The 41,371-nt window shown below is 74.6% G+C and carries 40 protein-coding genes and 5 tRNA genes (1 of these 45 only partly in view); 25 read left to right on the top strand and 20 right to left on the bottom strand.

Going from position 1 to position 41,371, the window contains the following annotated elements; all coding sequences use genetic code 11:
- From ACFVFS_RS18475 to xerC, 3 genes are all read left to right on the top strand, one after another.
- On the top strand, positions 1-1,325 hold the 3' portion of the coding sequence (locus tag ACFVFS_RS18475; protein WP_380625421.1) for an ATP-binding protein. It extends 151 nt beyond the left edge of the window; only the last 1,325 of its 1,476 coding nucleotides appear in the window; its start codon lies beyond the left edge, outside the window; the stop codon is at positions 1,323-1,325.
- 475 nt (positions 1,326-1,800) lie between these two features.
- Entirely contained in the window at positions 1,801-1,980 is a 180-nt protein-coding gene (locus tag ACFVFS_RS18480; RefSeq protein WP_380625350.1) for a helix-turn-helix domain-containing protein, read from the top strand.
- Entirely contained in the window at positions 1,980-3,185 is a 1,206-nt protein-coding gene (gene xerC / locus ACFVFS_RS18485) for a tyrosine recombinase XerC (protein WP_380625352.1), read from the top strand. Before ACFVFS_RS18480 ends, xerC begins: the two co-directional genes overlap by 1 nt.
- Positions 3,186-3,273: 88 nt before the next feature.
- Here the strand turns inward: xerC and ACFVFS_RS18490 are convergent.
- The 4 genes from ACFVFS_RS18490 to ACFVFS_RS18505 all read right to left on the bottom strand — a co-directional run bounded on the left by ACFVFS_RS18490 (position 3,274) and on the right by ACFVFS_RS18505 (position 4,041).
- A tRNA-Phe gene (locus tag ACFVFS_RS18490) sits at positions 3,274-3,347 on the bottom strand.
- A 27-nt stretch (positions 3,348-3,374) separates the two neighbouring features.
- Positions 3,375-3,448 (bottom strand) — tRNA-Asp (locus ACFVFS_RS18495).
- Positions 3,449-3,503: 55 nt separating this feature from the next.
- Positions 3,504-3,576 (bottom strand) — tRNA-Glu (locus ACFVFS_RS18500).
- Between the two features lie 123 nt (positions 3,577-3,699).
- Positions 3,700-4,041: a metallopeptidase family protein gene (locus tag ACFVFS_RS18505; RefSeq protein ID WP_350547852.1), complete on the bottom strand. Its 342-nt coding sequence runs from the start codon at positions 4,039-4,041 to the stop codon at positions 3,700-3,702.
- Between the two features lie 70 nt (positions 4,042-4,111).
- Between ACFVFS_RS18505 and ACFVFS_RS18510 the strand changes: the two genes are divergently transcribed.
- From ACFVFS_RS18510 to ACFVFS_RS18535, 6 genes are all read left to right on the top strand, one after another.
- A complete protein-coding gene (locus tag ACFVFS_RS18510; protein ID WP_380625354.1) occupies positions 4,112-4,591 on the top strand; it encodes a fluoride efflux transporter FluC in 480 nt (159 codons plus the stop codon).
- Positions 4,588-4,989 carry a DUF190 domain-containing protein gene (locus ACFVFS_RS18515; RefSeq protein ID WP_380625356.1) on the top strand — a complete coding sequence of 134 codons (402 nt, stop codon included), beginning with the start codon at positions 4,588-4,590 and terminating at the stop codon, positions 4,987-4,989. The genes ACFVFS_RS18510 and ACFVFS_RS18515 overlap by 4 nt, the downstream gene beginning before the upstream one ends.
- On the top strand, positions 4,986-5,360 hold the full coding sequence (crcB, locus tag ACFVFS_RS18520) for a fluoride efflux transporter CrcB (protein WP_380625358.1): 375 nt from the start codon (positions 4,986-4,988) through the stop codon (positions 5,358-5,360). Before ACFVFS_RS18515 ends, crcB begins: the two co-directional genes overlap by 4 nt.
- Before the next feature lie 190 nt (positions 5,361-5,550).
- The gene (locus ACFVFS_RS18525; protein WP_380625360.1) at positions 5,551-6,336 is read left to right on the top strand and encodes a hypothetical protein; all 786 of its coding nucleotides are present in this window, start codon (positions 5,551-5,553) and stop codon (positions 6,334-6,336) included.
- Between the two features lie 206 nt (positions 6,337-6,542).
- Positions 6,543-8,858 (top strand): DEAD/DEAH box helicase, encoded by a 2,316-nt coding sequence (locus ACFVFS_RS18530; protein WP_380625362.1) that lies wholly within the window; start codon positions 6,543-6,545, stop codon positions 8,856-8,858.
- A 160-nt stretch (positions 8,859-9,018) separates the two neighbouring features.
- Complete coding sequence (locus ACFVFS_RS18535; RefSeq protein WP_380625363.1) at positions 9,019-9,843, top strand: TIGR02452 family protein; 825 nt, start codon at positions 9,019-9,021, stop codon at positions 9,841-9,843.
- 32 nt (positions 9,844-9,875) lie between these two features.
- Here ACFVFS_RS18535 and ACFVFS_RS18540 read toward each other — a convergent pair whose 3' ends face one another.
- Both ACFVFS_RS18540 and ACFVFS_RS18545 read right to left on the bottom strand, forming a co-directional pair.
- A complete protein-coding gene (locus ACFVFS_RS18540; protein WP_380625365.1) occupies positions 9,876-10,211 on the bottom strand; it encodes a hypothetical protein in 336 nt (111 codons plus the stop codon).
- A gap of 117 nt (positions 10,212-10,328) precedes the next feature.
- The gene (locus ACFVFS_RS18545; protein WP_380625367.1) at positions 10,329-11,474 is read right to left on the bottom strand and encodes a hypothetical protein; all 1,146 of its coding nucleotides are present in this window, start codon (positions 11,472-11,474) and stop codon (positions 10,329-10,331) included.
- A 57-nt stretch (positions 11,475-11,531) separates the two neighbouring features.
- On the opposite strand from ACFVFS_RS18545, the gene ACFVFS_RS18550 reads away from it, so the two are divergent.
- The gene (locus ACFVFS_RS18550) at positions 11,532-12,002 is read left to right on the top strand and encodes an RICIN domain-containing protein (protein WP_380625368.1); all 471 of its coding nucleotides are present in this window, start codon (positions 11,532-11,534) and stop codon (positions 12,000-12,002) included.
- On the opposite strand, the gene ACFVFS_RS18555 is transcribed toward ACFVFS_RS18550, so the two are convergent.
- The 3 genes from ACFVFS_RS18555 to ACFVFS_RS18565 form a co-directional block, all read right to left on the bottom strand.
- Positions 12,003-12,992 (bottom strand): phosphorothioated DNA-binding restriction endonuclease, encoded by a 990-nt coding sequence (locus ACFVFS_RS18555; protein WP_380625370.1) that lies wholly within the window; start codon positions 12,990-12,992, stop codon positions 12,003-12,005.
- Positions 12,993-13,034: 42 nt separating this feature from the next.
- Complete coding sequence (locus ACFVFS_RS18560) at positions 13,035-13,742, bottom strand: tyrosine-protein phosphatase (protein ID WP_380625372.1); 708 nt, start codon at positions 13,740-13,742, stop codon at positions 13,035-13,037.
- A 140-nt stretch (positions 13,743-13,882) separates the two neighbouring features.
- Positions 13,883-14,653, bottom strand: a complete 771-nt coding sequence (locus tag ACFVFS_RS18565) for an SDR family oxidoreductase (protein WP_380625374.1) — start codon at positions 14,651-14,653, stop codon at positions 13,883-13,885.
- A gap of 101 nt (positions 14,654-14,754) precedes the next feature.
- Here ACFVFS_RS18565 and ACFVFS_RS18570 point away from each other — a divergent pair, with 101 nt between their 5' ends.
- Together ACFVFS_RS18570 and ACFVFS_RS18575 are read left to right on the top strand one after the other, a co-directional pair.
- Positions 14,755-15,462 carry a DNA polymerase beta superfamily protein gene (locus ACFVFS_RS18570; protein WP_380625376.1) on the top strand — a complete coding sequence of 236 codons (708 nt, stop codon included), beginning with the start codon at positions 14,755-14,757 and terminating at the stop codon, positions 15,460-15,462.
- A 37-nt stretch (positions 15,463-15,499) separates the two neighbouring features.
- Positions 15,500-15,572 (top strand) — tRNA-Lys (locus ACFVFS_RS18575).
- 287 nt (positions 15,573-15,859) lie between these two features.
- Here ACFVFS_RS18575 and cydC read toward each other — a convergent pair.
- The 4 genes from cydC to ACFVFS_RS18595 all read right to left on the bottom strand — a co-directional run bounded on the left by cydC (position 15,860) and on the right by ACFVFS_RS18595 (position 21,841).
- Entirely contained in the window at positions 15,860-17,548 is a 1,689-nt protein-coding gene (gene cydC / locus ACFVFS_RS18580; RefSeq protein ID WP_380625378.1) for a thiol reductant ABC exporter subunit CydC, read from the bottom strand.
- Entirely contained in the window at positions 17,545-19,299 is a 1,755-nt protein-coding gene (gene cydD / locus ACFVFS_RS18585) for a thiol reductant ABC exporter subunit CydD (protein ID WP_380625380.1), read from the bottom strand. The genes cydC and cydD overlap by 4 nt, the downstream gene beginning before the upstream one ends.
- 145 nt (positions 19,300-19,444) lie before the next feature.
- Entirely contained in the window at positions 19,445-20,485 is a 1,041-nt protein-coding gene (locus ACFVFS_RS18590) for a cytochrome d ubiquinol oxidase subunit II (RefSeq protein ID WP_380625382.1), read from the bottom strand.
- 60 nt (positions 20,486-20,545) lie between these two features.
- Positions 20,546-21,841, bottom strand: coding sequence for a cytochrome ubiquinol oxidase subunit I (locus ACFVFS_RS18595; RefSeq protein ID WP_380625384.1), 1,296 nt, complete (start codon positions 21,839-21,841; stop codon positions 20,546-20,548).
- 247 nt (positions 21,842-22,088) lie between these two features.
- On the opposite strand from ACFVFS_RS18595, the gene ACFVFS_RS18600 reads away from it, so the two are divergent.
- The 12 genes from ACFVFS_RS18600 (at position 22,089) to ACFVFS_RS18655 (ending at position 32,702) form a co-directional block, all read left to right on the top strand.
- Positions 22,089-23,012, top strand: a complete 924-nt coding sequence (locus ACFVFS_RS18600; RefSeq protein ID WP_380625386.1) for a LysR family transcriptional regulator — start codon at positions 22,089-22,091, stop codon at positions 23,010-23,012.
- A 249-nt stretch (positions 23,013-23,261) separates the two neighbouring features.
- The gene (locus ACFVFS_RS18605; protein ID WP_380625388.1) at positions 23,262-23,585 is read left to right on the top strand and encodes a 2Fe-2S iron-sulfur cluster-binding protein; all 324 of its coding nucleotides are present in this window, start codon (positions 23,262-23,264) and stop codon (positions 23,583-23,585) included.
- A complete protein-coding gene (locus ACFVFS_RS18610) occupies positions 23,585-24,895 on the top strand; it encodes an NAD(P)/FAD-dependent oxidoreductase (RefSeq protein ID WP_380625390.1) in 1,311 nt (436 codons plus the stop codon). The genes ACFVFS_RS18605 and ACFVFS_RS18610 overlap by 1 nt, the downstream gene beginning before the upstream one ends.
- 302 nt (positions 24,896-25,197) lie before the next feature.
- Positions 25,198-25,686, top strand: a complete 489-nt coding sequence (locus tag ACFVFS_RS18615) for a PhzA/PhzB family protein (RefSeq protein WP_380625392.1) — start codon at positions 25,198-25,200, stop codon at positions 25,684-25,686.
- Between the two features lie 36 nt (positions 25,687-25,722).
- Positions 25,723-26,898: a 3-deoxy-7-phosphoheptulonate synthase gene (locus ACFVFS_RS18620; protein ID WP_380625394.1), complete on the top strand. Its 1,176-nt coding sequence runs from the start codon at positions 25,723-25,725 to the stop codon at positions 26,896-26,898.
- Between the two features lie 128 nt (positions 26,899-27,026).
- On the top strand, positions 27,027-27,650 hold the full coding sequence (locus ACFVFS_RS18625) for an isochorismatase family protein (protein ID WP_380625396.1): 624 nt from the start codon (positions 27,027-27,029) through the stop codon (positions 27,648-27,650).
- Entirely contained in the window at positions 27,647-29,659 is a 2,013-nt protein-coding gene (locus ACFVFS_RS18630; RefSeq protein WP_380625398.1) for an anthranilate synthase family protein, read from the top strand. Before ACFVFS_RS18625 ends, ACFVFS_RS18630 begins: the two co-directional genes overlap by 4 nt.
- A 141-nt stretch (positions 29,660-29,800) precedes the next feature.
- Positions 29,801-30,637 (top strand): PhzF family phenazine biosynthesis protein, encoded by an 837-nt coding sequence (locus ACFVFS_RS18635; protein ID WP_380625400.1) that lies wholly within the window; start codon positions 29,801-29,803, stop codon positions 30,635-30,637.
- On the top strand, positions 30,630-31,295 hold the full coding sequence (gene phzG / locus ACFVFS_RS18640) for a phenazine biosynthesis FMN-dependent oxidase PhzG (protein WP_380625402.1): 666 nt from the start codon (positions 30,630-30,632) through the stop codon (positions 31,293-31,295). Before ACFVFS_RS18635 ends, phzG begins: the two co-directional genes overlap by 8 nt.
- Before the next feature lie 53 nt (positions 31,296-31,348).
- Complete coding sequence (locus ACFVFS_RS18645) at positions 31,349-31,840, top strand: PhzA/PhzB family protein (RefSeq protein WP_380625404.1); 492 nt, start codon at positions 31,349-31,351, stop codon at positions 31,838-31,840.
- Between the two features lie 50 nt (positions 31,841-31,890).
- Positions 31,891-32,523, top strand: a complete 633-nt coding sequence (locus tag ACFVFS_RS18650; protein ID WP_380625406.1) for a hypothetical protein — start codon at positions 31,891-31,893, stop codon at positions 32,521-32,523.
- 23 nt (positions 32,524-32,546) lie between these two features.
- A complete protein-coding gene (locus ACFVFS_RS18655) occupies positions 32,547-32,702 on the top strand; it encodes a hypothetical protein (protein ID WP_376086625.1) in 156 nt (51 codons plus the stop codon).
- Between the two features lie 106 nt (positions 32,703-32,808).
- Here ACFVFS_RS18655 and ACFVFS_RS18660 read toward each other — a convergent pair whose 3' ends face one another.
- The 7 genes from ACFVFS_RS18660 to ACFVFS_RS18690 form a co-directional block, all read right to left on the bottom strand.
- Positions 32,809-34,038 carry a hydroxymethylglutaryl-CoA synthase gene (locus tag ACFVFS_RS18660; protein WP_380625408.1) on the bottom strand — a complete coding sequence of 410 codons (1,230 nt, stop codon included), beginning with the start codon at positions 34,036-34,038 and terminating at the stop codon, positions 32,809-32,811.
- A gap of 3 nt (positions 34,039-34,041) precedes the next feature.
- Positions 34,042-35,103, bottom strand: coding sequence for a hydroxymethylglutaryl-CoA reductase (locus ACFVFS_RS18665; RefSeq protein ID WP_380625409.1), 1,062 nt, complete (start codon positions 35,101-35,103; stop codon positions 34,042-34,044).
- Positions 35,100-36,185 carry a type 2 isopentenyl-diphosphate Delta-isomerase gene (gene fni, locus ACFVFS_RS18670; RefSeq protein ID WP_380625410.1) on the bottom strand — a complete coding sequence of 362 codons (1,086 nt, stop codon included), beginning with the start codon at positions 36,183-36,185 and terminating at the stop codon, positions 35,100-35,102. The genes ACFVFS_RS18665 and fni overlap by 4 nt, the downstream gene beginning before the upstream one ends.
- Positions 36,182-37,303 carry a phosphomevalonate kinase gene (locus ACFVFS_RS18675; RefSeq protein WP_380625412.1) on the bottom strand — a complete coding sequence of 374 codons (1,122 nt, stop codon included), beginning with the start codon at positions 37,301-37,303 and terminating at the stop codon, positions 36,182-36,184. Before ACFVFS_RS18675 ends, fni begins: the two co-directional genes overlap by 4 nt.
- Positions 37,300-38,406 carry a diphosphomevalonate decarboxylase gene (gene mvaD / locus ACFVFS_RS18680; RefSeq protein ID WP_380625414.1) on the bottom strand — a complete coding sequence of 369 codons (1,107 nt, stop codon included), beginning with the start codon at positions 38,404-38,406 and terminating at the stop codon, positions 37,300-37,302. Before mvaD ends, ACFVFS_RS18675 begins: the two co-directional genes overlap by 4 nt.
- Entirely contained in the window at positions 38,396-39,433 is a 1,038-nt protein-coding gene (mvk, locus tag ACFVFS_RS18685) for a mevalonate kinase (RefSeq protein ID WP_380625415.1), read from the bottom strand. Before mvk ends, mvaD begins: the two co-directional genes overlap by 11 nt.
- Before the next feature lie 129 nt (positions 39,434-39,562).
- Positions 39,563-40,474 (bottom strand): aromatic prenyltransferase, encoded by a 912-nt coding sequence (locus ACFVFS_RS18690; protein ID WP_380625417.1) that lies wholly within the window; start codon positions 40,472-40,474, stop codon positions 39,563-39,565.
- 374 nt (positions 40,475-40,848) lie between these two features.
- Here ACFVFS_RS18690 and ACFVFS_RS18695 point away from each other — a divergent pair.
- Positions 40,849-40,921, top strand: a tRNA-Lys gene (locus ACFVFS_RS18695).
- Positions 40,922-41,371 lie beyond the last annotated feature (450 nt).

Below are 41,371 nucleotides of genomic sequence, written 5' to 3' on the forward strand. Positions count from 1 at the left end.
GCAGCCACCGCCAGGAACTCCTTGTGGGCCTCTACAAGGACGGGCGGGGCGTCTTCAACGGGACGTCGATGAAGGAGGCGCTGGATCTGATCGAGGCGCTGGCGCTGACCGAGGAGGTGCAGGCGGTCCACATCCGAGTGGCCCCGGGTTTCGACGGGGCGACATGGCTCGACCTCGGGCGCTCGGACGGCCTGTCCGTGCGCATCCACCCCACCGGGTGGGACACGGTCGTCCCGGACCCGCGTGAGGTCTGCTGGCGGCGCACCCAGCTCACCGGGGAGCTGCCGGTGCCGGTGAAGGACACCGACGGCAAGGGCATCGACCTGTTGCTGCGGCTGACGAACTTCACCGACGCGCAGACCGAGTGCCTGGCCATCGCGTGGTTGATCGGCTGCCTCGGGCCCGGGGTGCCCGTCCCCGCCCCGTTCCTCACCGGGCCGCAGGGCGCCGGGAAGTCGACGGCGGGCCGGATGATGGTGCGGATCGTCGAGGGCATGAGCGGTGACCTGCGCCGGGCCCCGAAGGACGAGGAGAACTTGGTGGCCGCCGTCGCGGCCGGGTGGGTCACGGCCCTGGACAACCTGTCCCACATGACCCCGGACCTGTCCGACGCCATGTGCTGCATCGTGACCGGCGCCGAGTCCGTCAAGCGTGCCCTGTTCACCGACGGGGACGTCCACCGCTCCGCCTACCGCCGGCCCCTGCTCCTGACCGGCATCGACGTCGGCGTCATCCGCCCCGACCTCGCCGAACGCCTCCTGCCCCTGCGGCTGGAGCGGCCGAAGGTGCGGCGCACCGAGGCGGAGCTGTGGGCGGAGTACGCGGAGGTGCTGCCGATGGTGCTCGGGTCGCTGCTCGACCTCACGGTCAAGGTCCGCGCGGCCGAGGCGGAGACCCCGACCGATCTGCGCATGGCGGACTTCGCTCACCTGTGTGCCCAGCTCGACGCCGCGACCGGATTCGGGGCGCTGGCCGCCTACCGGACCAGCCTGGACGACCTGAACGACGACGTGATCGAGGGCGACCTGTTGGCGCAGACCGTCCTGCGGCACGCCGAGACCATCGAGCCGGGAGGGGCGCAGCGGATGACGTCGACGGAGTGGCTGCACTGCCTCGGGCGCCTCTACGGCGGCGACGACTTCCGCACCCTGCCCAAGGGCTGGCCGACCACCGGCAAGGTGCTGTCCGACCGGCTCAAGCGCCTTCAGCCCACCCTCGCGGCCCGGGGCGTCCTGATCGACAGCGGCCGCGACCACGGCGGCCGCTACCTCCTCATGGCTCGCCCCGCGCCCGCGCCGACGCACGAGCAGCCCGAGTTGGGCTGACCGTACGGACAAGCAAGAAGAGCACCGGGCAGCGAGGCGGGTGCTCTTCTTGCTGTTCGGCGAAGCCGCCCAAGGGTCGTGCCGCGCAGCGGCTCCTCACTTCGCCCTGAGGGGGCCCAAGCACTACAGGCAGCCCCTCCCTTTTCCTAAGTAGGAAGACGCTGCGTCACGTGCGTCACGCGGGCCGGAAAACGGCCCCTGGCCAGCACCGAAGGCCGTGACGCAGACGGCAACCTCTGCGTCATGCTGCGTCACCTGCGTCACGGGCTGCGTCGCGCCGTGACGCAGCCCGTGACGCACGCCCAACCGCCGCGTCACGAGAAACCCGCAGGTCAGAAGCCTGCGTGACGCTGATGACGGACGTGACGCAGAAATCCCCACCTCGGACAACGCGCGCTGACGAGACCGCGTCCCCGGCCCGCGCTCTTCAGTGACGAGCACCCGCCCTTGCCCCGCCGCCACCCAGGGAGCACACGTGACCCCTGTTCTGCTCAAGGTCCCCGACGTCATGGACGCCCTTCAGATGAGTCGCAGCAAGGTCTACGACCTCATCCGCGCTGGCGCCCTCGCGAGCTTCAAAGAAGGCGGCTCCCGCCGCATCCCCGTCACCGCCCTGCACGACTACGTCCGCACCAAGATGGAGGAGGCCGCCTGATGGCCAAGCGAGCCAACGGCGAAGGCAGCATCATTCGCATGAAGGGGCGCGACCTGTTCCACGGCCGGGTCTACGTCACGACCACGTCCGGTCAGATCAAGCGGGTCTCCGTGTACGGCAAGACTCGCGACGAGGTGCGCGAGAAGATCACGGCACTTCAGGCCCAGGACAACCAGGGAATCCCGACGCCCGACACCAACGTCAAGATGGCCGAGTACCTCATGTACTGGCTGGCGACGGTCGTGAAGGAGAACCGTCGCCCGAAGACCCACCAGGGCTACGAGAGCGTGGTCCGGGTGCACCTGATCCCGGGGCTCGGGACCAAGAAGCTCCGGACGCTCCGGGCCGCCGACGTTCGTACGTGGCTCGTGCGCGTGGCCAACGCGTGCCAGTGCTGCAAGAGCGGACGGGACGCGGCCCGGCAGAAGCCGAAGTGCTGTGCGGCAGGGGAGTGCTGCGGGACCAAGCTCTCTCGGCGCATGGTCCAGTCGATCCACGCCGTTCTGCGGAACGCGCTGGAGAGCGCCGTCCGGGAAGAGCTGATCGTGCGGAACGTCGCCAAGCTGGTGCAGGTGCCGTCACCCGATTACAGCGCCGGGCAGGGGCTGACCGTCCCGCAGGCGCGCCTGCTCCTGAAGGCGGCGAGCGCCGACCGCCTTCATGCGCTCTACGTACTGGCCCTCGCCATGGGGCTCCGGCGCGGCGAGTTGCTCGGCCTGCACTGGGCGGCGGTGGACCTTGAGCGCGGGACGCTGATCGTGTCCAGCAACCTTCAGCGGGTGGACGGGACGCTTCAGCTCGGTCCGACCAAGACGGCATCCTCGCTGCGGACGCTGCCGCTCCCCGCGGTTGTGCTGGAGGCTCTGCGGGCCCACCGCGAGCGACAGGCGCAGGAACGGGTGGCGGCCGGTGAACGCTGGACCGAGACCGGGTTGGTGTTCACGAGCAGGGTGGGGACGCCGATCGAGCCGGACAACCTGCGGCGGAGCTGGTACCCGCTCCGGGACCGGCTCGGGCTCACCCTCCGCTTCCACGACCTGCGCCACACCTGCGTGACCTTGCTGCTGGACCTGCGGGTCCCGCCGCACATCGTTCGGCAGATCGCCGGCCACAGCGACATCGGGGTGACGATGAAGGTCTACGCCCACGCGTCGCTGGACGAACAGCGGAAGGCCCTCGGGTCGCTCAGCGACAAGCTCACCTGAGCCGTTGGCGTACGGGTAGGCGTACCAGGGCATGCAAACGGCCCCGGAGAGGATCTCTCCGGGGCCGTTTTGCCTTTTCAGGCGCCTGTGGCCAGGGCCGGGGTCGAACCGGCGACCTTCCGCTTTTCAGGCGGACGCTCGTACCAACTGAGCTACCTGGCCGTACTGCACCGTCTCTTGCGAGACGAGCGATCCCGACGGGACTTGAACCCGCGACCTCCACCTTGACAGGGTGGCGAGCTAACCAACTGCTCCACGGGACCTAGTAGTGGCGAACCACTCAGGTCTTGCGGCACAACACTTTACTACGGTACTGCGTGCCCCCAACGGGATTCGAACCCGTGCTACCGCCTTGAAAGGGCGGCGTCCTGGGCCACTAGACGATGAGGGCTTGCGGCCTGTCCGGCTGTTTCCAGCGTTCGGGGACGTCGAGAAGCATATGGGATGTCGGGCCGAACGCCAAAACGGGTTTCGGCCGGGCGGGCGGCGGCCGGGGGCGGGGCGGCGGCGGGGGTCAGGACCAGCCGAGCTCGTCGAGCTCGTGGTCGTCGAATCCGAAGTGGTGGGCGACCTCGTGGATGACCGTGGTGCGGACCTCCTCGACGACCTGCTCGCGGTCCTCGCACAGGCGCAGGGTCGGGCCCCGGTAGACGATGATCCGGTCCGGCAGGACGCCCGCGTACCACTCGCCGCGCTCGGTGAGCGGGGTGCCCTCGTAGAGGCCGAGCAGCTCGGGGTCGGCGGGGTCGGGCTCGTCCTCGACGAAGACGGCGACGTTGTCCATCATGGCCGCGAGTTGCGGCGGGATCCGGTCGAGCGCGTCGGCGACCAGTACCTCGAACTCTTCCCGGGTCATCTCCACCGGTTCATTGTCGGGTCTGCGGTGACGGCGTGCCAGGCGGTCGGGGCCGGTGTTTCATGGGTCTGTGACGACCTCGGAGGACCTGGCCGCGGACGGTGCGGCGGTGGGCGCGGTGCGGCGCCGGCCGCCGGTGCTGCGCGGGCAGGGGCCGGCGGTGGCGGTGGTGGCCGCCGGCGGGGCGCTGGGGGCGGCGGCCCGGTACGGCGCGGGGCTGCTGTGGCCGACCGGGCCCTCGGCCTTCCCGTGGACGACGCTGCTGGTGAACGTGGCCGGGTGCGCGGTGATCGGGGTCTTCCTGGTGGTGGTCACCGAGGGCCGGCCGGCCCACCCGCTGCTGCGGCCGTTCTTCGGCACGGGTGTGCTCGGCGGGTTCACGACCTTCTCGACGTACGCGGTGGACGTCCGCCGGCTGCTGGAGGAGGGGCGGCCCGGACCGGCCGCGGCGTACCTGGGGCTGACCCCGGCGGCGGCGATGGCGGCGGTCTGGGCGGCGGCCGCGGTGACGCGCCGTCTGCTGCGGCGCGGTGCCGGGAGAGCGCGGTGACGGGCCCGGCGACGGGCGCGGCGGAGCCCCGGCTGGGCGGTCCTGCGCTGCGGCTGACCGTGCTGGTCGGCGAGAACGACCGGTGCCACCACCGCCCGCTGTACAGCGAGATCGTGCACCGGGCGCGGGCCGCCGGGCTGGCCGGGGCGAGCGTCTTCCGGGGGGTCGAGGGGTTCGGCGCCTCCTCGATGGTGCACACGGCGCGGCTGCTGTCGCTGAGCGAGGACCTGCCGGTGGCGGTGGTGATCGTGGACACCGAGGAGCGGGTGCGGGCGTTCCTGCCCGAGCTGGCGGGGCTGGCGGTGGAGGGGCTGGTGGCCCTGGAGCGGTGCGAGGTGCTCCGGTACGCCGGGCGGGCCGGCGGCGCGGCGGCGGGGGAGGGGGAGGGCGGGGCGTGAACTGGCTGCTGGTGGTGGCCGGCGCGCTGGTCGGCGCGCCGCTGCGGTACCTGACCGACCGGGCGGTGCAGTCCCGGCACGACTCGGTGTTCCCGTGGGGGACCTTCGTGGTGAACGCGGGCGGCTGCCTGGTGCTCGGGCTGGTGACCGGGGCGGCGGCGGCCGGGGCGGCGTCCCCGCGCGTCCAGCTGCTGCTCGGGACCGGGCTGTGCGGGGCGCTGACCACGTACTCGACGTTCTCGTACGAGACGCTGCGGCTGGCCGGGAGCGGGGCCGGGCGGTACGCGGCGGCGAACGTGGCGGGCGGCGTCGCGGCGGGCCTGGCGGCGGCGTACGCGGGGGCGGAGCTGGCCGCGGCGCTCTGGGGCTGAGCCGAGGGTCCGGGGTACGGGGTCCGGGATGCGGCGTGTGGGGGCCGGTGCGGCGGTCCGGTGCCCGTCCGGGTGCTTCCGGTGGCCCCACCCGTGTCCGGGCGCCCGCGGCGGCCGTTGGACACCCGCAAGGGTGGCCGTGCGCGGTGGGTGGGCGGCCCGGGCGGGGCGGGTGCAGGAGAGGGACTCGGTGGCGGCGATGCGTGCGGTGCGGGTGGTGCGTGCGGTGACGGAGCGGGAATCGGCGGTGGTGCGGAGCGCCGTGGTGCGCGGCGCGGCGGTCCTGGCGGTGGCCGGACTGGGGCTGACCGGCTGCATGTCGGTCGGGCCGGGCGCCGACGAGAAGCACGGTGTGGTGCCGGTCGGCCAGGCCGGGACGCCGACCAGGCCGGGGGCGACCCCGTCCGCCTCGCCGAGCGGCAGTGGGCACCCGGGGGGTGTGACCGGGCGGACGGAGCGCGCGGCGGGCGCGCAGGCCCAGAGCGCGCCGACCGGGGGGATGAACGCGGCCCCGGGCGAGGTGGCCGGCGGCGTGAACGGGGCGGCGGGCGCGGGCAGCGGCAACGGTGCGGGGGGCGCGAACGGCGCGCCCTCCGGTGGCGACCAGGTACCGGCAGCGGGCCTCGGTGATTCCGCGCCCGGCGCGACCGGCACCGCAGGGGGCGCGAACGCCAGCCCCGCGCCCCGTCCGGGCTCCGGTGGCACGTCCACGGGCGGGTCGGGCGGGGGCACGGCGGGCGGCGGCGCGGGCGGCCCGGGCCACCCCTCGGGCGGCGCCGGGGCCACCGCGGGAGGCGCCGGGGGCGGCGCCGGCGGAACCACCGCCTCCGCCCCGCCGGCCAGCCCGACCGGGCACTCGTCCTCCCCGGAGCCCGGCCACGGCACCCCGGCCCCGAGCGCCACCACGGCCCCGGAACCGACCCCCGCGCCGAGCAGCACCGCGCCCTCCAGCTCGGGTGTGCCGGGTGGGCACTGAGCGCCGATCCGCAGCCTGGCCAGCACATTTGCCTCCGATCCCCAGGTTCGTCTATGGTGGTAGATCGTTCGTTTGATCCATTTGACTGGCGCCCTACTCCCATCTGGCGCCCTTGGCGCGTTCCGGCGATCCGTGGCTGACCGCATAGAGGCGGTTGTGAAACAGAACCCCGGACTTTGGCGCGTGCCACTTCCGGAAGGTTTTGCATGTCTCTCGTTGACGACGCCCGCTTCGCCATGCCCGCGAGCGAGTCCGCCGCCGATGCCACCACCACCGCCCCCGCCGAGGCCGACGCCGAGCTGATCGCCGCCGTCGACGCCGTCGAGGACACCGACACCGACGCCGCCATCGAGGCCGAGGACACGGCCGCCGACGCCGAGGCCGACGAGCCCGACGCCGAGCCGACCATCACCTTCGGCGACCTGGGCCTGCCGGACGAGGTCGTCCGCGCCCTCGCCAAGCGCGGCGTCACCACCCCGTTCCCGATCCAGGCCGCGACCATCCCGGACGCCCTGGCCGGCAAGGACGTGCTGGGCCGCGGCCGCACCGGCTCCGGCAAGACCCTCAGCTTCGGCCTGCCGCTGCTGACCCGCCTCGCCGGCGGCGAGCGCACCCGCGCCAAGCACCCGCGCGGCCTGATCCTCGTCCCGACCCGCGAGCTGGCCATGCAGGTCGCCGACGCCCTGGAGCCGTTCGGCTCGGTGCTCGGCCAGCGCCTCAAGGTCGTCTGCGGCGGCACCTCGATGTCGAACCAGATCTACGCGCTGGAGCGCGGCGTCGACGTCCTGGTCGCCACCCCGGGCCGCCTGCGCGACCTGATCAACCGCGGCTCGGCCAAGCTCGACGACGTCCAGGTCGCCGTCCTCGACGAGGCCGACCAGATGGCCGACATGGGCTTCCTGCCCGAGGTCACCGAGATCCTCGACCAGGTGCCGGCCGGCGGCCAGCGCCTGCTGTTCTCCGCCACCCTGGAGAACGAGATCGACACCCTGGTGAAGCGCTACCTGAACAGCCCGGTCACCCACGAGGTCGACCCGTCGGCCGGCGCCGTCACCACCATGACCCACCACATCCTCGTGGTGAAGCCCAAGGACAAGGCGCCGATCACCAACGCGATCGCCGCCCGCAAGGGCCGCACGATCATCTTCGTCCGCACCCAGATGGGCGCCGACCGCGTCGCCGAGCAGCTCGTCGAGGCGGGCGTGAAGGCCGACGCGCTGCACGGCGGCATGACCCAGGGCGCCCGTACCCGGGTGCTCGGCGACTTCAAGGACGGCTACGTCAACGTCGTCGTCGCCACCGACGTCGCCGCCCGCGGCATCCACGTCGACGGCATCGACCTGGTGCTCAACGTCGACCCGGCCGGCGACCACAAGGACTACCTGCACCGCTCCGGCCGCACCGCCCGGGCCGGTCGCTCCGGCACCGTCGTCACCCTGGTGCTGCCGCACCAGCGCCGCGGCGTCTTCCGCCTGATGGAGGACGCGGGCGTGGAGGCCAGCCGCCACATCCTCGACCACGCCTTCGACGCCGAGGTGGCCCGGATCACCGGCGCCCGCTCGCTGGTCGAGGTCCAGGCGGAGAGCGCGGCCAACATCGCCGGTGCCGCCGAGCGCGAGGTCGCCGACATGACCCGCCAGCTGGAGCGCGCCCAGCGCCGCGCCGCCGAGCTGCGCGACGAGGCCGACCGCCTGTCCGCGCGGGCCGCGCGCGAGCGGGCCGAGCTGGGCATCGAGGACGAGGCCCCGGCCGCCGAGGCCGAGACCGAGGGTGCCGCCGCCGACGAGGCCGCCCCGGTGGCCGCCGCCGAGCCGGCCGCCCCGGCGGCCGAGGAGCGCACGCCGTCGTACCGCGAGGCGCGCACCGAGCGTCCGTCGTTCGGCCGCGACCGCGGTGACCGCGGCGACCGCTCGTTCAACCGTGACCGCGACGAGCGCGGCGGCCGTTCCTTCGGCCGTGACCGTGACGACCGCGGTGGCCGCTCGTTCGGTGACCGTGAGCGCGGCGGTTTCAACCGTGACCGTGACGACCGTGGTGGCCGTTCCTTCGGTGACCGTGAGCGCGGTGGCTTCAACCGTGACCGTGACGACCGTGGTGGCCGTTCCTTCGGTGACCGTGAGCGCGGTGGCTTCAACCGTGACCGTGACGACCGTGGTGGCCGCTCGTTCGGTGACCGTGAGCGCGGTGGCTTCAACCGTGACCGTGACGACCGTGGTGGCCGTTCCTTCGGTGACCGTGAGCGCGGTGGCTTCAACCGTGACCGTGACGACCGTGGTGGCCGCTCCTTCGGTGACCGTCCGGCCCGTTCCTTCGGTGACCGCGACCGCTCCTTCGGCCGGGACCGCGACGAGCGCGGCGGCAGCAACAACCGTCCGTTCGCCCGCCGCGACGACCACCGCTCCGGCGGCCGTCCGCAGTCCGGTGGCTTCAACCGGGACCGTGACGACCGCGGCGGCCGCTCCGGCGGCGGCTTCAACTCCGGCTTCAACCGCGACGACCGCAAGCCGCGCTGGAAGAACTGACGCCGCACGGCGGCTGATGCCGCCCAGCGTCTGACGCACCCTCGACGGGCCCGCTCCACTCCGGTGGAGCGGGCCCGTCGCCGTTCCCGGCGACCCGGTTGTTCTACGGCCGAGAATAACCAGTGGCGCGCCGCCCCGGCCGTCCCCTACCGTCGGCGGCATGAGCAGCAGAATGCGTGAGGTGGCGGCGGTCAACGAGGGCATCGCCGAACAGGGGGGCTACCGCGCGACCGGGGGCGAACTCGTCGAGCTGGCCGAGTCGTTGGCGGCGGCGCGGGCCGGCACGGTGTCGTACGACCCGGCCGGGCTGGACGCGCTGGTCGCGGCGGGCGGGCCCGGTCCGGCGGCGGCGGGCACCGTCGAGGTGACGGCCGAGGGCAGCGTCCAGGCGGCCCACCGGCTGGTCGCGGCAGGCGGCGGAGAGGTCGGGGTGCTCAACTTCGCCTCCGCGCGGAACCCCGGCGGCGGCTACCTGCGCGGCGCCCGTGCCCAGGAGGAGGACCTCTGCCGCAGCGCGCTGCTGTACACCTGCCTGCTGGAGGCGCCGGACTACTACGAGGCGCACCGGGCCTCCGCCGACCTCCGGTACAGCCACCGGGTGATCGTCTCGCCAGGGGTGCCGGTGATCAGGGGCGAGGACGGCGGGCTGCTGGCGCGGCCGTACCCCGTGACCTTCCTGACCTCGCCCGCGCCGAACGCGGGGCAGCTGGCCCTGCGCACGCCCGGGGGCGTGGACGTCCGGGGCGTGCTCGCCGAGCGGGCCGAGCGGGTGCTCGCGGCGGCCGCCCGGCACGGGGTGCGCGCGCTGGTGCTCGGGGCGTGGGGCTGCGGGGTGTTCCGCAACGACCCGGCCGAGGTGGCGGAGGCCTTCGAGCAGGCGCTGGCGCGCTACGGCGCGGCCTTCGACCGGGTGGTCTTCGCGGTCTGGGACCGGACGCCGGTCTCGCCGAACCGGGCCGCCTTCGAGGCCCGGTTCGGGGCTTAGCCGGGCCGGGGCCGCAGCCCCGGCCCCGGGCCTCAGGCCTTGCGGGTGACCAGCGCGGACGTGAGCGCGGAGGCGGCGGTCACCACGCCGGTGACGGCGAAGACGGACGGCCAGGCGCCGATCTTCTTCGCCAGCGGGTGCGAACCGCCGAAGGCCGCCACGTACAGACCGGTCAGCGCGGCCGCGGCGGGCGCTCCCGAGCGCCGGTTCCACTGCGCGGCGGCGGCGGTGCCGGCCACCGCCAGCACGGCGCCGCCGAGCCGGCGCTTCCCGGTCCACCGGGCGACGCCGTAGCCGCCGACCAGGCCGCTCGCCGCGGTCAGTGCGGCCGGTGCGGTGCTCGCGAGCGCGTTCGGGATCCTCGCCATCGTCGACTCCACTCCTCGGCGGATCCGGTGCGGACCCGCGCAGTACTCGGGACTCCTCGGACCTCCGACCCTAACCCTCCGCCTCCCTCGGCCCTCCGCCTCCCCCGGTTCGTCCGGCTACCGCATCGCCTGCTCCAGGGGCAGCGCGGGCGCGGCGGCCGCCAGCCGGGCCGCGGCCTCCTCCGGCGCCAGGACCCGCTCCAGCCGCAGGTCCCCGGGCACCTGCTCGACGAACCGCCCGGCCGCCCAGCTCCGCTCGTAGGGCTGCGGGTCCAGGACGAGGGTCCGCACGCCGTCCACCACCGGGATGTCCTCCGGCATGCCCTCGTTCCAGATCCAACCACCGTCCGGCGCGACCAGGTTGAACGCGCCGGTCGCGATGAACCGGCGGCCGTCCAGCCAGGTGCTGCGGCTGAGCGCGACCACCTCCGGGTCGGGGCGGACGCCGGGCAGGTGGCCGCCGCCGATCAGCGCCTCGGCCAGCAGGGTGTGCAACTGGAAGTTGTCGGTCAGGCCGTCCATCCGGAGCAGGTAGCCGGTGCCGCTCGGGCGGTGCAGGACGAGCAGCGGTTCGTCGTCGAGGGCCGCGGCCAGGTACCGCAGGCCCTTGAGGTCGTGCTGCTCGGACCGCTCGCGGTAGCGGTCGATCAGCTCGGTGAGGACGTCGGTCACGCCGTCGGCGCGGGCCGCGCGGCGGACGGCGGTGTGCGTGCAGAGCGCGAACGCGGCCCGCTGCCACAGGCCGAGCGTCCACCAGCCGGCCACCGCCCGGTGGGCCTGCCGGGTGTCCGTCCGCCCGTCGTCGGCGATCCGGGCGTGGGCCCGGCCGGGGTCGTCCCGGTCGGGGTCCGGCAGGGCGTCCTCGTCGCTCTCCGCCCACCGGTCGAGCAGCAGCAGCGCCCCGGTCAGGGCCTCGCGCAGCCCGGCGAGCACACGGTCGGCGCAGGCCGACGGGTCGGCGCCGCGCTCGACGCAGGCGCCGACCATCATCGCCAGATGCGCGCGGGGGAACAGCGGGGTGTCGGTGAGCAGCGCGGACAGCCGGGGCCCGACCGCCGCCGACTCCGCCTCCCCGGCGGGCCCGAGCAGCCCGCCCAGCCGGCGCAGCGCGGTGTCGAAGCGCTCACCGCCGACCGGTCCGTCCTCCGCCGGGCCGGCCACGGCGTCCTCCAGGGCGCCCACCGCCGCGGCGAGGGCGGACTGCTGACGGACCGACGGCCCCGCGGGGCGGCCGTCCTGCGCGGAACGGTCATCGAACACCATTCGCCGCAGCATAGGTGCCCGCGGGCGGCTGTCGGTACCGGATGGGAGACTCGCCCGGTGACCGACCACGAGATCACCGACGGCCTCTACCGGATCCGCAACGTCGCCACCGGCCTGCTGCTGGAGGTGCCCGGCGGCAGCCGCCGCAGCGGCGTGAAGGTGCTGCTCGCCGCCGCGGACGGCTCGGACGCCCAGCTCTGGCGGCTGACGGCCGTCCACCCGGGCGGCGCGCTGTTCCACGTCGAGAACGTCGCCGGCGGCAAGCGCCTGGACGTCACCGGTGCCGCGACCGAGAACGGCGTACCGGTCCAGCAGTGGTCCGCCAACGCCTTCGGCGCCCAGGAGTGGCTGGTCGAGCACCACGTCGACGCCCCCGGCACCTACACCCTCACCAGCTTCATCAGCGGAAAGCCCCTCACCGCCCCGGCCGCCGAACGGGCCGCGGATCCCGAGGCCCCGGCCGCCCCCGTCCACCAGTGGGAGGACACCGACTCCGCGACCCAGTGGTGGCACCTGGAGCGGGCCTAGCTACTTTGACCCCGCGTGCTTGAACACCGACCGGTCGTGCCAGCGCAGGTGGCCGTGTGCCTGCGGGGCGACCGGTCGGCCGTGCGGGAGCGGCACCGCGCGGTCGTGCAGCGCCAGGACGGCCGCGCCGGCGGGGGAGTCGGTCCGGAAGCGCGGGGAGATCCGCACGGTGCGGTCCTCCGTCACTCCGAGCACGCCGAAGTCGAACAGTGCGTGGTGCAGCGAGCAGAGCGCGAAGGCGTTGGCGAGCTCGTCGGGGCCGCCCTGGCTGTGCCAGCGGATGTGCGCCGCCTCGATGCCGACCGGGCGGCCGCCGAGCCTGCCGTCGTAGCCGCAGAAGGCGCAGGCGTGGTCGAACGCCCGCAGCACGTCGGCGGCGAACCCGGCGGCCCGCACCCGCCGTTGGACCAGCCGGAAGACCGGGCCCGGCGCCGCGGCGGTGCCCGGGCCGGTGGCCGGACCATCGAGGCCGAGGTCCGCGACGTCCAGGTCCGCGATGTCCAGGTCCGGGAGCCCGACGCCCGCCTGCTCGCAGATCGCCGCCTCCAGGGTGGGCGTGAAGTGCAGGTCGAGCAGCAGCCGGACGGCGACCGGCCCGGCCGAGGGGTCCTCGGTGAGCAGCCGCTCGACCTCGGGCCGCAGCCGGCCGATCGCGCCCACCCCGCGCAGTGCCGCGCCGCTGTCCCGCACGTCCGCCGTGCCGAGCTCGCGCCCGGCGGCGTCGGACAGCGACCAGAGGCTCCGCTCCAGGTGGACGAACGGCATCGCCGCCCGCTGGGCGGCCGTCGCCCGGCCGACCGGCGGACCGAAGTCGTTGATCAGCCGGCTGACCGGCTCCTCGGCCTCCGTGTACGCGACCGCGCCGCTCCCGAGGCGGGCGTGCCGGCCCAGCAGCCAGAGCAACAGCAGCGGCTTGTGCGGGGCCCGCACCCCGCCGGTGTTCGCCCGCCGGAGCCGCTGCAGGGCGTCGAGCAGTTCCGCCCGTCGCATCGCCCGCGCTCCCCCGCCCGCGCCCTCCCGTCCGCGCCCGGCCTACGCCGACAGGTTGGCCCGGAGGGCGTCGAGGTCGGCGTCGGTGGCGCCGTGGGCGTGCAGGTAGGCGGGGAGGGAGCCGTGCCGGTCGTGGATCCAGGCGAAGGAGGAGGCGAGCAGCTCCGCCGAGACCGGCCGGGAGAGCCGCTCGGCGCCGGTCTCGTCGAGGTACGGGGCGGGGCCGTCCAGCAGGCCGAGACCGGCGTTGGAGCGCAGGTAGTCCGTGGTGACGTCGGCCTCGGAGGCGCCCAGCAGGGACTGGACGACGGCGATGGTGAGGCCGGTGCGGTCCTTGCCGACGGCGCAGTGCACCACGGCCGACAGGGTGCCGGGGGCGCCGAGGCGGCGGATCGCGGCGACCAGCGACGGGCCGGCGGTGGCGGCCATGAACGGGTACAGCTCGGCCTGGTCCTCCGGCCAGGGGCGCTCGGTGTCCTCCCGGTTCGCGGGCAGCGTGGGGAGGTGGAGGGTCTCCTGGTCGAGGCCGTCCACCTTGTCCGGGAAGAAGCCCCGCTCCTCCGCGCTGCGCAGGTCGATCACGGTGCGCAGGCCGAGGGCCTTGAGCCGCAGCGCGCCCTCGGGGGTGAGGGCGTGGAAGGAGCCGGAGCGGAACAGCACGCCCCGGCGGAGCGCACCGACGCCCCCGGCGTCACGGAAGTTGCGCACTCCGGGGATGTCGATGAAGGCGGACTGCACGTCGTCGGTCATGGCCACCACCGTACGGTCGCGGACCGTGCCAGGGGAAGGAAACGGTCCGGCTTTCCGATCTTGGCCGGAAGCCGGGTCGCCCGCGGACGGGAGCCGGATCCGCCCCGCGTCCGGGAGCCGGTTCGGCCCCCGGGTCGCGCTCACCGGCCGCCGGAGACGTCCAGGAACGCGCCCGTGGTGTACGAGGAGGCGGGCGACAGCAGGAAGAGGATCGCCTCCGCGACCTCCTCGGGCCGCCCGCCGCGGCGCATCGGCAGGTTCGGCGCGACCCGGTCGACCCGGCCGGGCTCGCCGCCCAGGGCGTGGATGCCGGTGTGGATCAGGCCGGGACGCACGGCGTTGACCCGGATGCCCTCGGCGGCGACCTCCAGGGACAGTCCGCGGGTCATCGAGTCGACGGCCCCCTTGGCCGCCGCGTAGTCCACGTACTCGTTGGGCGAGCCGAGCCGGGAGGCCGCCGAGGAGACGTTGACGATGGCGCCGCCGCGCCCGCCGTGCCGGGTGGACATCCGGCGGACGGCCTGCGCGGCGCACAGGAACGGGCCGGTGATGTTGGCGGCCCAGATCCGGTTCAGCCGCTCCTCGTCGATGTCCTCCAGCCGGCCCTGCTGCTCCAGGGTGCCGGCGTTGTTCACCAGGGCGGTGAGCGGCCCGAGTTCGGCGTCGACGGTGTCGAACAGCCGGGCCACCTCGGCGCTGCGGGTGACGTCCGCGCGGACGGCCAGCGCGGTGCCGCCGTCGGCCCGGATCGCGTCCACCACCGAGGCGGCGGAGGCCTCGTCCGCCCGGTAGTTGACGCACACCCGGTACCCGCGCCGCCCGGCGAGCAGCGCGGTGGCGGCGCCGATGCCGCGCCCGGCACCGGTGATCAGAACGACGTCGGGCTGTTCGGAACCGTTCGCGGTCGACATGCCCCGCACCCTACTCGCCCGCCCGCCGGAAAAACGGTTCGCCCGGTGCGGCCCCGCCCCGGCAGACTCCTCGGCACCGGCCGACGAGAGGAGCCCCGCCCGTGTCCACCGCGCCCGGCACCGTCCTGCTCTCCGGCATCGTCGGCTCGACCGCGTACGGGCTGGCCCACGCCGGCTCCGACATCGACCGGCTCGGCCTGTTCGCCACCCCGACCGAGGGCCTCCACGGCCTGCACCGCCCCGCCGAGTCGCACGTCACCACCGCCCCGGACCGCACCCTGCACGAGGCCGCCAAGTGGTGCCGGCTGGCGCTCGGCTGCAACCCCACCGCCTCGGAGCTGGTCTGGCTGCCCGAGGACCTCTACGAGGTCCGCACCCCGCTCGGCGAGGAGCTGATCGCGATCCGCCGCTCCTTCCTCAGCGCCCGGGCCGTCCGCAACGCCTACCTCGGCTACGCCACCCAGCAGTTCCGCAAGCTGCTGACCCGCGACACCACCGACCCGGCCACCCGCGCCCGGGCCGCCAAGCACGCCCGCCACCTGGTCCGCCTCCTCGACCAGGCCCTCCACCTGCACGAGGCCGGCCACAACCTGGTCCGGCTGCCCGACCCGGAGCGCGTCCGCGACCTCGGCGAGCGCATCGCCGACGACCCCGCCCGTGCCGACCGCCTCCTCGCCGCCGCCACCGACCGCCTCGACCGCCCCGGCGTCCTCCCCGACCGCCCCGACGAGCGCCCCGCCGACGCCTGGCTCCGCCGCGTGCGCGCCGCCCACTGGACGCCGACGCGCGACGCCGACCCCACCGGGTAGGATCGCGGCGGCCCGCCGCCCACCCGGCCCGGGCCACGGGCCGCTAGCTCAATCGGCAGAGCTGCGGACTTTTAATCCGTAGGTTCAGGGTTCGAACCCCTGGCGGCCCACCGGGTGCGGGGCCCGGGTCGGAGCGGTTCCGGCCCGGGCCCTCGGCGTTCGCGCCGGGCGCCGTCCCTCCCGCACGACCCCGGGCCGCACGGGACCCCGGTCCGGCGCGCCACCGGACGCCGGGCCTGATCGCGTCGGTCGTCCTCCCGGTCGTCGCCACCGGGGTCCAGCCGAACCGCGGGCGGCGGCGGGTTCTCGGTGGTCACCGGGGCCGGGTCCGGGCTGTACGGGCGCCGTCGGGCGCTCCGTCGGGCCCGGTCACCCCCGCCCCCACGGGCGGGGGTGGTCAGTGGAGCGCGGTGAGGCGGCCGTGGTCGAGGGTGAGGACGTCGTCGACGGCGCCGAGGGCGGCGTGGTCGTGGGTGACCAGGAGGGTGGTCCGGCCGCGGGTGGCGTCGAGGACGTCGGCGAGGACGGCGGCGGCGGTGTCCGGGTCGAGGCCCTCGGTGGGTTCGTCGAGGACGAGGACGGGCGGGTCGGCGAGCAGGGCGCGGGCCAGCAGCAGGCGTTGGCGCTGGCCGCCGGACACGGTGGCGCCGTCCCCGCCGAGCACGGTCTCCCAGCCGTCGGGCAGGGACTCGATCCAGTCGAGCAGCCGGGCCCGGCGGGCGGCCTCGCGCAGGTCCTCGTCGGCGGCGTCGGGGCGGGCCAGGCGCAGGTTGGCCCGGATCGTGGTGTGGAAGACGTGGGCGTCCTGGGTCATGCCGGTGATCACCCGGCGGACGTCGGCGCCCGCGCAGTCGCGCAGTTCACGGCCGCCGACCCGGATGCTGCCGCCCTCGTAGGGGACGAACCGCATCAGCGCCGCGATCAGCGTGGACTTGCCGGAGCCGCTGGCGCCGAGCAGGGCGACCCGGCGGCCGGGCGGCAGGCGCAGGCTGACGCCGTCGAGCGCGGCGGGGCCGTCGGCGCGGTGGCGGACCCGCAGGTCGGTGATCTCGACGCCGAGCGGGCCCCCGGCGGGGAGCGGGTGCGGGTCGGCCGGGTCGGTGACCGGCGGCGGGGTGTCCATGAGGTCGGCGAGCCGGCGGGCGGAGGCCCAGACGAAGGCCAGTCGGCGGGCGGCGGCGGGCAGGGCGGCCAGGGCGTCGAAGGAGACCAGGGCGAGCACCGCGAGGACGGTGAGCTGGACGGCGGGCAGCCGGCCGTCGGCGTGGGCGCGCAGGCCGAGCCAGGTGGCGCCGACCGTGGCGGCGGCCTGGAACAGCAGGACCACGGCGGAGGCGAGCGAGGTGGTCAGCGCGCCGCGGCGCTCCAGGGCGGCGATCCGGTCGGTGGCGGCGGAGGCCCGCCGGTGGGCGCGGTCGCGGGCGCCGTACGCGGCAAGGTCGGCCGCACCCGCGGTCAGGTCGACGGTGAGCGCGGCGAGTTCGGCGCGCGCGGCCTTCTCCGCCCGCCCGGTCCGGCGGGACAGCGCGAGCACCAGGGCGGGCACCAGCAGGCCCGCCGCCGCGAGCAGCAGCCCGAGCAGCAGCCCGGCGGAGGGCAGCAGCGCCAGGGCGGCGCCGGTGGCGGCCGCCGCGACCAGGCCGGCCGCGGTGACCGGGACGAGGACGCGCAGCAGCAGGTCCTGGGCGGCGTCGACGTCGTCGACCAGGCGGGTCAGCAGGTCGCCGCCGCGGAACGCCGGGGCCCCGGCGGGGGCGAGCGGGACGAGCGACTCGTACACCCGGGCGCGGAAGCCGGCGACGGCGCGCAGCACGCCGTCGTGGCCGAGCAGGCGGTCGGCGTAGCGCAGGGTGCCGCGGCCGAGGGCGAGGGCGCGCACCGCGACGACGGCGACGGCGACGGCCGAGATCGGCGGCTGCTCGGCGGCGCGGGTGATCAGCCAGGCGGCGGTGGCCATCAGGGCGGCGCCGCTGAGCTCGCTGCCGGCGGCGGCGAGCACGGCGGGCAGCAGCCGGCGCCAGTACGGCAGCAGCTGCCGCAGCAGCCGGACGGTGGGGCGGGGCGCGGGGCGCCGGGCGGTGGTCATGAGGGCACCAGGCCTTCGGCGGGCGCGAGGGTGCCCGCGCGGACGGTGAGGATCCGGTCGGCGTGCGGCAGCAGGCTGCGGCGGTGGGCGACGACGATCGCGGTGCGCCCGCGCACGAGGTCGGCGGTGGCCCGGGTGACGGCGGCCTCGCTCTCCGGGTCGAGGTGGGCGGTCGGCTCGTCCAGCAGCAGGACCGGCGCGTCCTTGAGGAACGCGCGGGCCAGGGCGATGCGTTGGCGCTGTCCGGCGGAGAGTCCGGCGCCGTGCTCGCCGAGCAGGGTGTCGTAGCCCTGCGGCAGCCTCTCGGCGAAGCCGTCGGCGCAGGCGGCCCGGGCGGCCGCGCGGACCTCGGCGTCGGTCGCGTCGGGGCGCCCGAGGCGGATGTTGTCGGCGACGCTGGCGGCGAACAGGTGCGGGCGCTGCGGCACCCAGGCGATCCGGGCGAGCCAGGCGTCGGGGTCGAGCGCGGCGAGGTCGGTTTCGTCGACCAGGACCCGGCCGGCGCCGGGGGCGGTGAAGCCGAGGAACAGCGCGAGCAGGGTGGACTTCCCGGCGCCGCTCGGGCCCACCAGGGCGAGGTGCTCGCCGGGGTGGACGGTGAGCGAGACGGCGTCGAGGGCGGGCGCGGCGCGGTCGGGGTGGTGGACGGTGACCCCGTCGAGGCGCAGCCGGGCGGTCCGGACGTCGGGGACGGGCACGGGAACGGGCACGGAGGCGGGCGCACGGACGGACGCGCGGGCGGGCGTACGGACGGACGCGCTGCCGGTGCCCCCTGCCGCGCGCGCGGACCCGGCGGCCGGGGGCTCCTCCTCGTCGAGGGCGGCGAAGACCCGCTCGGCCACCGCGATGCCCTCGGCGCTGTCGTGGAACGCCGCGCCCGCCGCCCGCAGCGGCAGGTAGGCCTCGGGGGCGAGGAAGAGGACGACCAGGGCGGTGCGCAGGTCCAGTTCGCCGGCCAGCAGCCGTAGGCCGACCGGGACGGCGACCAGCGCGACCGACAGGGTGGCGACGGTCTCCAGCACCAGGGAGGAGAGGAACGCCACCCGCAGGGTCCGCATCGTGGCCCGCCGGTGGGCGTCGGCCATCTCCCGCACCACGCCGGTCTGGTGGTGCTCGCGGCCGAACGCGCGCAGCGTCGGCAGTCCGGCGAGGACGTCGAGGAAGTGGCCGCCGAGCCGGGCGAGCAGCCGCCACTGCCGGGCGGTGCGGCGGGCGGTGTGCATCCCGACGAGCGCGCCGAACACCGGGATCAGCGGGAGGGTGAGCACGACGATCAGCGCGGAGGTCCAGTCGGTCCAGCAAAGCCACCCGACGACCGTGACCGGGACGACGGCGGTGGCGGCCAGGGTGGGCAGGTAGCCGGTGAGGTAGGGGTCCAGGGCGTCCAGGCCGCGGGTGAGCAGGGTGGCCGTCTCACCGTGCCGGTGCGCGGCCAGGCGGTGCGGGCCGGTGTGCCGGAGGCGGGCGGACAGGCGTTCGCGCAGGGCGCGTTTGGCCTCGGCGGCGGCGCGCTGGGCGAGGGCGCCGCGGGCCCAGGCGAGCAGGGCGCGCAGTGCGAGGACGGCGGTCAGGGCGGCCAGGGCGGTGGTGCGCGGGCCCTGCCCGGCGAAGCCGTCCGCGAGCAGGCCGGCCAGCAGACCGGCCTGGCCGACGACGAGTGCGGCGCCCGCCAGCGCCAGTGCGGTCGAGGTGGTCAGGTGCCGTCGCACCACCGGGAGGTCGCGCCGCAGGCGGCGTTCGGCCGGCTTCATCCCGTACTCCCTCCCGGGTCGGTTCCCGGCGTGCGGTGCGGACGGCTCCGCGGCCCGGGCGGGCCGGTCGGGCGGCCGCCGGGCCGCGGAGCCGGCTGGAAGGCCGCCGGCCGGCGACGGTGGGCGGCCGGCCGGTGGCGGTCGGTCAGAAGTAGAAGGGGTGGCGCAGGCCGGTCCGGCCGCGGAACGCCCACCAGCTCCAGGCCTGGTAGGCGAGGATCAGCGGGAGGACCACCACCCCGAAGCCGATCAGCAGCTTCAGGGTGGCCCCGTCGGCGACGGCTTCCTCGACGGTGATCCCCGCGCCGGAGGCCGCGGTCAGCAGGTACGGGTACTGGCCGGCCCCGATCAGCAGCACCGGCAGCGCGGTCGCGGCGCAGGTCGCGGTGAACGCCGGGACGTCGCGGCCGCGGGTGAGGGACCACCAGCCGGCCGCGAGGGCTGCGGCGACCAGCAGGAACAGCACCGCCGAGGTGGCCGTCCTCGTCATCGAGGCGCCCGCTCCGAACAGCGAGAGCAGCAGCGCCAGTGCGCTCGCGGCGCCCGCCGCGGCGATCAGGGTGGCACCCGTCCGCCGTGCGGCGGCGGCGAGTCCGGGCTCGGAGCGGAGCGCGATGAAGGCCGCGCCGTGCCCGGCGAAGAGCAGTGCGGTGGCCACCCCGCAGGTCAGCGGGAACGGCGCGAACACCTCGCCGGGGCCGATGTGGAAGGAGCCGTCCGCCCGGCGGGGCACGCCGTGCAGCAGCAGGCCGACCACGATGCCCCAGCAGACGGCGGGCAGCGCGCCGCCGAGCACCACCAGGACGTTCCACCGGCGCAGGGCCCGGGGGCCGCTGGAGCGGCCGCGCAGCTGGACCGCGGCGTTGCCGAGCACCAGGCCGACCAGGATCGCCGTGATCAGCGGGTAGAGGCCGGACAGCAGGCTGCCCTCCAGGTGCGGGAAGGCGCCGAACATCACGCCGGCGAAGGCGACCAGCCAGACCTCGTTGCCGAGGAAGAACGGGGCGATCGCGTCGAGCGCGGCGTTCCGTTCGCCGGTGCCGGGCTCCTCGGCGGGGGCGGGTGCGGTGCCCGGTCCGCCGAGGAACGGGGACAGCATCTGGACGCCGTAGTCGTAGCCGCCGAGCACGAAGTAGCCGGCGAGCAGCAGGCCGAGGAGGGCCAGCCAGAGGGTCTCCAGGCTCATGTAGCCCAACCTTCCGTCACGTCAGGGGAGTTCATCTCGGTGCGGGGTCCGTCGCCGGGTTCAGAAGGCCGGGACCGGCTGCTTCTCGTCGGCGCCGCCCGGCCCGGGCAGGTCGTCGGGGAGCGGATCGCCGGCGCCGAGCTGGGCGCCGTCCGGGCCGCGCCGGGCGAAGCGGGTGATCAGCGTCCAGTTGACCGCCGCGAGGGCGACGAAGACGGCGATGAACAGCGTGCAGGACACGATCAGGGAGCCCCTGCTGACGTTCGAGAGCGCGTCGTCCACGGTCAACTGGCCGTAGACGAGCCACGGTTGGCGGCCGATCTCGCGCACCACCCAGCCGCCGACGGAGGCGATGAACGGCAGCGGGATGATCGCGGTCATCAGGTAGGCGAGCCAGCGCTTGCGCACCAGCAGGTCCTTCAGCAGCAGGAAGACGGCGATGAACGTGATGGTCGAGACGGTGTTGCCGAGGATCGACATCAGGTCCATCGAGTTCTTCACCCAGCCCTGCCAGGGCACGTAGTCCCCGGGACCGTGTTCGGCGACCAGCCGGGCCTGCTCCTCGGCGACACCGCTGCCGTTGAGGACGGCGGCCTTCATCGGCTGGGTCCGCTCGATCACCGGGACCTGCAGGTTGCCGACGATGATGACGAAGAACGAGGAGAGCATGGCCACCCAGACGCCCAGCCGCAGCGAACTGCGGAACAGCGCGGTCTCCCGGGTGCCCTTGGCGAAGTGCCAGGCGCTGATGCCCGCGACGAAGACGCCGCCGGTGGTCAGCGCGGCGAGCGCGATGTGGCCGAGCGCGACCAGGGCGTTGGCGTTGGTGATCAGCGCGGTGAAGTCGGTCAGGTAGGCCGCGCCGTCGCGCACCTCGTAGCCGACCGGGTGCTGGAGGAAGCCGTTGGCGACCAGGATCCAGAACGCCGAGGCGTACGCGGTGAGCGCGACCAGCCAGATCAGCGCGACGTGCACACCGCGGCGCATCCGGCCCCAGCCGAAGATCCACATGCCGAGGAAGGTGGACTCGGCGAAGAAGGCGATCAGGGTCTCCAGGGCCAGCGGGGCGCCGAAGACGTTGCCGGCGAACTTGCCCAGTCCGCTCCAGCTGAGTCCGAACTGGAACTCCATGACGAGGCCGGTCACGATGCCGACCGCGTAGTTGATGACGTACAGCTGGCCCCAGAAGCGGGTCATGCGCTCGCGCACCGCGCGGGTGGCGGGGTCCCGGGTGTAGGCGGCCCGGGTGTGCATGAACGCCACCAGGGGGACCAGCCCCATGGTGAGGATGACGAAGAGCCAGTGCACGCTGGTGGTGGCCGCGAACTGGAGTCGGGCCAGGTCCGCAGCGCTCATGATGCGACCTTCCTGGGGGGCGGTGGGCCTCCGGGTCGGCGGACGGATGCGGGGACGGGGGAAGCAGATCGGGGAGGGGAGGGGAAGAGGGCGGGTTCCTCGCCTCGCGTGTGCAGGTGGCGGGCACTGCTGCCCGCCACCTGCGGCGACGAACCCCGCCGATGACGTTAGGCGAGGATTGCTTATGTCTTCCAAGACCGGTTCTGCTATGTGTGGATAACCCGTCAGGCATCAGCAGAGGTGAACCGTGGATTTGCTGCAACTGCGCCACTTCCAGACCGTCGCCCGTTTCGAGCACATCAGCCGCGCGGCCGAGGAACTGAACGTCGCCCAGCCCTCGCTGAGCCGCACCATCGCCCGGCTGGAGGCCGAACTGGGCACCCCGCTCTTCGACCGGCTCGGCCGGCGGATCCGGCTCAACCAGTACGGCGCGGTGTTCCTGCGCCACGTCGACCGCGCGCTGAGCGAACTCGACGACGGGCGCCGGGCGCTGAGCGAGGCCCGGGACAGCGGGCTCGGCCGGGTCGGCGTCGCCTCCGAGACGCTGCTGACCGTCACCCACCTGATGGGCGGCTTCCGAGCCGCCTTCCCGGGCGCCGAGGTGCGGCTCTTCCAGTCCAACGTGGAGGAGATGGACCGCCAACTGCGAGCCGGGGAGGTGGACTTCTGCATGGCCTCGCAGCCGCTGGCCGGGCCCGACCTGGAGTCCGTCGAACTGCTCAGGGAGGAGGTGCTGCTGGCCGTCCCGCGCGGGCACCGGCTGGACGGCCGGGAGAGCGTGACGATCGCCGAGATCGCCGACGAGCCGTTCGTCACCACCCGCCGCGGCCACTGGCAACGCGCCCTGCTGGAAAGGCTGTTCGCGACCGAGGGGCTCACTCCCCGGCTCTCCTGCGAGGGCGACGAGCCGGGGGCCAGCCAGGACATGATCAGCACCGGCCTGGGCATCGGCCTCATCCCGGCGATGTCCCGGCTGGCCGGCACCGACACCCACGTCCCGGTGGCCTGGGTGCACGTGGAGGCCCCGAACTGCTTCCGGGTGCTCACCCTGGTCTGGAACCGGTCCGCCTACCACTCCGAAGCGGCCCGCCGTTTCCGGGAGTTCACCATCAGCAGGCCGCTGATGACGCACCGCCGGCCGGACCTCCGGACGCACCGCGAGCGGAGCTGAGCGCTCCGCCTCCCCGGTGCTCGATCCTGGCGCGACCCAGGGTCCTTTGCTACGCTCGAACGCGCTGCCGTGTTCCTGGCCGAGGGCGTCGCGTGTCCGAACGGCCGGTATGAGATGGCGTGTTGGCAGGGGAGTCGCTCCCCGGACCGACCACCGGCGGCGCCGTCCTACCTCCCCTTCGCCACGTGACCGGTGCCCGTGTTCCGGCGCGCCCTCGCGCGCGCCCGGGCGCCATCGAGGAGTTCCGCCATGCCCAAGATCACCTATGTCGCCGTCGACGCGACGGAGCGCACCATCGACGTCCCGGTCGGCACCAGCGTCATGCGCGGCGCCGTCTTCAACGACGTCGACGGCATCGTCGCCCAGTGCGGCGGCAACCTGCAGTGCGCGACCTGTCACGTCTACGTCGACGAGTCGACGCTCGACAAGCCGGAGCCGATCCGGTCCGACGAGGACGCCATGCTGGACTTCACCGCCTGCCCGCGCCGCCCCAACAGCCGGCTCAGCTGCCAGCTCAAGTCGTCCGAGGCGCTGGACGGCCTGATCGTGCACCTCCCCGAGCGGCAGAAGTGATGGCCCGCACGACCGGCCCGGTGCCGGAGCGGGCGGTGCCGGAGCGGGCGGGCCCCGACCACCCCGCTTCCGTGGTCGTGGTCGGGGCCGGTCAGGCGGGCTTCCAGACGGCGGCCTCGCTGCGTGAGCGGGGCTATCGGGGGCGGCTGGTGCTCATCGACGCCGAGGACGAACTGCCCTACGAGAGGCCGCCGCTGTCGAAGGCCTATCTGCACGGTGAGGCCGACGAGGCCCAACTCTGGCTGCGGCCGGTGGGCTACTACGCCCGCCAGTCGATCGAGCTGGTCGCCGGTTCGGTGACGGCGGTCGACCCGGCGGCCCGGACCGTCCGGCTCGCCGACGGCTCGGTGTACGACTACGGGCACCTGGTCCTGGCGACCGGGGCGACCCCGCGCACGCTCGGCGTGCCGGGGGCCGGTCTGCGCGGTGTGCACACGCTGCGCACCGCCCAGGACGCCGCCGCGCTGCGGTCCGCGCTCGGCGGGGCCCGGCACGCGGTGGTGGTGGGCGCCGGGTTCATCGGCCTGGAGTTCGCCGCCGCGGCCCGCCGGACGGGCTGTGAGGTGACGGTGGTCGAGGCCCTCGACCGCCCGCTCTCCCGCGTCGTCTCGGCCCGCACGGCCGAGCACTTCACCCGGCTGCACCGCCGGGAGGGCACCCGGCTGGCGTTCGGCCAGGGGGTCGCCGCCCTGCACGGCGACGAGCCGGGCCGGGTCGTCGAGGTGGAGCTGTCCGACGGCGGCCGGCTGCCGGCCGACCTGGTGCTGGCCGGGATCGGGGTGATCCCGCGCACCGGTCTGGCGGCGGCGGCCGGTCTGCGGGTGAGCGGCGGCATCGTCGTCGGCGCCGACCTGCTGACCAGCGACCCGCACATCTCGGCCATCGGCGACTGCGCGGCGTTCCCCCAGGTGCGCTCGGGCAACCGGCTGCGGCTGGAGTCCGTGCAGAACGCCGTCGGGCACGCCGAGTCGGTGGCCGCCCGGTTGACCGGCACCGGCGGCGGTTACCGCGAACTGCCGTGGTTCTGGAGCGAGCAGTTCGCTACCACCGTGCAGATCGCGGGCCTGGACGAGGGGCACGACACCGAGGTGGTGCTCGGCGAGGACCCGGACGCCTTCTCGGTGCTGCTGTTCCGGGCCGGCGAACTCCAGGCGGTGGAGTCGGTCAACCGGCCCGTCGACCACCTGGCGGCCCGACAGCTCCTTGACCGGGGCGCGGGACTGAATCCGGCCGACGCCACGGCCCCCGGCTTCACGCTGCGCGGCCACCTGGCGGGCCGCCGCGGGGGCTCCGCGGTGCCCGTGGGCTGACGGCGGAAGCCGTTCTCCGGCCGTCCGGTGCCCGCCCGCCGTACCGCGGTGCGGGCACCGGAAAGACGGAGGAAATGATTCCGAGAACATTGGCCCCGCATATTTCACAGGTGGGGCCGCAGATCAAGCGCTTTAAATCGCCGAGTGGTTTTCGGCCATGCCCGGACGGCGTTGCGGCGGGTGAACCTTCACAGTTAGTTCATAGGTCACTGTTGCGAAAGCATCTGCCTCTGAGGCAGGATTCAAACAAGATCGCTTGCTTGCTCATTCACTCGTTCGAATAACAAACAGGGGATACGACTGTGCCTGAATCCGCGAGCCCGCAGGGATTCACCGACGAGGCCGCACTGCGCCGCCTCAACCGTGCCACCGTCGAGCGGTACATGCGCACCCTCGGGCAGGACCGGCTGCGCCGGCACGAGCTCTTCACCGAGGACGGCGTCGGCGGCCTGTGGACCACCGACACCGGCTCCCCGGTCGCCACGCACGGCCGGGACCGCCTGGGTGAGCACGCCGTCTGGTCGCTGAAGTGCTTCCCGGACTGGGAGTGGTACAACGTCGAGATCTTCGAGACCCAGGACCCGAACCGCTTCTGGGTGGAGTGCGACGGCCGCGGGAAGATCCTCTTCGGTGACTACCCGGAGGGCTACTACGAGAACCACTTCCTCCACTCGTTCGAGTTGGAGAACGGGCGGATCAAGCTGCAGCGCGAGTTCATGAACCCGTTCCAGCAGTTGCGCGCCCTCGGTATTGCGGTGCCCGAGATCAAACGCACCGGAATACCCACCTGACAATTCCAGAAATCCACCGCCGGATCGGAGCACGTCGTGGAAGACGTCATACGGGAGATTCGTATCCGCGGGGCTTTGCACCAACCCGAATGGAGCGATCTCCTCCAGGTCAACCGGGTGGGCGAGGCGCTTGCCGCACGGCCCGCCCTGGTCCAGCCGGACGAGCTGGCCACCCTGCGCACTCTGCTGGGAAAGGTGGCGGCCGGCGAAGCGCTGGTGCTGCAGTCCGGGGACTGCGCCGAGGACCCGCAGGAATGTACACGTCAATACGTGGCGCGGAAGTCCGCGCTGCTCGACCTGCTCGCCGGGACGCTGGGATTGCGGACCGGAAAGCCGGTCGTCCGCGCCGGCCGCATCGCGGGGCAGTTCGCCAAGCCCCGCTCCAAGCCCACCGAAGTCGTCGACGGGGTCGAACTCCCGGTCTTCCGCGGGCACATGGTCAACGGGCCGGAGCCGGACGCGGAGTCCCGCCGGCCCGACCCGCTGCGCATCCTCACCGGCTACATGGCGGCCGGTGACATCGTCGAGCACCTCGGCTGGCGCGACCGCGCCGCCGGCCGCGACGTGGTCGAGCCCCTGGTGTGGACCAGCCACGAGGCGCTGCTGCTCGACTACGAGATGCCGATGCTGCGGGTCGACGACAAGGGGCGGCTGTACCTCGGCTCGACCCACTGGCCGTGGATCGGCGAGCGCACCCGCCAGGTCGAGGGCGCCCATGTCGCCCTGCTGTCCCAGGTGGCCAACCCGGTGGCCTGCAAGGTCGGTCCGACCATGGAGCCCGCCGAACTGCTCGCCCTCTGCGAGAAGCTCGACCCGTGGCGCGACCCCGGCCGCCTCACCCTCATCGCCCGGATGGGCGCCGAGGCCGTCGCGGACCGGCTGCCGAGGCTCGTCGACGCCGTCCGCGGCGCCGGCCACCCGGTGGTGTGGCTCAGCGACCCCGTGCACGGCAACACCTTCACCGCCCCCGGGGGCCTCAAGACCCGCCTGGTGGGGACCGTCGCGCTGGAGGTCGCCCGGTTCGTCGAGGCCGTGCGGGCCTCGGGCGGCGTCGCCGGCGGGCTGCACCTGGAGACCACCCCGGACGACGTGACCGAGTGCGCGTCCACCGAGGCCGAACTCGACTCCGTCGGCGAGCGCTACACCACCAGCTGCGACCCCCGGCTCAACCCGGCCCAGGCCGTCTCCGTGGTGTCCTCCTGGACCGCCTGACCGGATCCGCCGCACCGAGGCACCCGCGGCACCCGTACGGCGGCACCCGCACCGCGTACGGCGCAGCGGCCCCAACGCCCCGCTCCGCGCGCCCCACACACCCTCGCATCACGCAAGGAACCGGAGTCATGACCGGCATACCCCCCATTCCCGAGTACCCGTTACCGACCGAGGACGACCTGCCCCCGGCCGCCGTGTCCTGGAAGGTCGAGCCGGACCGCACGGTCCTGCTCGTCCACGACATGCAGCGCTACTTCCTCGCCCCCCTTCCCGACCGCACCCGCGCCGCGCTGGTCGGCGGCGCGGCGCGGCTTCGCGACCGCTGCGCCGCCCTGGGCGTCCCGGTCGCCTACACCGCCCAGCCGGGCGGCATGACCGACGAACAGCGCGGCCTCCTCAAGGACTTCTGGGGCCCGGGCATGAGCCCGGCCCCGGAGGACCGCCAGGTGGTGGACGCCCTGGCGCCCGCCGAGCAGGACTGGCTGCTCACCAAGTGGCGCTACAGCGCCTTCTTCCGCACCGACCTGCTGGAGCGGATGCGCGACGCCGGCCGCGACCAGCTGGTGCTCTGCGGCGTCTACGCCCACGTGGGCGTGCTGGCCACCGCCGTCGAGGCGTTCACCAACGACATCCAGGTGTTCCTCGCCGCCGACGCCACCGCCGACTTCTCCCCGGAGTACCACCGCTCGGCGCTCACCTACGCCGCCGAGCGCTGCGCCATGGTCACCACGGTCGGAAGGCTGTTCCCGTGACGGCCGGCCCGGACGGCCCGGGCGGCGGGCCGGACCTGCTCCGCGAGGTGCTGGCGGGCCGCCCGGAGGCCTTCGCCCTGCTGCACCGGCCGGCCGCGGCCGCCGGGGGCGGGTCCGGCGGCCCCGTGGTGGAGGTGCTGACCGGCTCGGTGGCGCTGCCCGCCGCGCTGGCCGACATCCCGCTGGCCGACATCCCGCTGCCCGGCACCCCGCTGCCCGGCACCCCGCTGCCCGACATCCCGCTGCCCGGCACCCCGCCGGGCGGCCTCCCGGCGGCCGGGGCCGGGGACCGGCACGAGGTGCTCGCGGTGCTCCCCTACCGGCAGCTCGCCGAGCGCGGCTTCGAGGCCGCCGACGACGGGACGCCGCTGGTGGCGATGACCGTCACCGGCCAGCAGCGGGTGCCGCTGGCCGAGGCGCTGGCACGCCTCCCGGACGTGCCGACCACGCTCGCCGGCGGCGCGTTCGACGTCGACGACGAGGCGTACGGCGAGGTGGTGAGCCGCATCGTCCAGGAGATGATCGGCACCGGCGAGGGCGCGAACTTCGTCATCCGCCGCACCTTCGTCGCCGACATCACCGACTACGGCCCGCTCAGCGCGCCCGCGCTGTTCCGCCGGCTGCTGGAGCGGGAGTCCGGCGCCTACTGGACCTTCCTGGTGCACACCGGGGAGCGGACCCTGGTCGGCGCCTCGCCGGAGCGGCACGTCAGCCTGCGGGGCGGCACCGCGGTGATGAACCCGATCAGCGGCACCTACCGCTACCCGCCGTCCGGGCCGACCCTGTCGGGCGTGCTGGAGTTCCTCGGCGACCGCAAGGAGACCGACGAGCTCTACATGGTGCTCGACGAGGAGCTCAAGATGATGGCCCGGATCTGCCCGGGCGGCGGCCGGGCGGTCGGCCCGTACCTCAAGGAGATGGCCCGGGTCGCGCACACCGAGTACCTGATCGAGGGGCGGACCGATCGCGACGTGCGGGACATCCTGCGCGAGACGATGTTCGCCCCGACCGTGACGGGCAGCCCGGTGGAGAGCGCCTGCCGGACCATCCACCGGTACGAGCCGGGCGGCCGCGGCTACTACAGCGGCGTCGCGGCGCTGATCGGGCGGGACGCGGCGGGGGAGCGGGTGATGGACTCCGCGATCCTCATCAGGACCGCGGACATCACCCCGCGCGGGCGGATCGGCATCGGGGTCGGCGCCACCATCGTGCGGCACTCCGACCCGGCCTCGGAGGCGGCGGAGACCAGGGCCAAGGCGGCCGGGCTGGTCGCCGCGCTCGACGGCGGCGTACAGAAGCGTTTCGCCGACCATCCGAGCGTGCTCCGCGCCCTGGAGTCCCGCAACGACTCGATCGCCGGCTTCTGGCTCGCCGACACCGCGGCCCGCGCCTCGGCCCGGCCCGAACTCGCCGGGCGCAGCGTGCTGGTGGTCGACGCGGAGGACACCTTCACCTCGATGATCGACCAGGAGCTGCGCTCCCTGGGCCTGCGCGTCACGGTTCGCCGGTTCGACGAGGAGTACGCCTTCGAGGGCCACGACCTGGTCGTGATGGGCCCGGGGCCGGGCGACCCGCAGGAGGCCGGGCACCCGAAGATGCGGCACCTGCGCGGGGCGATCGACACCCTGCTGGCGGAGCGCCGGCCGTTCCTCGCGGTCTGTCTCAGCCACCAGGTGCTCGGCCTGCGGCTCGGGCTGCCGATCCGCCGCCGGACGGTGCCCAACCAGGGGGTGCAGCGGGAGGTCGACCTGTTCGGCGCCGTCGAGCGGGTCGGGTTCTACAACACCTTCGCCCTGGTCAGCCGGGCGGAGGAGTTCACCGCGGAGGGCGTCGGCCCGGTCGAGGTCAGCCGCGACCCGGCCACCGGCGAGGTCCACGCGCTGCGCGGCCCCGGCTTCGCCTCGCTCCAGTTCCACCCCGAGTCCGTCCTCACCCGGGAGGGGCCGCGGATCGTGGCCACCGCCCTGTCCGAACTGCTCGGCCCGGCGCGGGTCCCCGACCCGGCCTGACCCCCGGTGGACCGCCGGGCCGGCGCATCTCCCCCCGATGCGGCCGGCCCGGCTCCGCCCTGCCCCGATCCCGCCCGCCGCACGCCCCGCCCGGCCGCCGCGGCGCGGCACCCGCATCCCCAACGACGAGTGGGAGGACCCATGCACCAGTACGTCGTCGTCGACGCCTTCGCGCGCCGACCGCTCACCGGAAACCCGGTGGCGGTCTTCTTCGGGGCCGACGACCTCTCCGCCGACCGGATGCAGCGCATCGCCCGGGAGATGAACCTCTCGGAGACCACCTTCGTCCTCGCCCCCGAGCAGGGCGGCGACCACCATGTGCGGATCTTCACCCCGGTGAACGAACTCCCCTTCGCCGGACACCCGTTGCTCGGTACGGCGATCGCCCTGGGCGAGCGCACCGAGGCCGCTGCGCTGCGGATCGAGACCGCGATGGGCGTCATCCCGTTCGAGCTGGAGCGGGAGGGCGGCCGGACCGTGGCGGCGAGCATGCGCCAGCCGGTGCCGGTCTGGGAGCCGTTCGACCGGGCCGAGGAGCTGCTGCGGGCGCTGGGGGTGGGCGGCTCGACGCTCCCGGTGGAGATCTACCGCAACGGCCCGCGGCACGTCCTGGTCGGCTTCGAGAGCGTCGAGGCGCTGTCCGCGGTGGACCCGGACCACCGCGCGCTGGCCCGCTTCCCGGACATGGCGACCAACTGCATCGCCGGTTCCGGGACGGCCTGGCGCAACCGGATGTTCTCGCCCGCGTACGGGGTCGTGGAGGACGCCGCGACCGGCTCCGCCGCCGGGCCGATCGCCATCCACCTGGCCCGGCACGGCCTCGGTGCCTACGGGCGGCGCATCGAGATCACCCAGGGCGTCGAGATCGGCCGCCCCTCGCCGATGCGCGCCCTGGTGCACGGCGAGGGCGACCGCGTCGACAGCGTCGAGGTCTCCGGCCACGGCGTCATCACCATCGAAGGAGTCCTGCATGTCTGAGCACCGGTCCGGGGCGTCGAAGCGCTCCGAGTCGCTGACCGGGACGGTCGCGGTCGACTTCCCGGAGTTCCGCACCCCGCCGGCCGAGCCGCTGGGCCTGCTGAACTCCTGGCTGGCCGCCGCGGTCGACCACGGGGTGCGCGAGCCGCGCGCCCTCGCGCTGGCCACCGCCGACGCCCGGGGCCGCAGTTCGTCCCGGACCCTGGTGATCAACCGGATCACCGAGCGGGGCGTCGTCTTCGCCACCCACGCCGACAGCCGCAAGGGCCGGGAGCTGGCGGAGAACCCCTGGGCCTCCGGCGTCCTGTACTGGCGGGAGACCAGCCGGCAGATCATCCTGGCCGGGCCGGTGCAGCGGCTGCCGGACGCCACCGCCGAGGAGCTGTGGGCGGCCCGGGCGGTGTTCACCCACCCGATGACCACGGTCTCCCGGCAGAGCCGGCCGGTGGAGGACCTCGACCACTTCGAGGAGATCCGGGCCGAGGCCCTGGAGCTGGGCCGCCCGCAGCGGCCGCTGCCCCGCCCCGCCTCCTACGCCGCCTTCGAACTGGTGCCCGACGCCCTGGAGTTCTGGGCCGACGGCACCGACCGGCTGCACGAGCGGCTGCGCTACGACCGCACCGCCGGCGGCTGGGGGATCAGCCGGCTCCAGCCCTGACCCCCGCGCGGAGCGCCGTCCGTGCCCGTCCCGTCCCCCGTTTCGGAGATGTCATGACCTTGCCAGATGAGCCGCGGATCTTCACCGGCCACCACGACCTGCGCGCCCGCAACCGCCGGGCCGTCGAGCGGTACCTGGAGACCGGTCCGGAGGCCCGGCTGCGCCGCTACACCCTCTACACCGAGGACGGCACCGCCGCCCTGTTCTACACCGACACCGGCCGGCCCATCGTGGTCACCGGCCGGGAGAGGCTGAAGCGCCACAACGAGCTCTCCCTGGAGGTCCTGCCCGACTGGCGGTGGTCGGACGTCCGCCTCTACGAGACCCAGGACCCGGACCTCGTCATGGTCGAGTGCGAGGGCGAGGGGACGATCCGCTTCCCCGGCTATCCCGAGGGCCGCTACCGCAACCACTTCATCCACGGCTTCACCCTGCGCGACGGCCTCATCGCCGCCAGCCGCGAGTACACCAACCCGATCGAGCACATGAAGTCGCTCGGCATCGAGACCCCGCGCATCCGGCGGGACTGGATCCCCGCCGACTGACCGGTCGGCGGGGGGATCCGGGTGCCGCACGCACGCACCGAGGAGGTTCGATGGAGTCCCACCCCTGCCCCAGGAACCACGGACGCGCGGTCCCCGCCGCCGCCGGTTCCGTTCTCTGCGCCCCGTGCATCGGCCAACTGGAGCGCACCCTGAGGGCGCTTCCCGGGCTGCACCGGGAGTGCCTGCACCACATCCAGTCGGAGCCCCGGCGGCGCAACCCCACCAAGGTCTCGGGGACCCGCCGCCGGGACCGGCTGAACCTGGCCGCGATCGACGCCCGCAACAACATCGTGGCGATCCTGGAGTCCTGGTCGCACTTCGCCGCCGAGCGGCTCGGCACCACCGCGGCGGCCCGCTCCGTGCCGCACCTGGCGCGGTTCCTCGGCCGCCACCTGGACTGGCTCACCGCACAGCCGCCGGCCGCCGATTTCGCCGACGAGATCGAGGACCTGCGGGTCGAACTGCTCAACGCGATCGACCCCGACCCGGACACCGCCGACCGTCCCGCGCCGCCCGCCCGGGACTGCGTGGTCGACGGCTGCCCGGGGACGATCGACGCCTCACCGCAGCACCACACCGGGGGACGGACCAGCATCGGCTGCTCGTCCGGACATTCATGGGGGATACGCGAATGGCTCACGCTACGGCATCTCATGGACCAGCGGCGAAGGGCGGCGGTCTGAGCCGACCGCCCCGCCACCGGCTCGTGCCGACGAACGTCGCCGCGCTCGCCGCCGGCGTCTCGGAGGCGACCATCCGCAAGTGGGTCAGCCGCGGGAAGATCACCCGCTACGGCACGCCGGGCCGCTCGGAGTTCGACATCGAGGAACTCACCGCGATCGCCCTGCGCCGCCGGGCCTGAGCGCCGCCGCACCGGCGGCGACCCCGCGGATCCGCCGCCGGGCGGGCGGCAACACCGCCCGTCGGCGGATCCGCAGGTGCTCATCGCGTCCGGCTCCCCGGGGCCGTCAGCGCTTCTCGTAGCGGCGCTTGTGCCCGCTGATCCCGGCCAGCCGGAACGGCCCGGTGGTCTGCTCCGGGGTCGGATGGTCGCCGCCGTCCACCGGGAGCGAGGCCCCGTGCAGCTCGCGGTAGCGCGCGAAGCCGACCGGGCGGCGGCGCTCGACCGCCGCCCGGTGCTCCGCCGTGCGCAGGTGCGCCCGGTAGCCCGGCACGACCGTTCCGGCGAAGAACTCCGCGACGCTGCCCGAGCCGTAGCTGAGGAAGCCCACCGCCCGCCCGTCGAGGTCCTCCGCCTGGTCGAGCAGCGCGGCCAGGCCCAGGTACACCGAGGCGGTGTAGCTGTTGCCGATCACCTCGTTGTACGCGGTGGTCAGCCCCAGGGCCGCCTGGACCGCCGCCTCGTCGGTGTCCTGCCCGGCGCAGTTCAGCAGGTGGCGGTGCGCCTTGTAGGCCATCCTGGTGAACGGCTGGTGGTAGCAGAAGGCGCTGAACGCCTCCAGCGGCCGGCCGCCCTGCTCGGCGTAGTCCTTCCAGGTCCCCTGCACGGCCTGGAGGTAGGCGCCGATCGACTCCTGGCCGTCGACCAGCGCGGCGTCCCGGTAGTTCGGCCGCCAGAAGTCCATGACATCCGCGGTGAACAGGCCCGAGGGCTCCTCGATCCGCACCAGCGCCGGGTCCGCGGTGACCAGCATCGCCACCGCGGCGGCGCCCTGGGTCGCCTCGCCGGGGCTGTCCGGCTCGTACTTGGAGATGTCGCTGGCCACCACCAGGACCTTCTGCGAGGGGTCGCGGTGGATCAGCCCGAGGGCGAACTGCAGGGCGGCGGTGGCGCCGTAGCAGGCCTGCTTGAGCTCGACGACCCGGGTCGCGGACGGCAGCCCGAGCAGCGAGTGCACGTACACCCCGGCGGCCTTCGCCTGGTCGATCGAGGACTCGGTGGCGAACACCAGGGTGCGGATGCCGTCCGCGCCGTGCCGGGCGAGGACCGGGGCGGCCGCCGCGGCGCCCAGGGTGACGATGTCCTCGTCGGCGGCCGGCACGCTCATCGAGCGCTGGCCGATGCCCACGTGGTACTTGCCGACCGGGGTGCCGTTGTGCTCGGCGAGCTCCGCGTGCGGCAGCACGAACTCGGTGGTGGCGAAGGCGAGGTCGTGGATCCCGACCGGGCCGCGGGCGGTGGCGGCGGTGCCGGTGCTTGCGGTGGTGCCGGTGGTCCCGGCGGTACTCGTGGACATGCGCTACACCCCGACCTTCTCCGTCGCGTTGCCGCGTTCCAGGTGGACGTGGGCGCGCATCAGCTCGCCCGGGTTGGTCTGCGCCGCGAGCAGCGAGAGCTCGCCGCAGAGCACGGTCGCCGCCGCGATGACGGCCAGCCGGCGGGCGTTCTCCCCCGGCTCGCGGTCGGCCCGGCAGCCGAGCCGGGCCATGTTGGCCTCCACGAAGGCGAGCCCCTTGCCGTTGCCCACCGTGCCGACGATCAGGTTCGGCAGGGTGCAGGCGAAGTACAGGTCGCCGTCGCGGTCCTCGGCCATCACGACGCCCTGCGAGCCCTCGACGATGTTCGCCGCGTCCTGGCCGGTGGCCAGGTAGAAGCCGAGCAGCATGTTCGCGAAGTGGGCGTTGGCCGAGCGGATGCCGCCCGCCAGCAGGGTGCCCAGCATGTTCTTGCGGACGTTCAGCCGGACGACCTTCGCCGCCGTGGTGCGCAGCACGCCGGTGACCACCTCGCGCGGCACCAGCAGCTCGGTGACCACGTTCTTGCCGCGGCCCAGGATGCCGTTGACGGCGGTCGCCTTCTTGTCCGTGCAGTAGTTGCCCGATATCGAGCCGTAGGAGATCCCCGGGACGGTCCGCAGCAGGTGCTCCAGCAGCACGTCGGAGGCGAGCGTCGCCATGTTGTGCCCGGAGGCGTCGCCGGTGGTGAACTCGAACCGGACGAACAGCAGGTTGGCGTTGATCTCGTGCCGGACGCCGACGAGTTCGGCGAACCTGCTGCAGCCGCGCACCACCTCCTTCAGTTCCTCGAAGCGCGCCCCGATGGCGCGGGCGGCGGCCAGCGCGGTCTGCGCGTCGGTCGCCTCGACCAGCACCGAGCGGGTCATCCGCTCGTCGACCAGGGTCGCGACGATGCCGCGCTCGGCGAGCATGGAGACCTTGGCGCCGCGGCCCACCGAGGGCCACAGCGGGGACTCGTAGGTGGCCAGCGGGACGTGGGTCTCGGTGGTGGCGACGTTCCCCGAGATGCGCACCGGTCCCACCCAGCGCATCGGGACTCCGGCGACGGCGTGTTCCTCGGTCATCGGGTGCCTTCCGTGAGGTCGTCGGCCGCGGCGGCGGAACGCCGGGCGAACCGCGCGGTGTCGATGCCGCGGTCGGCGCAGAACTCCCGCAGGGAGCCCTGGATCAGCAGGTCGCGGCGGGTGAGGTCGGCGGGGGCGGCCGCGCCGAGCATGGTCATCAGCGCCGCCAACTGGTCGAGCCAGGTGGAGAGCTGGGCGACCAGCGCGTCCACGCCCTGGTCCATCAGCGTGCGCAGGAAGGTGCCGGAGGCGCCGACGCCCCGGGCGCCGAGCGCCAGCGCCCGGGCCACGTCGAGCGGGTGGCGCACGCCGCCGGAGGCCAGCACCGGCAGGTCCACGCCCTGCGCGTCCAGCAGGCAGGCGGCGGTGGACAGGCCCCAGCCCTCCAGGAAGGCGTAGTCGCGCAGGTCGCGCCGGCCGTTCTCGATCCGGGCGAAGTCGGTGCCGCCCCGGCCGCCGAGGTCGGCCGCCCGCACGCCCAGCTCGCGCAGCGTCAGGACGGTCTCCCGGCTGAGCCCGAAGCCGACCTCCTTGACGATCACCGGGACGTCCACGCCCTCCGCGATCTTCCCGATCTGCGACACCCAGGCGGAGAAGGAACGGTCGCCCTCCGGCATCACCGTCTCCTGGACGGAGTTGACGTGGATCTGCAGGGCGTCGGCCCGCAGCAGGTCGACGGCGCGCCGGGCCTTCTCCACCGAGGCGGTGGCGTTGACGTTGGCCAGCACGAAGCCGTCCGGGTTCTCCTCGCGCAGCACGCTGAACGTGCCGGCGCAGGACTCGTCCTTGAAGTAGGCGCTCATCGAGCCGGACGCGATCGGCACGCCGGTCTGCCGGGCGGCGATCGCCAGGTCGCGGTTGATCCGGCCGGTCATCTCGCTGCCGCCGGTCATCGCGTTGATGTAGAGCGGGACCGGCCAGGAGAGGCCGGCGAAGGTCGTGGCCAGGGACACCCGGGGCCGGTCGATCCCGGCCAGGGCGTGGTGGACGAACGACACCTCGTCGAACTGGTTGCGCCCGACGTGGCCGTACTGCTGCTCGACCGCGAGCCGGACGTGGTCGTCCTTGCGTTGAGAGATCATTCCGAGTTCCCTTCCAGGGCGGGACGCAGGGCCAGGGGTCGCACCCCGGCCGCGGCCCACCGCTCCCGTAGCTGGTCGATGTCCGGATGCGCGCCCGCGGTGTCCAGCAGGGCGATGCCGCAGTCGCCGCCCCCGGCACCCGAGGGCTTGGCCGCGCCGCCCACGGCCTCGGCCGCGTCGCACAGCGCCGTCAGGGCGGGGGTGAAGACGCCGAGCCCGAGCGCGTCGTCGAGCCGGGCCAACTCCCGGCGGGCGCGCCGGATCTGTTCCAGGAGGGCCGGCCGGTCGGCCCGGTCGAACGCCTCGGCGGCGGCCCGTACGCAGTCCTCGGCGGCGGCCGCGTAGTGCCGGTGGGCGGGGGTGTCGCGCGGGCCGCGCCGGTGCAGTCCGGACACCATCGCCGCGGTGGAGGCCGGGGTGCCGGTCCAGCCGACCTCCAGGGCCAGCCCGGGCACCGGCGGCAGCCGGCGCACCGCGAGGCCCGGCCAGGGCGCGGACAGCGCCTCGGCCGTGCCCCGCCGGCGGGCCAGGTCGAGCACGGCGGCCCGGTCGGGCGACCGGTAGGCGATCCAGCCGCCCCAGGCGGCGGCGGCGAGGTCGCCGCCGGAGCCCTTGGGGTCGAGCCCGGCCGACGCCAGCAGGGCCAGCCGGTAGCGTTCCTCGGCCGACAGCGCCAGGCCGCCGTGCGCGGCCACCGCGGCGACGGTCGCCACCGTCGCCGCGCCGCTCGACCCGAGGCCGAGCTTGACGCCGTTCTCGTGCAGCCGGCTGCTGACCGAGAGGTCCACCGAGGGCTCCGGCAGGCCGTGTTCGGCCAGCAGCCGGGCGACCGCCTCGACCGCGGCGACGACGTGGGCCAGGTCGCGGCGGGCCCGGTCAGGGTCCGCCGCGCCGACCGGGTCGAGCCGGCCGCCGTGCCACCGCCAGCGCACCGGCGCGGCGGCGAGGTCCGAGGAGATCAGCACGCCCGGGCCGGCGGGCTCGGCGGCGGTGACGGTGAGGTGGCGGTCGACCGCCACCAGGATCGCCGCGCCGCCCGGCTCCACCACCGCGTACTCGCCCGCGACGAACAGCTTGCCCGGGGCGCTGCGCACCACCGGCGGGCGGTCGCCGCTCACGCGTCGGCGTCCGGGCGGGTGTCCGGCAGCGTGCCCGGGCGGGTGTCCGGGGGCGCGTCCGGGGGCGCGTCCAGCAATCGCGCGCCCGGCCCCGGCCCGGCGATGTGCACCGCGGCGCCGCCGACGGCCGCCCGCACCGCCGCGGCCACCCGCCCGGCGTCCGCGCCCCGGCAGAGCACCTTGACGTTCGGTCCGGCGTCCATCGTCGCGTACGCCGCCACCCCGCCCCGCCGCAGCTCCAGCACGGCGTCCAGCACGGTCAGCGTGGCCGCCGACAGGTAGCGCACCGCCGGGCGGGCCGCCAGCATCGTGGCGTGCATCCCGAGCGCGTTGCGCTCGGCGATCTCGCCCACCGCGTCGAGGTCGGCGCGGCTCAGCGCCTGCTGCATCCCGATCAGGTCGGCCTGGCTGGAGGCGGCCCACGGCCGGTACAGCGGCGAGGTGTCGACGGTGCGGCGCATCGCCTCCCGGCTGGACACCGCCTTGGGCCCGGCGTCGACCACCGCGACCACCAGCGCCGGATCCAGCGCGTGCACCGGTACCGCCAGCGGCTCCGCGTACGAGCCGAGGTCGGCGTCGGTGTGGCCGGGCTGTCCGGCGTGCCAGAGGGCGAAGCCGCCGAAGACCGACCGCGAGGCCGAGCCCGAGCCGCGCCGGGCCAGCCGGGAGAGCCCGGTGGCGTCGAGGCCGAGCCCGTACGCGGCGCCGGCGGCGGTGGCCAGCGCGGCGAACCCGCTGGCGGAGGAGGCGAGTCCGGCGCCGGTGGGCACGGTGTTGCGGGTCTCCACGACGGCCGGCAGCGCCAGCCCGGCGCGCTCGCGGACCAGCTCCAGGAAGGCGACCACCCGGCGCCGCGGCTCGCCGTCCAGCGGCACGCCGTCGAGCGTGACCGCGTCCTGCCCGGCGCCGGGCGCGAGCCGGACCCGGGTGGTGGTCGGGAAGACGTCCAGGGTGAGCGAGAGGCTGTCGGTCCACGGCAGGACGAGCCGCTCGTCCCGTTTGCCCCAGTACTTGATCAGCGCGATGTTCGGGTGCGCGACGGCGGTGGCGTCCCCGGCGGCGGCGGGGTGGTCGGGCACCCTGACGGGCTGTTCAACGGCCATGGGCGGACCGCCCCCCGAACGGAACGGACCAGGTCTGGACGGCGCCGGCCGCCAGCAGCGCGCGGGTGACCTCGGCCGCCCGCTCCGCGCGGGCCAGCGCGATCACACAGCCGCCCATGCCGCCGCCGGTGATCTTGGCGCCGAGGCCGCCGCCGGCCAGTGCGGCCTCGACCATCCCGTCGATCCGGTCGGTGCTCAGCCCGCCCGCGTGCAACAGCTCGTGGTAGTCGGTGAGTCGGGCGCCCAGCTGCTCCGGCCGGCCCTCGGCGAGCGCCAGCCGGGCGGTCTCGGTCAGCTCGGTGGCCCGGCGCACGAAGGCGTCCTGGCTGCCCGGGCGCTCCTCGAAGCCGCGGCGCAGCAGCTCGACGGCGTCCTTGGTCCGGCCCGCGACGCCGCTGTCCGCGACGATGAACAGGCCCTCGCAGCCGATCGGCAGCTCCTGCGCCCGCCCGGCCCGGAACAGCAGCGGGGCGGTCGCGCCGACGGCCATCGCGTCGACGCCGCTGGCCCGTCCGTGGGCCACGTTCTCGGCCGTCTGCACCAGGTCGAACGCCAGCCGGGGCGTCACCTCGCGCTCGAAGAGGTCGGCCAGCGCGTGGACCACCGCCCGGGCGCAGGCCGCGCTGGAGCCGAGCCCGCGGCCGACCGGGATCGCGCAGTCGATGATCACGTCGAGGTGCACGGTGTCGGGCACGCCCAGCGCGGCCCGGAACTCGGCGGTCAGCCGGTGCAGCCCGTCGGAGGCCTGGGCGGCCCTCGGCCGGGCCTTGTCGCCGGTCATGGTGAGGGAGAAGTCGTCGGGGTCGGCGGGCGACTGCGCGGAGGACCCGGCGGTGGCCGTGACGGCCAGCTGCGGGACCGGGAGAGCCAGCGCCGGGGCTCCGTAGACCACCGCGTGCTCGCCCAGCACGATGGCCTTGGCCCGGGCCCGGCCGGTGCCGACGGGCCGGGCCCCGCGGTGCTCGGACAGCCCTTCGGCTGCGGCGGGTAGGGACAACGAACTCAGCTCCCCGTGTCGTTTCTGCATGGAGATCGCTCATCCAGGGTTCTCGGGAGGAAGGAATCCGGTGACGGGCCGTGCGCCGGGACGGCGAAGGGCCCGCCGGGGACCGAGGAGCGGCCCCCGGCGGGCCCTGGCGGGCGCCGCCGGCGTGTCCTACTTCTCGGCGACCAGCATCTTCTCGACCGGGCGCCGCCACTGGTAGTACGACTGGATCTTGTGGTACTCGCCCTTGGGGGTGACCGTGACGCCGTAGACGAAGTCGCGGCCCTCGGTGCCGTACGGGGCCTCCTTCACCAGCCGCACGATCTGCGGGGCGACGGTGACGGGCAGCGCCAGCGGCTCGGGCGTCTTCACCGAGTAGGTGATCCGCGAGATCTCCGGGGAGTCCCAGCTCAGTGTGGCGTACAGGACGAAGGCCTTCTCGTTGAACGCCAGCAGTTCGTCGCTGGGCCCGGGCAGGCCGATCTCGCGGAGCATCGAGCGGACGCCCTCGGGACCGAAGGTCTCCCGCGGTACCCGGGCGCCGGCACCGCCGCCGAAGTAGAGGTTGACCGTGCGGCTGCCGTAGTCGATGCCGACCGTGCTGACGACGTCGGACAGCCCGTAGCGGTCGAAGACGTCGAGGTGGGCGGTGATGCTCTCCGGCGCGGACGGCAGCGCCGCCACCTCGCGGACCGTCAGCAGCCGCTCGGCGGTGGGGAAGGACCAGGCCTTGGTGAACCCGGCGCGGACGCCGAAGTCGACGCCGCAGCTGTCGATCGGCAGTCCGCCGTGCACCTCGGCCAGCAGCCGGCCGACGGGGTGGTCGGTCGGCTCGGTCAGGCCGTTGGCCAGCGCGACGGCGTACGGGTCGAGGCCCCGGGGGAGCATGGTGAAGCGGCAGTCGAGGTCATCGGCGCCGCCCGGGCTGTTCTGCACCCGGAAGGAGATCACCGCGTCCTCCAGCACGTCCCGGTAGGCGGTGAGGACGGGCCGGACGGTGCCGCTCTCGAAGGGCACGTCCACCACGCGGGCGGTTCCCTCGATGGCCGCGTAGAAGTTCTCCAGGAAGGGGCTTTCCGACATTGTTCCTCCACCTGTCCAGTCGTGGCGTGCCTGTGTGGACGTCCCCCCGCGCACGCCGCGGCTCGGGCGGGTGACGGTTCATCGAGGGGGAGCCGGTACTCGTGTCGGCCGCGGACCTGGTCCGACCTGCGCGGACCGGCGGCTGCGACACTCAACCCCCGCCCCCGGAACGGGTTTTGGGCAGGGTGGGCGTGCAGGAATAGTGACACGCGATCCACTGCCGGGCCAAGACCCCGGGAAAGTGACCCGGATCACTCCCGGCCGCCGTACCGTCGCCGTGCCGCCGCCGCGCCCCCGTCGGCCCCGCCGCCCCGTCCGCCGGTCCGTATTCGGCCGCACGGGTCGGCCCGGTCTGGCATGATGTCCACGGTGTCGGGGTGCTAGCTCAATGGGTAGAGCAGCGGACTTTTAATCCGTAGGTTCAGGGTTCGAGCCCCTGGCGCCCCACCGGCACGAAGGCCCGGTCCGGATCGTCTCCGGCCCGGGCCTCCGCCGTTTCCGGGCCGCCGCCGAACTGCGGAACGAATCGGCCGAATCGTCGGTTTGTATGATCCAGAGGTGGGTCCACTGGGGAACGAAGGACCTGTCGTGGGAGTCGTGGGGGGTGTCATTCCCGGGGCGTTCGTCGGTTATTGCGACCGTCGTATGTGCAACCCGGGGGCGACCTCGGCCGTCTCTCTGTGTGCAACGCGTCCGGACGCAGGGGGGCGCGGCGTCCGGCGGTGAAAGGTGCACGCATGTCAGGTCAGCGGAGCGAGGGTCCGGCCCGCGGTGACGACGCGCCCGGCGCGCCCACGACCGACGGCGCGCACGCCGGTGCGGTGCCGGCGCCGAGGCCCGGCGGCCGCGCCGAGGCCCGCCGGGCCGCCCAGGGCAGGGCGGGCGCGGCCCAGGGCG

The sequence above is a fragment of the Kitasatospora sp. NPDC057692 genome, assembly GCF_042799475.1.
GTDB lineage: Bacteria > Actinomycetota > Actinomycetes > Streptomycetales > Streptomycetaceae > Kitasatospora.

Coding starts and splice junctions, on each gene's coding strand:
- ACFVFS_RS18690 (WP_380625417.1), bottom strand. CDS start 40,474: ATGTCGGAAAGCCCCTTCCTGGAGAACTTCTACGCGGCCATCGAGGGA.
- ACFVFS_RS18645 (WP_380625404.1), top strand. CDS start 31,349: ATGACCTTGCCAGATGAGCCGCGGATCTTCACCGGCCACCACGACCTG.
- ACFVFS_RS18665 (WP_380625409.1), bottom strand. CDS start 35,103: ATGACCGAGGAACACGCCGTCGCCGGAGTCCCGATGCGCTGGGTGGGA.
- ACFVFS_RS18650 (WP_380625406.1), top strand. CDS start 31,891: ATGGAGTCCCACCCCTGCCCCAGGAACCACGGACGCGCGGTCCCCGCC.
- mvk (WP_380625415.1), bottom strand. CDS start 39,433: ATGCAGAAACGACACGGGGAGCTGAGTTCGTTGTCCCTACCCGCCGCA.
- ACFVFS_RS18545 (WP_380625367.1), bottom strand. CDS start 11,474: ATGGTGTTCGATGACCGTTCCGCGCAGGACGGCCGCCCCGCGGGGCCG.
- ACFVFS_RS18560 (WP_380625372.1), bottom strand. CDS start 13,742: ATGACCGACGACGTGCAGTCCGCCTTCATCGACATCCCCGGAGTGCGC.
- ACFVFS_RS18625 (WP_380625396.1), top strand. CDS start 27,027: ATGACCGGCATACCCCCCATTCCCGAGTACCCGTTACCGACCGAGGAC.
- ACFVFS_RS18590 (WP_380625382.1), bottom strand. CDS start 20,485: ATGAGCCTGGAGACCCTCTGGCTGGCCCTCCTCGGCCTGCTGCTCGCC.
- ACFVFS_RS18605 (WP_380625388.1), top strand. CDS start 23,262: ATGCCCAAGATCACCTATGTCGCCGTCGACGCGACGGAGCGCACCATC.
- ACFVFS_RS18565 (WP_380625374.1), bottom strand. CDS start 14,653: ATGTCGACCGCGAACGGTTCCGAACAGCCCGACGTCGTTCTGATCACC.
- mvaD (WP_380625414.1), bottom strand. CDS start 38,406: ATGGCCGTTGAACAGCCCGTCAGGGTGCCCGACCACCCCGCCGCCGCC.
- ACFVFS_RS18540 (WP_380625365.1), bottom strand. CDS start 10,211: ATGGCGAGGATCCCGAACGCGCTCGCGAGCACCGCACCGGCCGCACTG.
- ACFVFS_RS18610 (WP_380625390.1), top strand. CDS start 23,585: ATGGCCCGCACGACCGGCCCGGTGCCGGAGCGGGCGGTGCCGGAGCGG.
- ACFVFS_RS18635 (WP_380625400.1), top strand. CDS start 29,801: ATGCACCAGTACGTCGTCGTCGACGCCTTCGCGCGCCGACCGCTCACC.
- ACFVFS_RS18555 (WP_380625370.1), bottom strand. CDS start 12,992: ATGCGACGGGCGGAACTGCTCGACGCCCTGCAGCGGCTCCGGCGGGCG.
- ACFVFS_RS18660 (WP_380625408.1), bottom strand. CDS start 34,038: ATGTCCACGAGTACCGCCGGGACCACCGGCACCACCGCAAGCACCGGC.
- xerC (WP_380625352.1), top strand. CDS start 1,980: ATGGCCAAGCGAGCCAACGGCGAAGGCAGCATCATTCGCATGAAGGGG.
- cydD (WP_380625380.1), bottom strand. CDS start 19,299: ATGAAGCCGGCCGAACGCCGCCTGCGGCGCGACCTCCCGGTGGTGCGA.
- cydC (WP_380625378.1), bottom strand. CDS start 17,548: ATGACCACCGCCCGGCGCCCCGCGCCCCGCCCCACCGTCCGGCTGCTG.
- ACFVFS_RS18535 (WP_380625363.1), top strand. CDS start 9,019: ATGAGCAGCAGAATGCGTGAGGTGGCGGCGGTCAACGAGGGCATCGCC.
- ACFVFS_RS18505 (WP_350547852.1), bottom strand. CDS start 4,041: ATGACCCGGGAAGAGTTCGAGGTACTGGTCGCCGACGCGCTCGACCGG.
- ACFVFS_RS18595 (WP_380625384.1), bottom strand. CDS start 21,841: ATGAGCGCTGCGGACCTGGCCCGACTCCAGTTCGCGGCCACCACCAGC.
- fni (WP_380625410.1), bottom strand. CDS start 36,185: ATGATCTCTCAACGCAAGGACGACCACGTCCGGCTCGCGGTCGAGCAG.
- ACFVFS_RS18530 (WP_380625362.1), top strand. CDS start 6,543: ATGTCTCTCGTTGACGACGCCCGCTTCGCCATGCCCGCGAGCGAGTCC.
- phzG (WP_380625402.1), top strand. CDS start 30,630: ATGTCTGAGCACCGGTCCGGGGCGTCGAAGCGCTCCGAGTCGCTGACC.